This is a genomic window from bacterium, from assembly GCA_035454885.1.
Lineage (GTDB): Bacteria > UBA10199 > UBA10199 > JACPAL01.
The window spans coordinates 1-57,671 of the sequence record DATIGE010000021.1 but is presented as its reverse complement, the minus strand read 5'-3'; the positions used below and the strand labels follow the sequence as shown (position 1 = coordinate 57,671).

General features: G+C 62.9%; 43 protein-coding genes. 10 read left to right on the top strand and 33 right to left on the bottom strand.

The genetic code is table 11. The annotated features are described in order from the left end of the window. Positions 1 to 67: 67 nt before the first annotated feature. The 3 genes from VLJ37_04950 to VLJ37_04940 all read right to left on the bottom strand — a co-directional run bounded on the left by VLJ37_04950 (position 68) and on the right by VLJ37_04940 (position 4,630). Positions 68 to 1,450, bottom strand: a complete 1,383-nt coding sequence (locus tag VLJ37_04950) for an OmpA family protein (protein HSA59015.1) — start codon at positions 1,448 to 1,450, stop codon at positions 68 to 70. Positions 1,451 to 1,474: 24 nt separating this feature from the next. Next, on the bottom strand, positions 1,475 to 3,451 hold the full coding sequence (locus VLJ37_04945; GenBank protein ID HSA59014.1) for a hypothetical protein: 1,977 nt from the start codon (positions 3,449 to 3,451) through the stop codon (positions 1,475 to 1,477). A 243-nt stretch (positions 3,452 to 3,694) separates the two neighbouring features. Then, a complete protein-coding gene (locus tag VLJ37_04940; GenBank protein ID HSA59013.1) occupies positions 3,695 to 4,630 on the bottom strand; it encodes a histone deacetylase in 936 nt (311 codons plus the stop codon). 54 nt (positions 4,631 to 4,684) lie between these two features. On the opposite strand from VLJ37_04940, the gene VLJ37_04935 reads away from it, so the two are divergent. Both VLJ37_04935 and tatC read left to right on the top strand, forming a co-directional pair. Then, complete coding sequence (locus tag VLJ37_04935) at positions 4,685 to 4,855, top strand: twin-arginine translocase TatA/TatE family subunit (GenBank protein ID HSA59012.1); 171 nt, start codon at positions 4,685 to 4,687, stop codon at positions 4,853 to 4,855. Beyond that, positions 4,852 to 5,580: a twin-arginine translocase subunit TatC gene (tatC, locus tag VLJ37_04930; GenBank protein HSA59011.1), complete on the top strand. Its 729-nt coding sequence runs from the start codon at positions 4,852 to 4,854 to the stop codon at positions 5,578 to 5,580. Before VLJ37_04935 ends, tatC begins: the two co-directional genes overlap by 4 nt. Here tatC and VLJ37_04925 read toward each other — a convergent pair. The 5 genes from VLJ37_04925 to VLJ37_04905 all read right to left on the bottom strand — a co-directional run bounded on the left by VLJ37_04925 (position 5,577) and on the right by VLJ37_04905 (position 12,321). Further along, positions 5,577 to 7,175, bottom strand: a complete 1,599-nt coding sequence (locus tag VLJ37_04925; protein HSA59010.1) for a methylmalonyl-CoA mutase family protein — start codon at positions 7,173 to 7,175, stop codon at positions 5,577 to 5,579. The genes tatC and VLJ37_04925 overlap by 4 nt on opposite strands. Further along, entirely contained in the window at positions 7,172 to 7,660 is a 489-nt protein-coding gene (locus VLJ37_04920; protein ID HSA59009.1) for a biotin/lipoyl-containing protein, read from the bottom strand. The genes VLJ37_04925 and VLJ37_04920 overlap by 4 nt, the downstream gene beginning before the upstream one ends. Then, complete coding sequence (locus tag VLJ37_04915) at positions 7,657 to 9,156, bottom strand: acetyl-CoA carboxylase biotin carboxylase subunit (GenBank protein HSA59008.1); 1,500 nt, start codon at positions 9,154 to 9,156, stop codon at positions 7,657 to 7,659. The genes VLJ37_04920 and VLJ37_04915 overlap by 4 nt, the downstream gene beginning before the upstream one ends. A gap of 2 nt (positions 9,157 to 9,158) precedes the next feature. Further along, complete coding sequence (locus tag VLJ37_04910) at positions 9,159 to 10,709, bottom strand: acyl-CoA carboxylase subunit beta (GenBank protein ID HSA59007.1); 1,551 nt, start codon at positions 10,707 to 10,709, stop codon at positions 9,159 to 9,161. A gap of 70 nt (positions 10,710 to 10,779) precedes the next feature. Then, the gene (locus VLJ37_04905; protein HSA59006.1) at positions 10,780 to 12,321 is read right to left on the bottom strand and encodes a fused MFS/spermidine synthase; all 1,542 of its coding nucleotides are present in this window, start codon (positions 12,319 to 12,321) and stop codon (positions 10,780 to 10,782) included. Between the two features lie 191 nt (positions 12,322 to 12,512). On the opposite strand from VLJ37_04905, the gene VLJ37_04900 reads away from it, so the two are divergent. From VLJ37_04900 to VLJ37_04890, 3 genes are read left to right on the top strand one after another with little or no spacing between them, the layout of a single operon-like run. Beyond that, entirely contained in the window at positions 12,513 to 14,522 is a 2,010-nt protein-coding gene (locus VLJ37_04900; protein HSA59005.1) for a (Fe-S)-binding protein, read from the top strand. Positions 14,523 to 14,534: 12 nt separating this feature from the next. After that, a complete protein-coding gene (locus VLJ37_04895; GenBank protein ID HSA59004.1) occupies positions 14,535 to 15,803 on the top strand; it encodes a pyridoxal phosphate-dependent aminotransferase family protein in 1,269 nt (422 codons plus the stop codon). Further along, positions 15,804 to 16,973 (top strand): N-acetyltransferase, encoded by a 1,170-nt coding sequence (locus tag VLJ37_04890; GenBank protein ID HSA59003.1) that lies wholly within the window; start codon positions 15,804 to 15,806, stop codon positions 16,971 to 16,973. Positions 16,974 to 16,976: 3 nt separating this feature from the next. Here the strand turns inward: VLJ37_04890 and VLJ37_04885 are convergent, their stop codons facing one another. From VLJ37_04885 to VLJ37_04820, 14 genes are all read right to left on the bottom strand, one after another. Continuing rightward, positions 16,977 to 17,453 (bottom strand): acyl-CoA thioesterase, encoded by a 477-nt coding sequence (locus VLJ37_04885; protein ID HSA59002.1) that lies wholly within the window; start codon positions 17,451 to 17,453, stop codon positions 16,977 to 16,979. A 7-nt stretch (positions 17,454 to 17,460) separates the two neighbouring features. Beyond that, positions 17,461 to 19,236 (bottom strand): acyl-CoA dehydrogenase family protein, encoded by a 1,776-nt coding sequence (locus VLJ37_04880; protein ID HSA59001.1) that lies wholly within the window; start codon positions 19,234 to 19,236, stop codon positions 17,461 to 17,463. A 10-nt stretch (positions 19,237 to 19,246) separates the two neighbouring features. Further along, complete coding sequence (locus VLJ37_04875; protein ID HSA59000.1) at positions 19,247 to 20,221, bottom strand: electron transfer flavoprotein subunit alpha/FixB family protein; 975 nt, start codon at positions 20,219 to 20,221, stop codon at positions 19,247 to 19,249. Between the two features lie 19 nt (positions 20,222 to 20,240). Beyond that, a complete protein-coding gene (locus VLJ37_04870) occupies positions 20,241 to 21,017 on the bottom strand; it encodes an electron transfer flavoprotein subunit beta/FixA family protein (protein ID HSA58999.1) in 777 nt (258 codons plus the stop codon). 12 nt (positions 21,018 to 21,029) lie between these two features. Beyond that, entirely contained in the window at positions 21,030 to 21,620 is a 591-nt protein-coding gene (locus VLJ37_04865) for a TetR/AcrR family transcriptional regulator (protein HSA58998.1), read from the bottom strand. A 52-nt stretch (positions 21,621 to 21,672) separates the two neighbouring features. Further along, positions 21,673 to 23,061, bottom strand: a complete 1,389-nt coding sequence (locus tag VLJ37_04860; GenBank protein ID HSA58997.1) for an alkaline phosphatase family protein — start codon at positions 23,059 to 23,061, stop codon at positions 21,673 to 21,675. Positions 23,062 to 23,082: 21 nt separating this feature from the next. After that, a complete protein-coding gene (locus tag VLJ37_04855) occupies positions 23,083 to 23,865 on the bottom strand; it encodes an ABC transporter substrate-binding protein (GenBank protein ID HSA58996.1) in 783 nt (260 codons plus the stop codon). Positions 23,866 to 23,925: 60 nt separating this feature from the next. Next, positions 23,926 to 25,323, bottom strand: a complete 1,398-nt coding sequence (locus tag VLJ37_04850) for a TolC family protein (GenBank protein HSA58995.1) — start codon at positions 25,321 to 25,323, stop codon at positions 23,926 to 23,928. Between the two features lie 99 nt (positions 25,324 to 25,422). Then, positions 25,423 to 27,327 carry a haloacid dehalogenase-like hydrolase gene (locus tag VLJ37_04845; protein ID HSA58994.1) on the bottom strand — a complete coding sequence of 635 codons (1,905 nt, stop codon included), beginning with the start codon at positions 27,325 to 27,327 and terminating at the stop codon, positions 25,423 to 25,425. Between the two features lie 61 nt (positions 27,328 to 27,388). Further along, positions 27,389 to 28,354, bottom strand: a complete 966-nt coding sequence (locus VLJ37_04840) for a hypothetical protein (protein ID HSA58993.1) — start codon at positions 28,352 to 28,354, stop codon at positions 27,389 to 27,391. 10 nt (positions 28,355 to 28,364) lie between these two features. Next, on the bottom strand, positions 28,365 to 32,465 hold the full coding sequence (locus VLJ37_04835; GenBank protein ID HSA58992.1) for a hypothetical protein: 4,101 nt from the start codon (positions 32,463 to 32,465) through the stop codon (positions 28,365 to 28,367). A gap of 9 nt (positions 32,466 to 32,474) precedes the next feature. Continuing rightward, the gene (locus VLJ37_04830) at positions 32,475 to 33,488 is read right to left on the bottom strand and encodes a hypothetical protein (GenBank protein HSA58991.1); all 1,014 of its coding nucleotides are present in this window, start codon (positions 33,486 to 33,488) and stop codon (positions 32,475 to 32,477) included. Between the two features lies 1 nt (position 33,489). Further along, a complete protein-coding gene (locus VLJ37_04825) occupies positions 33,490 to 37,014 on the bottom strand; it encodes a hypothetical protein (GenBank protein HSA58990.1) in 3,525 nt (1,174 codons plus the stop codon). Between the two features lie 154 nt (positions 37,015 to 37,168). After that, positions 37,169 to 38,299 (bottom strand): hypothetical protein, encoded by a 1,131-nt coding sequence (locus VLJ37_04820; GenBank protein HSA58989.1) that lies wholly within the window; start codon positions 38,297 to 38,299, stop codon positions 37,169 to 37,171. A 72-nt stretch (positions 38,300 to 38,371) separates the two neighbouring features. On the opposite strand from VLJ37_04820, the gene VLJ37_04815 reads away from it, so the two are divergent. Next, on the top strand, positions 38,372 to 39,778 hold the full coding sequence (locus VLJ37_04815; protein HSA58988.1) for a TldD/PmbA family protein: 1,407 nt from the start codon (positions 38,372 to 38,374) through the stop codon (positions 39,776 to 39,778). Between the two features lie 15 nt (positions 39,779 to 39,793). Here the strand turns inward: VLJ37_04815 and VLJ37_04810 are convergent, their stop codons facing one another. After that, positions 39,794 to 40,249, bottom strand: coding sequence for a TIGR02147 family protein (locus tag VLJ37_04810; protein HSA58987.1), 456 nt, complete (start codon positions 40,247 to 40,249; stop codon positions 39,794 to 39,796). A 209-nt stretch (positions 40,250 to 40,458) separates the two neighbouring features. Here VLJ37_04810 and VLJ37_04805 point away from each other — a divergent pair, with 209 nt between their 5' ends. Together VLJ37_04805 and VLJ37_04800 are read left to right on the top strand one after the other, a co-directional pair. Further along, a complete protein-coding gene (locus VLJ37_04805) occupies positions 40,459 to 41,091 on the top strand; it encodes a hypothetical protein (GenBank protein ID HSA58986.1) in 633 nt (210 codons plus the stop codon). A 143-nt stretch (positions 41,092 to 41,234) separates the two neighbouring features. Then, positions 41,235 to 45,209, top strand: coding sequence for a hypothetical protein (locus tag VLJ37_04800; protein ID HSA58985.1), 3,975 nt, complete (start codon positions 41,235 to 41,237; stop codon positions 45,207 to 45,209). Here VLJ37_04800 and VLJ37_04795 read toward each other — a convergent pair whose 3' ends face one another. Continuing rightward, positions 45,210 to 46,397, bottom strand: coding sequence for a hypothetical protein (locus VLJ37_04795; GenBank protein HSA58984.1), 1,188 nt, complete (start codon positions 46,395 to 46,397; stop codon positions 45,210 to 45,212). A 167-nt stretch (positions 46,398 to 46,564) separates the two neighbouring features. On the opposite strand from VLJ37_04795, the gene VLJ37_04790 reads away from it, so the two are divergent. Continuing rightward, positions 46,565 to 50,848 (top strand): sigma 54-interacting transcriptional regulator, encoded by a 4,284-nt coding sequence (locus VLJ37_04790; GenBank protein HSA58983.1) that lies wholly within the window; start codon positions 46,565 to 46,567, stop codon positions 50,846 to 50,848. On the opposite strand, the gene VLJ37_04785 is transcribed toward VLJ37_04790, so the two are convergent. The 3 genes from VLJ37_04785 to VLJ37_04775 form a co-directional block, all read right to left on the bottom strand. Beyond that, on the bottom strand, positions 50,838 to 51,620 hold the full coding sequence (locus VLJ37_04785) for a hypothetical protein (GenBank protein ID HSA58982.1): 783 nt from the start codon (positions 51,618 to 51,620) through the stop codon (positions 50,838 to 50,840). The two genes, VLJ37_04790 and VLJ37_04785, sit on opposite strands and share 11 nt — an antisense overlap. 5 nt (positions 51,621 to 51,625) lie before the next feature. Continuing rightward, positions 51,626 to 52,366: a hypothetical protein gene (locus VLJ37_04780; GenBank protein ID HSA58981.1), complete on the bottom strand. Its 741-nt coding sequence runs from the start codon at positions 52,364 to 52,366 to the stop codon at positions 51,626 to 51,628. A 119-nt stretch (positions 52,367 to 52,485) separates the two neighbouring features. Next, entirely contained in the window at positions 52,486 to 53,550 is a 1,065-nt protein-coding gene (locus VLJ37_04775) for a GGDEF domain-containing protein (protein HSA58980.1), read from the bottom strand. 146 nt (positions 53,551 to 53,696) lie between these two features. Here VLJ37_04775 and VLJ37_04770 point away from each other — a divergent pair, with 146 nt between their 5' ends. Then, entirely contained in the window at positions 53,697 to 54,257 is a 561-nt protein-coding gene (locus tag VLJ37_04770) for a glutathione peroxidase (GenBank protein HSA58979.1), read from the top strand. Here the strand turns inward: VLJ37_04770 and VLJ37_04765 are convergent. From VLJ37_04765 to VLJ37_04740, 6 genes are all read right to left on the bottom strand, one after another. Next, entirely contained in the window at positions 54,235 to 54,879 is a 645-nt protein-coding gene (locus tag VLJ37_04765; GenBank protein HSA58978.1) for a hypothetical protein, read from the bottom strand. The genes VLJ37_04770 and VLJ37_04765 overlap by 23 nt on opposite strands. 112 nt (positions 54,880 to 54,991) lie before the next feature. Continuing rightward, positions 54,992 to 55,543, bottom strand: a complete 552-nt coding sequence (locus VLJ37_04760) for a winged helix-turn-helix domain-containing protein (GenBank protein ID HSA58977.1) — start codon at positions 55,541 to 55,543, stop codon at positions 54,992 to 54,994. After that, positions 55,492 to 56,649: a hypothetical protein gene (locus tag VLJ37_04755; GenBank protein ID HSA58976.1), complete on the bottom strand. Its 1,158-nt coding sequence runs from the start codon at positions 56,647 to 56,649 to the stop codon at positions 55,492 to 55,494. The genes VLJ37_04760 and VLJ37_04755 overlap by 52 nt, the downstream gene beginning before the upstream one ends. Before the next feature lie 96 nt (positions 56,650 to 56,745). Beyond that, positions 56,746 to 56,988: a type II toxin-antitoxin system Phd/YefM family antitoxin gene (locus VLJ37_04750; protein HSA58975.1), complete on the bottom strand. Its 243-nt coding sequence runs from the start codon at positions 56,986 to 56,988 to the stop codon at positions 56,746 to 56,748. Beyond that, a complete protein-coding gene (locus tag VLJ37_04745) occupies positions 56,985 to 57,278 on the bottom strand; it encodes a type II toxin-antitoxin system RelE/ParE family toxin (GenBank protein ID HSA58974.1) in 294 nt (97 codons plus the stop codon). The genes VLJ37_04750 and VLJ37_04745 overlap by 4 nt, the downstream gene beginning before the upstream one ends. A gap of 62 nt (positions 57,279 to 57,340) precedes the next feature. Then, positions 57,341 to 57,671 (bottom strand): hypothetical protein (locus tag VLJ37_04740; protein HSA58973.1); only part of this gene is annotated, 331 nt, incomplete at its 5' end.

Sequence of the window (57,671 nt, the reverse complement as noted above, 5' to 3'; positions counted from 1 at the left end):
GAGAAATCGGGTCAATCAGCACCCAGGCCTTATCAGGCTTTATCAATTTGAGAGGGTTTTGGAGGGATCAGCGGCGACGGCGGGTCTCACCGGGGTCGCCCTGTTCGTAGGTGGGGGCCGCTTCCTGGGATTCGCGGATGCGGACTTTCGCCCCTTCCGCGACCTGAAGGTGGAACTCCACGCGCCGGTTCTGCGCGCGGCCGGACTTCGTGACATTGTCCGCAACCGGCTTCGTTTCTCCCATCCCAACGGCGGTCACCCGGTCGGCCGGAATGCCGTTGTTCGTGAGATATTGCATGACGGCCTGGGCCCGCTTTTCGGAGAGCCTTTGATTGTACTCGTCCGCGCCGTGGCTGTCGGTATGCCCTTCCACGCGAACCTGCCGGATTTCCGGCCTCCCCTTGATCGTCCGGACGATGTCGTCCAAGACGGCGTGCGACGAAGGAAGGATTTCCGAGCGATTGTAGGCAAAGTGGATCTTGCTCGTCGCAATCACCTCTTCGCGGACGGCCACGGGCGCGGGTCTGTCATCCTTCTTGAAATCCCAGGCATACGAGACGCCCAGGATCGCCCGCACGTTGGGCGCCCCATAACCGTTGGTGAGTCCCGCCCCGGCCCCGACGTGCGTGATCAAATTCCGGTTCTCCAACCATTTTTTCTGCAGGACGACCATGCCTTCGAGAGGCGTCGAGATGTCCTGGACGACGAAATTTTTCGACAGCGTCGTCGAACCGAAGACTTCCGCGATGACGTTCAAATCCCACTTCTTGACGATCGGCCGCTGAAAACCGCCGCCGAAGACGAACTCATGCTTGACCGTCAAATTCGCGATCGTCTCCGTCTCGCGGAAGCGGGCCCCGACGTTCAGGTAGAACCGGTTCGACTTCCATTGGGCGTCGCCCGCCACGACGGCACCGCCCGTCACCGAGGAATCCCCGAAAAAGATGGACTGTCTCCCCGTCGGCAAGGTCACAAAAGGCACGACGGCGAGTCCCAGATGAGACCCCGTCTTCTCGGCGTCAAAGATGCGGATCTTGGCGTTCAAGATGAGGTCGCCGGCGTCTCCGCCGCCGCGATCCCGTCCGGACGTCGGGGTCGGGGCGATGTCGTGGTAGACGTTGACCGGCATCCCCAAGTTCAAGGTCAACCAATCGAGGGCCCCATAGGACAGGAGCAAGTCCGCCGTCACGAAACGGTCGACCAGGCCGGTGGTCCGGATGGTCGTTCCGACCGGGACCTGTTCGAAGGGGTGATTGGCCAGATTCAGATTCAGACCGGCGGCCAAACGGTGTTTCGGCAGGGTTTCCGATGTGAAGAGGTGAAACCCTTGAACATGCCCCGTGCCGGGCCGGAGCAGCTGGACGTTGAGGGCGCCGGCCGAACGAGGATGGGTGATGAGTCCGGCTAGGAGAACGACCGCAAGACCGACACCACGGGTCCGCTTGAACATGGAAATCTCCCCATCCACAGCGTGTTAATCCGCAAGACGCCTAAAAAATCTCACCGATCCGAGGAAGGCGGCGGCGGCGAGGAACAGAAGCAGGTCGTCCGACCCCGGCTTGGCGGCATCACCCCGCACCAGATGGCAGTTCCTGCCCGCGGCCACGCCCATGGGAGTCGGCGCCCCGCCGGGCGGTGGAGGTGGCGCATCGGGCGCATCGGCCAACGTCCCCTCCTCGTCGTCGCAGGTTCCGTTGAAATTGGCATCCTGACAATCGTCGCAGGCATCGCCCAGGCCGTCGGCATCGCCGTCGGCTTGACTGGAATTCGAGGCGTTCGGGCAGTTGTCCTCCCCGTCGCACACCCCGTCGCCGTCGGAATCATCAGTCGCGTCCGCGGGACAGACATCGCACGCGTCGGGGGTTCCATCCCCATCGCCATCCGTGGCCGCGCCGGCGCAACTGTCGCAGGCGTTCGGAATGCCGTCCTTGTCGGAGTCGACCTGATCATTGCCGCCGGGACACTTGTCGCAGTCGTCGCCGACGGTGTCGTTGTCGCCGTCCCGTCCGGCGCAAACTCCGCCCGCGCAAACGTCGCCCGGCGTACAGGGGTCACCGTCGTCGCAGGAAGACGTGTTGTCGGAATGCTCGCATCCCGTGGTGGGAATGCAGGCGTCATCAGTGCAAACGTTGCCGTCGTCGCAATCGAGAGGCGCGCTGCCGAGGCAGCTTCCCTGGACGCAGGCTTCCGCGCCGTTGCAGGCGTCACCGTCCGAGCAACTGTTGGTGTCATCCGCTGCGGCCACGCACCCCGTCGCGGAATCGCAGGAATCATCGGTGCAGGGATTCCCGTCGTCGCACACGGGCACCGTCCCCGCATCGCACCCCCCGTTCGCATTGCAGGACTCAACGCCGTTGCAGGCGTCACCGTCACTGCAGGAATTCTCGACGTCGACGACATTGCGGCATCCCTCCACGGGATCGCACACGTCGTCCGTGCAGGGGTTGCCGTCGTCGCACGCACCGTGATCCGGGGTGTGCAGACATCCCTGGGAGGGGTCGCAGCCGTCGGTCGTGCAGTCCACCTGATCGTCGCAATCGGTCGGAGACGTCTGACACCCGAGACCTGCGTCGCAGGCATCGTTCGTGCAGGCATCGCCGTCGTCGCAGCTCAAAGTGGGAAAGAGACATCCCGAGGAGGGATCGCAAGTATCGGTCGTGCAGAGGTCGCCGTCGGAGCAGGCGATCGTGCTGTGACCGCAGCCCAACGTCGAGTCGCAGGTGTCGTCCGTACAGGCGTCCTGATCGTCGCAATCCAGAGGGACGCCGGCTTGGCAACCGGATTGCGGATCGCAGGTCTCCGTCCCGTTGCAGACGTTGGAGTCGTCGCAACTCAACGGCGTGCCGGTCCCGCACGAGCCGTTCGCGCAGACTTCGTCGCCGTTGCAGGCGTTTCCGTCCCCGCAGGCGTTCGTCGTAAAGGAGCAACTGTTGTCGCAGCAATCGGCCGCGTCGCCGTTCCCGTCGTCGCATTGCTCTCCCGATTCCACGACGCCGTTGCCGCAGACGGGACAGGAGCCGCAATCGGCCGAGCAGTTGTCGCAATCCTCGCTGCCGTTACAGACGCCGTCGACGACGCAGAAGGGCGCGCAGCGGCACCCGTCGCAGTCGCACGTGCTTCCGTCGGCCGAGCAACCCGTGATGCCGGCGCAGGCCGAGGCCGATCCGTCGCATTCCTCCGGCGGGGTGATACTCAAGTCGCCGCAACCGGGACAAACGCCGCAATCTTGCGGGCATGTGTTGCAGTCCTCGCCCGCGACGGCGAAACACACGCCATCGCCGCATTCGCACCCGAACGGCTGATCTCCATGGTTGTCCCGGTGCGTGTCTTCGGCGGAACCGTCCGTGCAGATGGTCACACATCCGCTGCCGGTCATATGACTGAAACAGGTATCGCCGGCCTGGGCCTCAATGGGAAACGCCGCGGCCGCCGCATACAGGCCGATGGCCATCAGGACGCTAGGGATGATCCTGGCAACGTACCTCCTACGTCGTATCTCGTGATGTCTTCCGTCCACAGTGTTACCGCCTTCTTCAGGTTCAAAACATCGATTATTTCCAGAGACTTACCGGGTCCAGCGTCACAATGGCCGCGTCGAAGCTGCCATACATCAGAGTCCTTAGATCTGCAATAGTTATCCCCAGGAAAGTGTCTTATTTTGCTTTATACAAGGGGTCCGATGGCGTGCGCCGGACTACCGCGACAATCGAATGAGGCAATTTTCCACGGATTCCGAAAGGCCTTCCAGACTGTAACCGCCCTCCAAGACGAACACCGCCTTGCCGCCGCAGGAGTCCTTCGCGACCTTCAAGATCGCCTCCGACATCCGGCCGAAGCCGTCGGCGGTCACGTTCATGCCGCCGAGCGGGTCGAGGCGATGGGCGTCAAAGCCGGCGGAGACGAGGATGAAATCGGGGCGGTAATCCCGCATGGCCGGGATCACGACGTCGTCGAAGGATTTCAAGTATTCGTGGTCACCCTCCCCGCCGGGGAAGGTCACGTTGAGCGTGTAGCCTTGTCCCTTCCCTTCACCCTCCTCGCGGCGCGAGCCGGTGCCCGGATAAAACGGATAGCGGTGGGTGGAAATGTAAAAGACGTCGCTCCGGTCGTAAAAGGCCCACTGGGTGCCATTGCCGTGATGCACGTCGTAGTCCACGATGAGGACGCGACGGCAATTTTTCGTCCGGATCGCGTGTTCGGCCGCGATGGCCACGTTGTTGAAAAGGCAAAATCCCATCGCGCGGGCCCTTTCCGCGTGATGGCCCGGCGGGCGGACGAAGGCGAAGGCGTTGGCCACTTTTCCTTCAAAGACGGCGTCCACCGCGTTGAGAATCCCCCCGACCGCCAGCCGGGCGGCGTCCCAGCTTCCGGGGGAGGCGGACGTATCCGGATCGAGCGGGACGTCCAAACCCGCCGTCTTTTCGATTTTCCGGACGTATTCGAAGTCGTGGACGAGGGCGATCTCGTCGATCGTCGCGGGACGAGGCTCCAACATCGTCACCATTTTTCCGACGGGCCGCTCGGTGAGGACTTGACGGATGGCGCCCAGACGTTCCGGGCGCTCGGGATGCCAGGGGCCGGTGACGTGATCGAGGTAACGCGCATCCCAGAGGACGCCGGTTGCTGCCATGACGCTTCCATACCACTTTTTGACAACCCTTTCACGGGCGGATATACGAGGCCCATGTTTGGTTTGGGCAGCGGAGAGCTCCTGATCGTCCTCATTCTGGCCGTCATCTTCATCGGCCCGGACAAGCTGCCGTCGCTCGCCAGCAAGCTCGGGCGTTTCGTCCGCCAGGTTCAGCGGACGGTGGACGAAATCAAATCGGAATTCAAGGAAGACGACACGAAATGACGGACACCCTCCGGCTCACCCTCGTGCAACATCTCATCGAGCTCCGGAAAAGGCTCATCTATGCGCTTCTCAGCCTCGGCGTGGGAACGCTGGCTTGTCTTTATTTCTCGAAGGAAATCTTTTCTTTCCTTCAAAAACCGCTCTTGGCGGTGATGCCGGCGGGCTCGGGTTTCATCGCGACAAGCCCACTCGAGGCTTTCATCACCTACCTCCAGGTCGCCCTTCTGGCCGGGACCTTCCTCAGCTCGCCCCTGGTCCTGTATCAATTCTGGGCCTTCATCGCCCCAGGGCTTCATCAGAAAGAAAAGACCCTCGGAGCGGGATTCGTTCTCTTCTCGACGTTCTTTTTCCTGGGCGGGGCCTTGTTCGGTTACTACGGCATCTTTCCAGTCGGATTTCGTTTCTTCGTCTCAGCCCTGGAAGGAACCGGCATCCAGTTCCTGCCACAAATGAAGGACTACCTGGGGTTCATCTCGCGGATGCTCCTCACCTTCGGACTCGTTTTCGAGATGCCGCTCGTGATCGTCCTTTTGGCGCGAGCGGGAATCGTCCGGCGTGAGATGCTCACCAAGGCGCGGCGCTATGTCTTGGTCGCGATGTTCCTCATCGCCGGCATCCTGACGCCCGGCCCGGACGTCCTATCGCAAGTCCTCTTGGCCGTCCCTCTCCTGCTGCTCTATGAACTGTCGGTCTTGGCGGTGAGGGTGATGGAACGAAAGGGTTAGACCACCACGTTTTCCTTGTATTGGCCGAAGACCTTGCGGAGGCTGTCGGCGATCTCTCCCAGCGTTGCCTTGTTCTTCACTGACTCATAAATGAAGGGAATCAGATTCTCGGAACCTTGCGCGGCTTGCGAGAGCGCGGCGAGCGCCTTGTCGGTCTTGGAGGAATCGCGGTGCGCCCGGAAGGCCTTCAGCGCCGCTACCTTCCTGGCCTCCGCGGCGGGATCGATCTTCTGGATGGGATGGCTCCCCTCCTCCTCGATCTGGAATCTATTGACACCGACGATGATCGCTTCTTCGGCCTCGACGTCCTTCTGGAATTTGTAGGCGCTGTTCTGGACCTCGCGCTGCACGAAACCCTTTTCGATCGCTTTCTTCATTCCGCCCAACTCGTCCACTTTCTTCATCAGGACCTTCGCCTCGCGCTCCAGGGTGTCGGTCAGGGCCTCGATGGCGTAAGAGCCCGCGCAGGGGTCGGCGGTATTGGCCACTCCCGACTCATAACCGATGATCTGCTGCGTTCGCAGGGCGATGCGGGCGGACTCCTCGGTGGGGAGGGCCAGGGCCTCGTCCAGCGAATTGGTATGCAGCGACTGCGTGCCTCCCAAGACCGCGGCCAACGCCTGGATCGTCACGCGCACGATGTTGTTCCTGGGTTGCTGGGCGGTGAGCGAGCAACCGGCCGTCTGCGAATGGAATCGGAGCTTGCAGGCGTCGTCAGTCTTGGCCCCGAATCGCTCCTTGACGATACGCGCCCACATCCGCCGCGCCGCCCGGAACTTGGCGATCTCCTCCACGAAGTCGTTGTGGACGCCGAAGAAGAAGGAGATCTGCGGGGCGATCTCATCGACGCTCAGCCCCGCCTTCACGGCCGCTTCCAGATAAGCCACGCCATCCATGAGCGTGAAGGCGATCTCCTGGACCGCCGTGCAGCCGGCCTCGCGCATATGGTAGCCGGAGACGCTGATGGCGTTCCAATTTGGAACTTCTGATCGGCAAAAACGGAAGAGGTCCGTGATGATCCGCATCGAAGGTTCCACGGGATAGATATAGGTCCCGCGCGCGATGTATTCCTTGAGGATGTCGTTCTGGACCGTGCCGCGCAGCTTCTTCCAGGACACACCCTGCTTGTCGGCGACACAGAGATAGAGGGCGAGCAGCGTGGACGCAGTCGCGTTGATCGTCATGGAGGTCGAGACCTGATCGAGCGGGATGCCGTCCAGCAGGGTCTCCATATCCTCCACGGAGTCGATGGCCACGCCCACCTTGCCCACCTCGCCCTTGGCCATCGGGTGATCCGAGTCGTAGCCCATCTGGGTCGGCAGGTCGAAGGCGATCGAAAGCCCCGTCTGGCCGTGCTGCAAAAGGTACTTGTAACGCTTGTTGGATTCCTCCGCGGTCGCGAAGCCGGCGTATTGACGCATGGTCCAGAGGCGGCCCCGATACATGGTGGGCTGGACGCCGCGGGTGAAGGGATAACGGCCGGGCTCCCCGAGGTCCTTGACGGGGTCGCTCTGGACGTCCTCGGCTTTATAGACGCGCTTGAGGGGGAGTCCGGAAATCGTGCGGAATTCGGGTTTTCTCTCGGAAGATTTCATTCGATGACGACTAAGTCCTGTCCGCCCTCGACGGCTTCTCCGACCTTGACCAGGATGGATTTTATCTTGCCGTCCTTGGGGGCGTGAAGCTCGTTCTCCATCTTCATCGCTTCGACCAGAACAACGCCGTCCCCCTCCTTGACCGCCTGCCCGGCCTCCACCTTGAGGCCGACCACGCGGCCCGGCATGGGCGAAGAAATCACCGCTTCGCCCTCAAGGGCGCCCTTGCCGGACGCGGAGCGGGCCTGGAACGGGTCCTCGAGCTTCACGGGAATGGCGTGGGCCCCGATCTCGACCGTCATTCCCTTCTTGTCCTCGCGAACGGCCACCTCGTAGGACTGCCCGTCCACGATGAGCGAATAGACGCCCTCCTCGATCACCTCGACCGAGACCTCGCGCTCCTTCTCGCCAACGCGGAACCTCCCGTCTTCGATCTTTTCGACCGGGATCTTTTCCGCGCCGCCGATGACGGCATTAAATCTCAACGCAGCCCCTCCTTCCGACCCGCCATCTTCCAGGGGGAGGGCCCCTGTACGGGCGCCTGGCCATGCGCCCCTACGCCCTTCTTCCTCATCTGATGAACCACCGCGGCCAGCGCGGCGATGTCCGCGTAGCCTTCGTGCGACTTGCGCTTGAGCTCCGCCATGCTGCGTTCCACGAAACCCGTGTCATAATGCCCCTTGCGGAAGGCCGGATGCGAGAGAACGGCTTCATGAAAGGCGATGTTCGTCTTCACGCCGACGACCTGGTACTCCTTGAGCGCCCTTTCCATCCGAAGGATGGCGTCCGTCCGGTCGCGTCCCCACGTGATGAGCTTTGCGATCATCGGGTCGTAATAGACGGAGATGGTGCTTCCGGAATAGACCGCCGAATCCACGCGCACCCAGTTGCCCTCGGGACTCCGCGATTTTTTGACGAAGCCCGGGGACGGGATGAAGTCCATGTCCGGATCCTCGGCGTAGATCCGGCATTCGATGGAATGCCCTCTCGGTTCCCGTTCCTTCGGCAGGATGTCCTCGAGTTTTTCTCCCCCCGCGATCCTCAATTGCGCGCGCACCAAGTCGATATTCGTCACCATCTCGGTGATGGGGTGCTCGACCTGCAGGCGGGCGTTCATTTCGAGAAAGAAGTGATTCTGGTTCTTGTCGACCAGAAACTCCATCGTGCCCGCGTTCTCGTACTTGGCCTCCTTGCCGAGAATGACGGCGGCTTCGAGCAATTTCTTGCGCGTCTCGGACGTGATGTAGGGCGACGGGCTCTCTTCGATGATCTTCTGATGGCGACGCTGCACCGAACATTCGCGCTCGCCCAGGGCCACGACGTTGCCGTGGCGGTCACCCAGGATCTGGACCTCGATGTGATGCGGCTCCTCGACGTACTTCTCGATGTAGAGGGCCGGATCCTTGAAGGACGACGCCGCCTCGGAGGAGGCCAGGCGGAAGGCCGACTCGATCTCCTCGGGCTTCTGGACCTTGCGCATCCCCTTGCCGCCGCCGCCGGCCCGCGCCTTGAGGAGGACGGGGTATCCGATCTTATCGGCGATCTTCCGGGCTTCCGCGGCGTCCTTCAGGGGGTCCTTGATGCCGGGAACCACCGGGACGCCCACCTTCTCGGCCGTCCGCCGCCCGGCGATCTTGTCGCCCAGCATCCGCATGGAATCGCCGCGCGGGCCGATAAACTGGATGCCGGCCTTGCGGCACTCGTCGGAGAAATCGGCGTTCTCGGAGAGAAATCCGTAGCCCGGATGGATCGCCTCGGCCTTCGTCTGCTTGGCGACCTCGAGGATCTTTTCGGCGACGAGATAGCTCTCCTTGGCGGGCGCCGGGCCGATGCCGTACGCCTCGTCGGCGAAGCGGACGTGGAGGGAGGCCCGGTCGATTTCGGAATAAACCGCCACCGTCTGGATGCCGACCTCGCGGCAGGCGCGGATGACCCTCAGGGCGATCTCTCCGCGGTTGGCGATGAGGACTTTCTTGAACATCGCTAGAGGGGGATGTTCCCGTGTTTCTTCGGGGGATTCTTGTCCCTTTTGTCCTTCAACATCTCCAGGGACTGGATGATCTTGAACCGCGTCTCCCGCGGAAAGATGATTTCGTCGATGTATCCCAGTTCCGCCGCCTTGTACGGATTGGCGAAGGTCTTCCGGTAATCATCGGTCAGCTTGGTCTTTTCGGCCGCCGGGTCCTTCGCCGCGTCGATCTGCTTCTTGAAGATGATGTTGACCGCCCCGTCCGGGCCCATGACGGCGATCTCGGCGGTCGGATACGCGAAGTTGACGTCGCCCCGCACGTGCTTGGAGCTCATAACGTCGTACGCCCCGCCGTAAGCCTTCCGCGTGATGACCGTCACCTTCGGCACCGTCGCCTCGCAAAAGGCATAGAGGAGCTTGGCGCCGTGGCGGATGATGCCTCCCCACTCCTGGTCCGTGCCCGGCAGGAAGCCCGGGACGTCGACGAAGGTGACGATGGGGATATTGAAGGCGTCGCAGAAACGGACGAAGCGCGCGCCCTTGACGGAGGCGTTGATGTCGAGACAGCCCGCCAGGACCGCGGGTTGGTTCGCGACGATGCCGACCGGACGCCCGCCCATGCGCGCGAAACCGATCAACATGTTTTTGGCCCAATGCGCCTGCACCTCGAAGAAGCTCTCCTTGTCCACGATCAGCTCGATCAGCCCCTTCATGTCGTAGGGCTTGTTCGCGCTGTCCGGGATCCATTCGTCGAGCTTCGCCTCGGCCCGGTCGGGCCGGTCGTCAGTCGGAAGAATCGGGGGATCTTCGGTATTGTTGGACGGCAGGTAGCCCAACAGTTTCCGGATCTGGCCCAAGAGCTCGCGGTCGTCTTCGGCCACCCAGTGGGCCACGCCCGACTTCGTGTTGTGGGTCATGGCGCCGCCCAGGTCCTCCTTGCTCACCTCTTCATGGGTCACGGCCTTGATGACCTCTGGGCCGGTGATGAACATGTGGCTCGTGTTCTTCGCCATCAGAATGAAGTCGGTCATGACGGGAGAATACACCGCCCCGCCGGCGCAGGGTCCCATGACGCCGGAAATCTGGGGGATCACGCCCGAGGACAGGACGTTGCGCAGGAAAATGTCGGCGTAGCCCGCCAGGCTCATGACGCCTTCCTGGATGCGGGCCCCGCCGGAGTCGTTGAGGCCGATCACCGGGGCGCCCACCTTGGCGGCGTGATCCATCACCTTGCAGATCTTCTTGGCGAAGACCTCTCCCAACGATCCGCCGAAGACCGTGAAGTCCTGGGCGAAGACGAAGACGAGACGCCCGTCGATCTTCCCGAAGCCCGTCACGACGCCGTCGCCGGGAATCTTCTGCTTGTCCAAGCCGAACTCATCGCAGCGGTGCGTGACGAAACGGTCGACCTCGACGAAGGAGCCGGGATCGAGGAGGAGGTCGAGCCGCTCCCGGGCCGTGAGTTTGCCCGCCGCGTGATGCTTGTCGATGCGGTCCTGACCGCCGGCGGCGAGGGCCTCCTGAGTGCGGCGTTCCAGCTCGTGAATTTTGTCTTTGATCGGCATATCTTTGAGGAAGGGAAGTTCTGCCAACCACCCCCCCTTAAAGTCAACATCATTTCGGCGGACCCTCGTCCTATCGAGGCGCCTCAAACGAGTACGGCTTCACGCTCGGCAAATCGAAAAAGATGGACTGGGCCGCCAGGAGTTCCACAAGCGGCCGATCGTCCGTGGAGATCGCTCCGCGAGGATCGGCGGCAACCGGTTTCCATTGGTCGAGAATCTTCGCGGCGAGCTCTTGAAGATCGGGATCCAGGCCCGGCGAAGGGAACGATCCCGGATCCGGCCCTTCCTGAAAAGCGTAAAGAAGCGACCCGAGATCCCTCACGCGATACTCATAGACAAAAGGGAAAACGGAGGCGACCGTATTTTTCATCAGCCGAAGCAGATCCGTCTCGCCCCGGGGGGAGAAGACGTTCATGACCATGGCGCCCCGCGGAGCGAGCCGGCGGCGGACCGTTTCGAAAAACTCCCGTGTCGCCAGATGAAACGGAATGAACAGGTTGTCATGGTAGACGTCCACCATGATGAAATCGTATTTTTTCTCTTGCCGCTCCAAAAAGACCCGCCCGTCCCCGACGTGAATGTCGAACGGAAACTGATCCAATCCGAAAAACCTCCGGCCGGCGTCCGCGATGACGGGATCGATCTCGACCCCGTCCAAATTCAGCGAAGGGAAAAAATGATGGACCAGCCGCGCGCTCGTCCCGCCCGCCACTCCGATGAAGAGAAAGCTTTCCCCTTCCGGGCGAAGGAGCGGCAAGAGGACGGCCCCATCCCAGTAAAAATGCGTGAAGATTCGCGAGGGATGATAGATCGATTGCGCTCCGATCCCCTCGTTGATGATGAGAGTTCGGGAATCGTTCGGAAGCCTCCGGACGCGGACGAGATTATAAACCGATTCCTTTTCGAGTTCGATATCCGCCCTCCCATGAGTCGAGGGAACCAGGAGCGCCCAGACGAACGGAACACAGGCGACGAGGGAAACGAAAGGCCGTTTGAGGCCGGCGCCGCCCAAGAGGATCAAAAGGACTCCGAAGACGTAAAAGGTCTCGCGGGAACCCCAAAAGGGGATCGTCAAGAGGACCGGCAGGAAAGTGCCGACAATGCTTCCGACCGTCGAAAAGGCGTAGAGGGATCCGACCACGCGCCCCGCCGAGTCCGGGTCCCGGATGCCGATGCGGACGGCCAGAGGCGTCACCATCCCGAGAAAGAGGAGCGGCAACGTAAAAAGGACGAGAATCGAGACAAGGGACGGAAAAAAGATCGATAACCCCGATCGAGGCATCGCCTCATAAGAAAAGCGGAAGATCGGTCCGGCGATCCAGGGGATGGCGCCGACGAGAATGCCCGTCGTGAGGATTAGGAGGAAAAGGTCCCGGCGCGCGTTCCTTCCCCCGTTCCGATCCGCAAGTTTTCCGCCCCAGTAATACCCCAGGGAGAGGGCCAGGAGGACGACGCCGATCAAATTGGTCCAGACGAAGAGAGACGTCCCGAAATACGGCGCGAGCAGCCGGGAGGCGGTCAGCTCGACCGCCATCACCGACATTCCGCAGATAAAGACCGTGGCAAAAAGAAATTTCTTCCCCATGAAAATCAATCCGAGTGAGACTGGCACAAAGGCCGCCTCCGGGCAATAACCAGGCGGAACTCAGTACCGATGAAGCCGACGCGGCGGTACGGCCGAGGGGAGACGTTCCTCCTCCGATTGTTTTGGGTTGAAGTCGGCTTGACGCTCTGCTAGAAGCGGAGGGATTTCGAATAGCCAAAAACACTATCAAAATCAGTTAGTTAAGGAGACCTCCCCCCATGTTCCCGATCACCGTCGCACTCATGCTCGCCGTGGCCCTATCCTTCTTCGCCTTCTCGGTCTCGCGCTGGTGGAAGGTCATCGGCTCGGGCAAACCGGACGCCCGGTTCAACGACTATCCGAAGCGGGTGAAGAACCTGATCACGATCGCCTTCGCCCAGACGAAGATCATCAAGGGCGATCTCAAGGCCGGCCTCATGCACGCGATCATCTTCTGGGGCTTTTGCATCATCGGGCTCCGGACGATCCTCCTCTTCGGCATGGGATTCTCGCCGACGTTCGGTTCGGGGTTAGCGGAAAGCCTGCCGGGATTGGCCTACACGTTTCTCCTGAACCTGATCTTGCTCCTGGTCATGGTCGCCGTCAGCTATGCGGTCTACCGGCGCGTCATCCTCAAGGTAAGCCGTCTGACGCCGTCGATCGAGGCCGTTTTCATCCTCTTCATGATCTTCATGCTGTGCCTGACGGATTTCGTCTTCGAAGGCGCGCATCTGGCGCATAACATGACCCACGCCGGCTGGGCGCCGATCTCCGCGATGTTCGGACTGGCGTTTCATGCGGCCAATCTCTCTCCGGCGGCGCTTGGGCAGATCGCGAACGTCTCCTATCTCGTCCATGTCGGCCTGATCCTCGTCTTCCTGAACTTTCTCCCCTATGGGAAACACTTTCACGTCTTCACCTTTCTGCCGAACGTCTTCTTCCTCCGAACGACTCCCCTGGGCCAATTGCGCATGCTGAACCTCGAGGACCCGAACGCGACCTCGTTCGGTACGGCGAAACTGACCGATATGACCTGGAAGGACCTCCTGGACGTCGCCACCTGCACGGAGTGCGGGCGCTGCTCGTCGATGTGTCCGGCGTTCAACACGGGCAAGGTCTTGAGCCCCAAACAGATCAACATCGACGAGCGCGAGTGGCTCCGCCAGGAGTACAAACTCGGCGGCTCGCACGGCGGCTGGAAACCCCACGCGCTGCGCGAGGGCGACGGAACTCTACCCGAAGGGACCGAAAAATGGATTACGCCCTTTGCGATTGATCCGGAGGTGTTTTGGTCGTGTACCACCTGCAGAGCTTGTGAAGAAGCCTGCCCCGTCGGCATCGAATTCGTCGACCGTATCGTGGACGTTCGCCGGCACATGGTCCTGACCCAGGGCGTGATGCCCACCGAGGTCCAGGCGACCTTCAGGAACCTCGAGGTCAACTCCAACCCCTGGGGCATCGCCGCCAGCGACCGCGCCGAGTGGTGCAAAAGCCTGGGCGTCAAGATGATGGCGGACCACCCGACGGCGGAATACCTCTACTTCGTCGGCTGCGCGGGCTCCTTCGACGACCGGAATACGAGGATCGCCACCGCCCTCGTGAAGATGCTCCAGAAAGCGGGCGTCGACTTCGCCATCCTGGGCAAGGAAGAGAACTGCACGGGCGACCCCGCCCGGCGCATCGGCAACGAGTACCTCTACCAGACGCTCGCCAAGACCAACGTCGAGACGATGAACCGCTACAAGTTCAAAAAGGTCATCACCGCGTGCCCGCATTGCTTCAACACGATCAAGAACGAGTACCCGCAGCTGGGCGGAAATTACGAGGTCGTCCACCATACGGAGTTCCTATACGGGCTGATCCGCGAAGGCCGGCTCACGCCGGCGCGGCCGCTGCCTCAGTCCGTCACGTATCACGACTCCTGTTACCTGGGCCGGTACAACGAGGTCTACGACGCCCCGCGCGAGATCCTGAAATCGATCCCCGGGGCCGAGGTGAAGGATGTCCCTCTCTCCAAGGACAAGGGCCGCTGCTGCGGGGCCGGAGGCGGACGGATGTGGATGGAGGAGCGCGTCGGCAAGCGCGTGAACCACCAGCGCCTGGAAGACCTTCAGACGGCCAACCCGAACGTCATCGCCAGCGCCTGTCCCTTCTGCATCACCATGCTCAAGGACGCCACGCACGACAAGGGCATCGAAAACATCCAGACCAAGGACGTGGTCGAACTCCTCGCGGAGTCGATCGTCTAACGAAGGAGACTCATGAGCAAAGCCCTGGCCGAAGCACCGTCCCCGAATGACACGCAAGCCGATCTTTCGAACTGGACGAGCCAGTGGGAAAAGGGCGGGCGCGACGTCCTGGCGAAGGCCTACGGCTGGAGCGTCCTCGAGGAGGTCACCGGCACCGATCTTTATCCCTACTTCCGCCCCATCGAGGAAAACCAGGGTCCCATCGCGCGCTATCAAGGCCGCGAGGTCGTGATGCTGGGATCCAACAACTACCTGGGACTCACGACCCATCCGAAGGTGCGCGAGGCGGCGATCGAGGCCGTCCGCAAATACGGCACCAGCATGACGGGATCCCGCTTCTTGAACGGAACGATGCCCATTCATGAAGAGCTGGAGGCGAAGCTCGCGGCCTTCCTGGGCAAGGAGGCCGCCCTCGTCTTCACCACGGGGTATCAGGCGAATCTCGGCATGCTCACGGCGCTCATCAACAAGAAATCCGTCGCCGTCGTCGACCGGTTCGCCCACGCGAGCATCCACGACGGCTGCCGCCTGATGGAGGGGGAAACCATCCGGTTCCCTCACAACGATTTGGCCGAATTGGACCGTATCCTCTCCGGCATCCCCCAAGAGACCGGCGCCCTCCTCTTTGTCGACGGGGTCTACAGCATGGAGGGGGATCTGGGGCCTCTTCCCGAGATGGTCCCGCTCGTGAAGAAGCACAAGGTCCGTTTCGCCGTCGACGACGCGCACGGGTTGGGCGTCCTGGGGCCCGGCGGGCGCGGCACCTGCCATCAACTTGGAGTCAACGACCAAGTGGACCTGATCGTCGGGACCTTCAGCAAGAGCCTCGCCTCGATCGGCGGTTTCGTGGCAGGCGACCGGCTGGTCATCAACTTCATCAAGCACTTCGGCCGCCCCATGATCTTTTCGGCCTCGCTCGCCCCCAGCTGCGCCGCCGCGGCCAGCGCCGCCCTGGACATCCTGATCCAGGAGCCGGAACGCGCCGTCGCGGTGCGGAAGAACGCCGCCTTCCTGAAAAAGGGCCTTTCGGAGATCGGGTATCAGACCGGACAGGCCCAAGCCGCGGTCGTCCCCGTCGTCATCGGCGAGAGCATGATGACCTGGATGGTCTGGAAGGAGCTCCTGGACGCGGGCGTCTACACCAACCCCGTCCTCTACCCCGCCGTGGCCAAAGGCAAGGAGATGCTCCGTACGAGCACCCTCGCGACCCACACGGAGGAGCATCTGTCCCGCGCCCTCGAGGCCTTCCGCAAGGTCGCGAAGAACTACGGAATCGGGTAGATGCCTCTGACGATCCGTCCCGTCACCAGCCGTTCGGAACGCGAACGGTTCATCCGCCTTCCCTGGACCCTTTACCGGGACGACCCGGCCTGGGTGCCCCCCCTCCTCCAGGAGCGGCGGGACTTTCTGAACCCCAAGAAGAATCCCTTCTTCGAGCATGCCGACGTCGCGCTCTTCCTGGCTGAAAAGGACGGCCATCCCGTCGGAAGGATCTCCGCCCAGATCGACCACTTGCACAACCGGACCCACAACGAACAGACGGGCTTTTTCGGTCTCTTCGAGTGCGTGAACGACCCCGAGGTCGCAAACTGTCTCCTGGAGAACGCCTCCGGCTGGCTCAAGGCGCGCGGCATGACTTCGATGCGCGGGCCCTTCAGCTTCTCGATCAACGAGGAATTGGGCGTGGTCGTCAAAGGCCAGGAACACCCCCCCTTCGTCCTCATGGCCCATACGCGGCCCTATTACGCTGGACTCCTGGAGGGCTGGGGGCTCAAGAAGCTCAAGGATTTCTATTGCTGGCGGTACGATTCTTCGCGCCCCGCGCCCGAAGCCGCCCTGCAATTGGCCGAGGAGGCGCGAAAGCATCCGGGACTCGTCATCCGCGAGGTCGATCCGAAAGACCTCGATCGTGACGTCCGCATCCTGATCGACGTCTTCAACTCGGCCTGGGAGAAGAACTGGGCTTTCGTCCCGCTGACCGAGAACGAGATCCGGAAGGCGGCGAAAGACTTTAAACTGCTGATGGAGCCAAAGTTGGCGCTCATCGCCGAGGTGGACGGACGGCCCGCCGCCATCGCCTTTGCCCTCCCGAATCTCAATGAGGCGATCAAGGACCTGAACGGACGACTCTTACCCTTCGGTTTTTTTAAACTCCTCTATCGGATCAAAACCAAGAAAATTAAGTCGGCCCGGCTGATCCTTTTGGGCATCAAGAAGGAGTTCCGGAGGGAGTCCTTGGGAGCGGGCCTCTCGGTCCTGCTCTACGTCGAGATGCACCGCCGTTCCCAGGAGCTGCGCCACTGGGGCGGCGAGCTTTCATGGACGCTCGAGGACAATCAGAAGATCAATTTCGGCATCGAGATGATGGGCGGCGAACACTACAAGACCTACCGGGTCTACGAGAAGTCTCTGGAGACTCACGCGCACCCCGGCCATGAAACGTGTGAGTAATGTCTATTTCTTGGCGCGTGGGCGGTTTTTCACGCGGTATTCGTACCTCTTCTTGGCGTCTTCAAACCGCCGCTTCTCGTCCTCCGTCTGCGGCAGGACCTCGGGCGCGGCCACCGGCCTGCCGGCGGCGTCCAAGGCGACGAACGTCAGGTAGGCGCTGGAGGTGTGACGCCTCTCCCCCGTCAGCGGATTCTCCGACTCGATTCGCACGCCGATCTCCAGCGAGGTGCGGTGCGTAAAGTTGACGGCCGCCTTGAGGATCACGATGTCTCCCAACTTGACCGGGGCCAGAAAATGAAGGGCGTCCATCGAGGCGGTCACCACAATCTGGCGGCAGTGCCGGCTCGCGACGATCGATCCCGCAATGTCCACCCACTCCATGATCCTGCCGCCGAAGATCGTGCCGAGGGCGTTCGTGTCGGGCGGAAGAACCAGATGCGTGAACTCCGCCGAGGAGGCGGAAACGGGTTTGGGCGTCACGGGAAGTCTATACGATCCGATAGCCCTCGCGGTCAATGACCGCCTGAGCGATTCCGTCCCGCAGGGCCGTCGTATCGACCGGATTGAAGTAATCGAACCGCGTCAGCGCCTTGGCGTACTTGCCGAACTCCTCTTGATTCCCCTCGGCCACCGCCAGAAGGAGGCGGCGTGCCCGGACGAGCATCTCGGGATATGCCTCGTTGACGAAAAGTTTCATGATCGATTCCGCCAGCGTCGCCTTGTCTCCGAACCGCTTGCGGAGCTGGACCGCGCGCAGGACCGCCGTCTCCATCGCGTAAGTCTCGACGGCGAGGTCCGCGATGTATTCGGCGATGTATTGCTTGTCCCGCAACTGATCCATGAACTTCTGGGCCGCGCATCCGGCCGCATAGATCGTCAGCTTCTTGGCCAACTCGACCTGGTGGATTTCATCCGCCAACGGCCCGTCCCCTTCCTTCTTCCAGCCTTCCTTCAGCTGGCCGACCACCGAGGAAATCGCGTTCATCAGCTCCAACTGCCCCTTCATTGCGGCCTTGAACAGCATGGCCGGAATCAGGAGACGGTTGATTTCGTTCGTTCCCTCGAAGATCCGGTTGATGCGCGTGTTCCGCAGGGCGGCGGCGAAGGGATATTCCTCGAGGAAACCGTACCCGCCGAGAATCTGCAGGCCCTCGTCGGCCACCATGTCGACGCATTCCGATCCGTAAATCTTGGCGATGGACGATTCGATCGCGAACTCTTCCACAATCTCCATGACTTTTTGATCGTAGGACGCGTCCCCCTTGGCCAAGGCCTTGATCTTTTGATCCATCAGGTCCGCCGTGCGGTAATTCATGCTTTCCGAGACGAACGTCCGCGAGGCCATGTTCGCCAGCTTTTTTCGGATCAGGCCGAAGTCGGTGATGGACTTGCCGAACTGCTTCCGGTCCTTCGCGTACTTGACGGCCTCTCCGATCAGGTACTTGGACGCGCCCGTGGCGCCGACACCCAGCTTGAAACGGCCAAGATTCAGGATGTTGAAGGCGATCTTATGACCCTTGCCGATTTCCCCCAGGAGGTTCTCCTTGGGGATCACGCAATTTTCCATCACGACCGGCGTCGTCGAGGACCCCTTGATCCCCATCTTCTTCTCTTCCTTGCCCGTGGACAGGCCGGGCGTTCCGCGCTCGACCAAAAAGGCCGTCGTCTTGTCGCCTTCGGTCTTCGCGAAGATGGTATAGAGGTCGGCGAAGCCCCCGTTGGTGATGAAGGTTTTCTCGCCGTTCAGGACCCAGCTCTTGCCGTCCGCCGAAGGAACCGCCTTCGACTTCATGCCCAAGGCGTCCGATCCCGAACAGGGCTCGGTCAAACAGTAGGCGCCGATCATTTCGCCCGTCGCCAGCTTCGTCAGGTACTTTTTCTTCTGCTCGGGCGTTCCGAAATACATGATCGGCCACGAACCGATGCCCGTGTGACACATGAGGGAAACGCTGAACGAGCCTTGGTAGATGGAGTTCTCGCCCATGGCGACCGTCGACACCTTGTTGATCGCGAGCCCGCCCAATTCTTCGGGAACTTCGGCGGCCAAGAGACCCAGCTCACCTGCTTTCTTGAGCAGGCCGACGGTGACGTCGAACTTCTGATGTTCGATGTCCTCGCTCCGGGGCAGGACCTCGCCCTGGATGAAGTTCTTCACGAGATCGGCCAACTGCCTCTGCTCGTCGCTCAAGTCCTCCGGAAGAAAGATCTCGCGCTCGCCCGTTTTTTCGAGGAGGAAGGAACCGCCGGTTGCCTGTGCCGCCATGGTATGTCTCCTATTCCGTTAGGACCTTTTTAAATTCCTGGGTCAGCAACGGGACGACCTGAAAGAGATCGCCGACGATGCCGTAATCCGCCTTGGTGAAGATGGGGGCCTCCGGGTCCTTGTTGATCGCGACGATCACCTTGGAGGTCCTCATGCCGGCCAGGTGCTGGATGGCGCCGGAGATGCCGCAGGCGATGTAGAGGTTCGGGTTGACGACCTTGCCCGTCTGGCCCACCTGCATGTCGTGCGCCGCGTAGCCCGAGTCGACCGCCGCGCGCGAGGCGCCCACCGTGGCCCCGATCACGTCGGCCAACTCGTTCAGAATCTTGAAGTTCTCGGCCGCCTTCATGGCGCGGCCGCCCGAGACGATGACCGCCGCCTCCGTCAGGTCCGCCTTGTCGGACTTGCCCTTCACGATTTCCTTCATGACGGCCCGGAGCTCACCGGGATCGATGTTCTTTTGGACGACTTCGGCGGACGCGCCCGCTCCGGCGGCCTTGGCGACGAACGAGTTCGGGCGTGCCGAGGCGATCTGGAGATCGCCCTCGAACTTCACGTCCACGAAGGCCTTGCCGGAATAGATGGGACGGGTGGCCACCAGCTTGCCCCCGTCGATCTTAAGGTCGGTGCAATCGGCCGCAAGCCCGGCGTTCAGGCGCGCGGCGAGGCGCGGAAGGAGGTCCTTGCCCAGGGGACTCGCGGTTCCGAGAATGACGGAGGGTTTCGCTTCCTGGGCGAGGTCGGAGATGACCTTCACGCAGCCCTCCGTGTTGTATTTCTCGAGCTTGGGGGTGTCGACGACATAGACCTTCTTGGCCCCGAAGGACCCCAACTCCGCGGGGTTCTGCAGCCCGTGTCCGACAAGGACGACGTCCACCTCGCCGCCGATCTGGCCCGCGAGCTCGGCCGCCTTGGTGACCAACTCCTGCGTGACTTTTTTGACCTTTCCGTCCTGATGTTCGCCGATGACTAAGATGTTGCCCATAAATTCTCCTTAAATATCGTTAAATGACCTTCGCTTCCTCACGAAGCAGCTTCACCAACTCCTTCACCACCTGCTCGGGCTCGCCCTGCAGGACCTTTCCGGCCTTCCGCTCGGGCGGCAGGCGGTAGTTCGTGTTAACGGTCTTGGGCTTGGCCTCGCCGACCAGGTCGCTCGCCTTGAGCGCCGCCATGGGCTTGGTCTTTGCCTTCATGATGCCCGGAAGCGACGCGTAGCGCGGCGTGTTGAGCCCCTTCTCGGCGCCGACGAGCGCCGGAAACGCGACATCGTAGACCTCCTTGGCCCCTCCGCCCACGCGGCGATAAACCGTCGCCCCGTTCTTGGCCGCGTTCAGCTCGAATTTTTCGGCGATCATCACCTGGGGGAGGTTCAGGAACTCGGCGACCATCTGAGGCACCTGGGCCGCATCGTCGTCGATGGCCTGCCTGCCGGTGAAGATAATGCTCGGGTTCTCGTTCTTGAGGGCGTTGGCAAGCACCTTCGCGGTCACGAAGGGGTCCATCGGAATGCCTCCGTCGTCGATGTGGATCCCCCGGTCCGCGCCCATGGCAAGCGCCGTGCGGATCGCCTCCACGCAGCGCGCAGGACCGAGAGACACGACGACCACCTCGCCGGCTCCCGCCTTCTCCTTGGTCTTGAGGGCCTCTTCGACCGCATATTCGTCGTAGGGGCTGATGATGTACTTGATCCCGTCCGCTTCGGTTCCGGACGAGTCGGCCTTGATCCGGATCTTGGTCTCGGTGTCCGGCACCTGCTTAATGAGGACTGCGATTTTCATAAGTTCACCTCGTTATGATTGATTACTGATCCCGCGAATGAACAAGTCACCCACCTGCTCCGCGCAGGTCTCCAAACTGTATTTTTTCTTCGTCATCAGGAGCCACTCCAGCGCCAGCTCATCGACACAACCGAAAATCGCCCGCCGGAGCACGCGCGGCTCCAAGTCCTTCCGGAAGACGCCTTTGGCCTGCCCCTCTTCCAGGATGCCCCGGACGACGTTCAGGTACTCGCTGAACTTGCCGCCTTCGTATTCCTTCATGAACTTCGACGACTGCCTGAGCTCGATTTGGAGGACCTGGGCCAACTCCGGGTTCTTTTGGACGAGGCGCAGGTGGAGGCTAATGAACTTCTTCAGCTTTTCCTTTGGGTCATCGATTCCTTCCAGCTCCTTCTTCGCCACCTCGATGAAGAGGTCCATGCTGTGCTCGAAGATGGAGATGAGGAGGTCGTCCTTGTTCTTGAAGTAGAGATAGATCGTGCCTTCCGCCACCTCGGCGATCTTGGCGACGTCGGCGATGGTCGAGTTGTAAAACCCCTTCCGGGCGAAGACGCGGATGGCGGCGTCCAGGATGCGAAGCGATTTTTCCGACCGAGTTTCCATGAATGAATACTCATTCATGAGCTAACACCCTGCGTCAAATAAAGTCAATCTCTTAGATGAGACTACGGCCGTCGATGGCGGCCGGGATGGGGCGGCCCAGGAGCTTGAGGACCGTCGGAAAGACGTCCGCGGAACGCACGGGGCCCTCGGGGAGACGTACGTTCGTCACCAAGGGAACCTGCATGTGCTCCCAATGAAGCGCGCCGTGCGAGGACTTGTGCTCGTGGATCTCATAGCGGAGACGCAGGTCGCTGCCCTTGGCGGCCGAAAGGATGACGTCCCCCGCCCGTCGGGACCGGAAGATCTGCAAGAGCTGCGCCGGGGCGTCGGGATAGTCGGTCTTTTCCGTCAATCTTAACGATTCGCGCTCGGTCATCGCCGCGGGCAGACCGGTATAGCCGAAGGGATCGCCGCCGCTCGTTTCATAGCGGATGTTTCCGTTTTCCGAGATCGCCGCCTCGCCCTTTTTGCTCTTCACCACGACGGCCCCGTCGGACCTTTGGGCGGCCAGAAGATCCACCTCCGGTTGCTCCAACAGCCGGTCGATCAAACGGTCCTCGCGGGACGCCAGATGCTCCCAAGGGGTGCGCCCCTTCCAGCCCCGTCCGTTCTTGAGGTAGACGTTCGCCATGCCGTTGCCCGAGACCATGCTGGCGGCCTCAATACGCTTTTTGAAAAGGATCTTCGGATAATAGAGAGTCTCGATCCCCGATTTTTCCAAAAATTGGTTGAGAGGGAAATGCCGGGAGGTTTCGGAAAGACCGTGGTCACTGACGATGACGATCGCCGTCTCCTCCATCTGGCCGCGCGCCTTGAGGGCGGCGACGATCCTTCCGACCGCCCGGTCCAACCCCTCGTAGGCCGCGATCGTGCGCGGGTGAAAGGGGCTCGAAAGATGCGAATACTCGTCGATCGCCGGAAAGACCGCGAAAACGAACTCGGGGTCGCGTTTCAGCGCCTCGACGACTTTTCCACCCGCCGCCTCGTCCACCAACCCCCAGCGGTCGGTCAGGTGGGCGTAATACCAATACCAGATGCGGGAAAACTTCGTCCGATCCCCATTGAGTCCGGCGCCGCGATTGATGCTGCTGAAGACGTTCACCGATTTCGGGATGATCTCGAACAACGTCCGTTTGTCGGGCGCCAGGTCGCCGTTCATGTAGAACGACTCCGCACCCACGTAACTGCGAAACCGGTCCATGGAGAAACGCCGCTCCGCGTAGCGGTCCTTGTCGAACCAGCGGATGCCGGGAAGATTGCAGGTTCCGGGGTAGCAGCCCGTCAGATAGGGCAGGTAGGCCGGTCCCGTCGTGGAGGGAAAGGCCGTGACCGCCGCCCGGAGCGAACCCGGCGCGATCAGGTGCTCCGAGATGGCGGGAAGTTTGCCCCGTTCGGCCATGTCGCGCATCACGTCGGCGCGCGCCCCGTCGGCCAATATCATCACACAACGTTTGTACATTCCTTACTTCTGATCTTTTTCCTGCAACTCTTTGAGCTTGGACTCCATGCGGTGGACGAGGTTGGGATATCCTTCTTTGGCGATGATCTTGTCGAATTGGTACTTATAGTTGTCCAAGAGGCTCGCCCCGTCCACGATCACGTCGTAGATCTTCCACCCGCCTCCGGCGGAACCCCCGTCCTTCTTGAGCTTGTAGTTCAGCTCGATCTTGAGAGACTCAGACGGGATGTGCACGAGGCTCATGGCCAGGGCATTCAACTCGTTCGGGTTCGTGAACTTGTGCCCCTCGTAGGTCACGGAGTAGACGTTTTTCGATTTCTTGGCCTTTTTCTGACCCTGCTCCTTGGAAAAAATGGCCTTCTTCTCCAGAAGGCGGATCATGAGGTCCACGAACGCGTCCTGCTCCTGCGGCGTACGCTCGCCCCAATGCTTGTCCAGGGCCAGCCGGCAAAGCTCCCGGATGTCGAAGGTCCCCTTGATGACCGTCCGCTTCAGGTCCTCGTTGTATTGCCTCTGCTCGGCGGTTTGAGGATCGAGCACGTAGGAGTCGAGCATGTCGTCCAGGTCCTGGATGGCGCGGCTGGGCGACCCTTCCGGAAAATACTTGGCCTGTTTCTTGGCCGCAGGGGGGATGACGAAGGGTTTCGTTTCTTCGGCCGCCGGCGTGGGGGCTGCGGGCGCCAAGGGAGCTTCCGCCGGCTTGGCGGGGACCGGAACGATTTCGGGTTTCTCGCCACACGCGGCAGCCAGGGCGATCAGTCCCACTGCGATGAGTATTTTTTTCATTCCTATCTCCTCTAGCTTCCTTTACGAGCAGTAGCGAGCACTGCCCCGCGGGAAGCGGGGCTATTCCGGCAAACGTCCGATCTTCTGGTCCAGCTTGGCCACCGCAACGTTATAATTGAACACGGACTCGAAGTACTGTCCGCGCGTCTGCAAAAAACCGGACAGAGCTTCGATCAAATCCTTGGGCTCCGCAAGCCCGATGTCATAATTGCTCTGTGTGAGAAAAAGCAGCTGCCGCGAAAGCTTCCCCGCCTCCTCGGCCCGGTCGACATCCAACTTGGTGTTCCGAACGTCCAGGAAGGCCTCCTTCACGTCCAAGTCCACGCCGTCCTGGGCGAGCTCTTTCTGGACCTCGATCTTGTAGAGTTCGCTCTTGGCCTGCCGTACTTTCGAAAACCCCGTATGCCAGTCGAACTGTCCTTTGAGCTGGAGGCCGATGCCGGCGCGCGTGAAGTTGAACGGGTCGCTGAAATCGTCCGTCGTCGTCACGCCCGTCACGCCCGGCGCGCGGCCGATCTCGAAAAACGCGCCCACGCCGAGGTTCGGGGCCATGAGCCTCTTCTCCAACTTCACTTGCTTGGCCTTGGCTTCGTAACCCAGCTCCAGGAGCTTGAGATCGCTGCGGTTCTCCCACGCTTCCTTCTTGTAATCCTCGAACGAACCCAGCCTCCGCACGAGCGGCCTGAGCTTGTCGGTCGCGAGGTCGAAACGCGTCGTGGGATCGAGACCCAGTTGGACCCGCAGCGCCTCGCGGGCGAGTATCTGCTTCTTGTCGCCCTCCTCCATCTTCTTTTCCAGCTCCGCTCGGAAGAGTTTGAGCTTGAGCAGTTCGGTGGGGTCGCTGCCGCCTTCGTCCTCCCTCTTCTTGATCTGCTTATCGACACCCCCATGCGCCGAGTCCAAGAGGCGGCTCACTTCCTCGGCGAGCAAGATGCCGTAATAGAGCTGTTTGACCTTAAGGACAATGTCCCCTTTTTTCTGGGTCTTCTTCTCCCGCTCGGCCTCGATGCCCGTGTCGGCCAGTGATTTACCCGTCTTGACCTTGCCGAAGGTGTTGATCGGGACTCCGATGCCCAACTTGAACTTGTTCAAGACGGAGATATCGCCCGAAAAGAAACTCTCCATCGCGCGGCCGACGTCCTGAGGGACCGGCGCCAGCTGGTACTCGTAATCAAAGATGGGATATCCGATGCGGCTCGCCTCGGTTTTTTTCTCTTTGGCCGTCTCGATGCTGTAGTCGGCCACCTGCAGCTCGGGTTGGTAGACAAGGGCCCTCTGGACGCAGTCGTCGAGGGTGAGACGGTGAAGATCGCCGGAACCGCCGCCGAAAAGCTTTTTCGCCTTCTCCGTCGCCGTCTCGAGCGTCCTTCCGGAGGATTCCTCCTCGTCGCCACCGCCCAGAAGCTGGGCGGAAACCGGCGCGGAAAGCAGCGGATACAGGAAAAAAAAGAACAGCAAGGCTGCGGTTTTTCGAGAGAATTTTGGCATGCGTGGTCTGGAAATAGACCCGCTGGATTACTCTAATGGGGAGAGAAAACTCAAGGAGTTTGTCGAGAGCTAGGCGCCGAGGCTTCTCTGGAAGAGGAACGCCAGCGCGCGGTAGGCGGTAAATTGGAGCGAGCGGAGCCCCCAGAAACCGAACGTCTTGCCCGCGGGATTCCTTCGCTCGTCGCCGCCCCGCCATCGCCTCAGTCCCGTCACCCGTCCCCCGACCGTCACCAGCTCCGCGCCGGCCGACGCGATAAAGGCCGCCGCCAAAGTCGGCAGAAATCCGATCGAATGTCCGCCCGCCGCCATGGCCGCGGCGACGGGAATCATCCCGCGCAACAAGGACCTCCGCCACCCGGAGACGGGCCCGTCCGGCGGCACGAGAAACGTGGTCACGGCCGAGGCAAAGAAGGCCCCGACCGCCATGCTGGGCGCCGAGGCCATCAGGTCCCAGGAAACATTCGCATGACCGCCGTGGGTCATGGCCTGATGGGCGGCTTCGGAGACGGGGGCGGCCGCGAAGACCCCCGCCGTATCGCTGAAGACACGAACGGCGTAACGTCCGACGTCGCCGACCCAAGCGGGACGCCGCGGAGGTGTCTCCTCCTCGTGAACGAATTTCCCGGTTTCGGACGTCGCGAACGTGAGCCGCCGGACGCCGTTGCCGAACCACCCCTCCTCCTCGTCGACGGCGATCCCCCCGTCGGCCAGGGTTTCCGTCTTGAACGCCTCTTTGGGAGGATTGGTGGCGTAAGCGACGCCCCCGTCCTGCTTGACGAGATCCAACATGGGACGGTCGGACGGAGAATCGGAGTAGCCCGTGACGATCTTGAATTGGATGCCCCGGTCGCGCAGGGGCTTGAAGACGGATTCCTCCAAGGCGGCGACCTTTTCCTCGCCGTGCAGCCATCGGAAGTTTCCGGTCGCCCTTTCGTTCTTATCGACTTCGATCACGGTCCCCAGCATGTTCTCTTCGGGGACCCCCAAGTCCCTGGCGTGCATCTTGACCAGGTATTCGAGGGACGCCGAGACGCCGATGATGAGGCGATTCTTTTGCCGGTGCCTTTGAAATTCGGTCTTCATGAATTCGCTGACGCCCCGCCTTCCGTAACGGGTGTAGAAACGCGTCAGGCTCTCCTGAGCCCGCTTGGCGTCGAGCCCCTTGAGGATGGGCTCGAAGGTCCGGGCAAAAAGGGCCCGGTCGGGACCGTGGGCCTTCTCTTGGATGCGGAGCCGGATGATCCCGGGAATGGCCTTCAAAAGGCGCCACCAACCAAAGCCGGCGGTCGCCTTCGGGCCGTAGCGAAGGACGTCGCGGAGGAGCCATTCAATCGAGTACTGCCCTTCGAAAAAGAGCTCTCCCTTGTGGGTCGTTCCGTCGACGTCGAAGAGGGCGATCTCCAGCGGCCTGTCCCGGTATTGCTCCGGACGATCCAGAACGTCCTTCAGGGAGATCGCCTTGGGCGTCGCCACCATCGAGACTCGCGACCTCTCGTGGATGCCTTCCAGCAGGCGGTCGACGGACTCGCGAACCGCCGCGTCGTGCTGAAGCCGGGCCGAATCCGAGAGCTCGGTGTAATCGAGGGCGCGGCGGTCAATCCTTCCCGTCGTTGAGACGGAATCCCCTGTCGCTGAGACGGAATCCGAAGAAGCGACAAGTTCGGGAGTCGCCGACAGAACGATCGTCTTCAACTCGGCGGCCTTTGTGCCCAGGGCCTGCAGAAGGGCCTCGGACGGCTCCGGATGATTTCCTTCGACGAAGCTTGTGAGATCCCGGCGCGCATCCGCCGAGAGCGACAAACTCTCGCAATGCTCCGAATTTTCGTTGAGGGGGCTTAAGGCCGTCCGAAGGATCTCCGTGGCGGAAACGCCGGCGGCGAGATTCGTGACGCCGATCTGTTGGAGCAGGGACAGCGGCGTCAATGCGGCCGCGCCCGTTATGGACGTCGAGGAGGCAATGGGAGGAATGGACATGGATCAAGTCTCCATTCGCCTCTTCGACCGGTGTACGTTTTTGTTGCTTGCGAAAAGGAAGCTAGCCGCCCGCACCGCCGTCGCCGGGCGTTCCGCTCGTTGGGGTGTAACGGATCAGACGCATGCGGACGCGGGAGGGGTTGGAGGCGCCGAGCACGTCGACGCAATCGCCGTCGCAGACATCTTGGACTTCACCGGAGACGGGCAAGAGGACGTCCATGGGAGCGTCCAGGATGACGACGGTTTCGTTGGCAAAATTCGCCTCCGCCATGGCCTCCTCGCCGTCCGCGCGGGGCGCGTAGAACGACAGGACGCCGTAGTCCAGGGCGGGTCCCATGCCGCTGGAGGTCCGGGCGGCGGAGCGGATGGTCATCTCGACCTCGCAATCGGAGACATGGCCGGCCGAATCCCGGACGAAATGGAGGACGCCCTCCACGGGCCAGGCGAAGCCCACGCGGTTCTTGTCGGCGAAGGCCGGGAATTGATTCGCCCAGGGGCCGGTCAGGCCCGCACGGGTCATATTCGTGTCCGTGAGAGGCTGGCCGGACTGTCGGGCCTGGGTGAACAAGGCCAGAGGGCCGATCGGGGCGTCGGGATCGACCGTCGCCCATTCGGACGGGACGCTGTCCCATTTGAAGCGGCCGCGGAACGTGATCCGTCCGTCGGAGCTTCCCAAAATCGTCAGACTCGAACTCGGCATGACCATGTGGAAGCTGCCGTCGGTCGGGGTCCCCGCGCCCAGGCGGACGCCCTCGCCTTCTACAAGCACGCTGAAGCGATTACCCAGGGGATTGGCCGGGAGACAGGCGTCGAGATTGGCCTCGGGCGTGTTGGGGATCGTCGTGTCATTGCCATCCGGCGGGGCGATCGGACCGATCCCCGAATCGCCAAGGTCCGATCCGGACCCGCAACCAGCAACCGCGCCGCTCATCGAGGAGAGTCCCAAGGCCAGGGCCCCGGCGCGAACCCAGTTCCCGAGCCCCGCCGCCATCATATTGAGCTGTCCCAATAATCCCGTCGTATACATACAGACTCCCTTATTCCGTCAGGTCGAACGTGAGCCCCGTGCCGATGGTGAGATACCGGACCGGCAGCAGGTCGTCTTCGGTGATCCCCAGGACCGGATGATCCACGCGCACGCCTTCGAACCCGTACTGCTCCAGGTCCAGCCCATCCCAGATATCTTGGAGGTCGTGGATCAGGTCGCAGTCCTCTTTGTTAGGATCGTTCACGCACTCGCAGGTGTCGGGATCGTCTTCCGCATAAATCTCGCAGTAGGCCTCCAGAGGCAACTGGGTCGGCAGCTTGATCCGGATGTCGCGCGCGTTGCCGAAGACGTATTTTTCCAGGATCAGCCCCACCTGGGTCTTCATGGCGGAGGCGATCTCGTTGTCCGGCACGATCGTGTTGTTGTCCAGGACCGAGAACTCAAGATACGTCTTGGACTTGTCGAGCTGCATCTCCTCGCCCGGGGAACCGCCGTCGGCCTTGATGATCGAGGAGAGACCTCCCTCGGCGCGGATAATGCCCGCGTCCTTCACCCAGACCAGAAGAGTCACGAACACGCGTCCGGAGACCTTGAAGCTCACCATGGGGAGCATCCGGCTCGCGTCGCATTCTTCCTGATTCGCGCCGGGGAAACGGTCCGAGTCGCACCAGTTCTTGATCTCGCCCGTGCCCTTGATGACCTCGGCGTTCCAATCGGCGACCTTCTCCTCGAAGAGCGTCATGAGGGTGTCGCCCAGACCGATCTCCAATTCCGCCATGATGGCGGTCGGGGCGCCTTCGCCGTCGCCGCCGACGTCGATGGGGCTCGCCGTGACAAGCCGGACCGTGGGCGGATAGAAGGGATTCATGTTGTTGCGGATCATGATGGGCGTGAGCGCATCGTGCTCGGTGCCCGGCACGCCGTCGCCGTCGAAGTCCACATACTGGATCGTCGTCGGGCCCAGGACGTTCTCGATGTTCAGCGGGAACGGGAAGCACTTGTAGGAGTCCCCAGCGACCTCGTCGCCGTTCTTGTCCTTGCACACGCTGGAGCCGATGTCCGGGATGCCGAAGTCGAAGTCCTCGCGGAGCTTGGTGGCCGTCAGGTCCAGCATCTGGTGCGCGTCGCCTTCCTGGCGGGCGAGCTCCCACAGGAGGATGCCCACGGAGTGCAGGGCCGAATTGACCGTCTCTTCGTTGAGCGCCAGATTGACCTCGTTCCCCATGCCTTGGGCGGCGTCGATCGGGTCGAGCATGTGGTCGTCGCCCGTCTTGGAGAGGGGCCCGAACTTGGGCGTCTTGAACTCCTCGGGCAGGTTATTCAGAAATTCTTTTCCGTCGCGCTCGGCCTCGTCGTTTTTCTCGGAGACGCCTGCGGGGATCAGCAGGCCCTTGCCCTTGAAGCCCAAGCCCCGCGGGTCGACCGTCACGCCGGCGGAGCCCAAGGGCGCAAAGAAGTCCATGTGGAAGCGGTTGTCCAAGAGCGTGAGCGAAACCGGGGCGACCTTGTCGTTCTCAAAGCGGTCGAGCGTGGCGTCCAGACGCTTGGGGATGCTGCAGCGGACCAGGGCCTCCACCGTGCATTCCAGCTGCTTGCGGGTGCTCTGCTGCTTGCGCGGTTTTTCCCCGAAGAGGGCCTGGTCGGCCACCGGGTTCAGGTTCTCGAGGGCGCGGCAAACCTCGCTGTCGATCCAGAGGTTCCGGCCGTTCCCTTCCTGGCCGGCGTAACCGCCCTGGTAGAGCTCGGAGACGTCCTTGTCGCAGTCGAACTCGATCGGGAACTTGTCGTCCGCGATGAATTCCATGAGTTTCCGGTCGGGCGCGTTGGTGAGCCCGACATGCAACCGGCCGTCGGCGGACTTCTCAAAGGAGACGTCGAGGTTCAAGACCATCTCCTTCATGGTGAACTTGACCGGGATGACGTGGGTCGCGAAGTCGGGGTCCTGAACAAGCCGTCCCGGCAGATCCTTCGAGTCCGGAATGCCGTCGTTGTCATCGTCCTGGTCGGAGCAGCCGAAGTAGCGCTCGTCCCCGGCATCGACGTCGGGGCAACTTCCCCTGGGAACACTCTTGTCGAGGACGCATTTGCGGGAGGCGTTCAGGCCCTTGCCGAAGGTCCCGGTGAGGGAGATCTCCTTGTCGCAGACGCCGTCGTGGTTCTCGTCGTCGCAGACGCCGATCGCCGGCAATTCCTTGTCGCAGATGCCGTCGTTGTCGGCGTCGTCGTCCTCCGTGTCCACGATGCTGTCGTTGTCCGAATCGATGAAGCGCATCGTGTACATCTCGGCCCGGCCGTGGAAGCCTTTGACCTTCATCTGCACCCTCAACCGGTTCTGATTGAGGAAATACAGGCTGGGGATTTCGATGGAGCCGATCTCGTCGCTGCAGTCGGCGTCGCAGAAGGTCTTGATCGCGACCACGCGCTCCTTGCTTGCCAGGTGGCCGAAGGTGCAGTTGGCGTCGTCCTCGATCGACTTGAGGCAGGAGATTTCCTGGTCGCTCGGCTGGCGCGGGTCCATGAGCTGGAAGAAGAAGTCGTCGACGAATTTTTTGGAGTTCACCACCTTGAGGAGGAGCGGCAGGACCTCGTCCTTGACGAAGCCCGCCTTGACGAAGCCGCCCACGCCGTTGTCGACCATGGCCGCCTTCAGGTCGAACTTCTTCTCGGCGTCGAAGAGCGGGCGGACGTTGCCGTAGCCGAAGGCGCGCGTCTCGAAGGTCTGGTTGCCCAAAGCGTCCACGGCCTTGATCGTCGCCGTGTTCACGGGAAAGCGGAGCTCGGGGAACGCCGCCTGGAAGTGCGTCTTGCCGTCCACCGTGCGCTTGCACATGGCGACGAACTTCGGATCGAGGTTGTCCCCTTCCCTCTCGTCGTTCGACTGCAGGCAGACCGCCGCCGTGCCGCACGCCGGCGGATTTGAGTTGTCGCAGCTCGTGGGGTTGGTCTCCGGCACGTTCTCTTCCTCACCGCCACAGGCGCCCAAGGTCACGTCCACCGTGACGGAGGCCGCTTCGTCGGCGGTGATGGATTTGCCGTCGACGTCGTCGATCGCGTGGCCCGCCTCGTCCAGGTAACGGACGCAGAGATCGGGACCCTTCAGATCGACGTCGAAGGGAACCACGGAAATCTGCTGGGCGGCGCCGATGTCGGAGCCCGTCACGAGGTTGTTGACGAAGAGTTCGATCTCGTTCCTGCCGTGCCCGAGCGGCACCGTGAGGCGGAAGCCTCCGGGGCAGAAGGAATCGGAGGACACCTGGCAGACGTCCGAACCCGCCTCGGCGCAGCTCGCATCCACCAGGACCTCTTTCGCCGGAGTCACGGAATCGTCCGTGATCGTATTGACCGCGCGCACGAGGATCGAATTGCCCGCGGGCGGCTCGGCGTCATGGCTGTTCACGCACAGCTCGACCGTCTTGGAACGCACCGCCGGAGGCGTGACCTCCATCGTGTGGGGCTCTCCGTCCGGACCGTTGTCGTCGGTCGTGTCCGGGCCGGCGGCGCAGAGATTCGGGATCGCCACGGGACCGTCGCAGATCCCGTCGCCGTCGCTGTCGCCCTCGAGTTCGTGCAGGCCGAAGCAGGACGGATCGGAGGCCGAGCAGTCGGCCGTCGCCCCGCCGACGCGCGCGCGGGTGACCGTCAGATGCGGCTTGGAAACCCGCAGGACGCGGCGCGCGATGGAGACGTCGGTGAACGCCCCGTCGTCGGTGAGCACCCGGCCTTGGATCACGATGTCGAAGACGCCCTCGTCTTCCAGAGGGACCGTCGTCATGAATTCGCCGGTTGCGGCCAGGGTCTCCAGCTCGGGCACGAAAAGGCCGGAGGGGCCAAGCAAGGGGTCGGCGGGAAAATCGTAGGAAACGACGAAGTCGGCGACCTGCTCCAGCTGATCGGCGGTCTTGAACTTGCCGTTGATGCAGACGCCCGCGCCGACGACTTCCTCGTCGATCGAGGACGCCGGCGGGCCGTCGACCGGCTCGGCCACGCAGAGCGTGTCGGCCTGGAAGCGGCTCGCGTCCCCGTCGCACCAGGCGGTGCCGGCGGGCTGGTGGGCATCGGGGCAGACGAGGGCGGCATGGGCCTGGGAAGAAACCCCGAGGATCATTCCCGCCACCATCCAACCGGCCAGTTTTGAGACCAGACGCTTCATGATTCTCCTTTAAAAGGATCCGGACACCGACCCCACGCCGCCGCCGGGGACGGGTGAAAAGCCCACATGCACTGTTGGCGCCTCCTCCGGCCGGTTTTCTCCGGCGCGGCTGATCCAGAGATAATCCACCAGATTGACGCCGGCGCCCAAGAGATGACCGACTCCGATCCACGTCAGGTCGCGGTCGAGCCCCGGGAAACGCGTCCCTTCATAAGGATTCCCCGGCACGCCCCTGGCGCCGGCCATTCCATCCGGGGCGTACATGTCCGTCGAGGAAACGCTCGGACGCCTTCCGACACCGCCCAATCCAAGCCCCAGCGCCGTCCCGCCCAAGGCGAGTTGGAGGCCGAAACCGGTGTAGAAACGGGCGGGGTCACGGCCGCTCACGCGGTCGCCGTAAACAAAGACCAGGCCTCCGTTGGTGAGGAGCGACAGAGAGGTCGAAAACTCGGGCGTTCCCCGTCCGGAAGGCTGCGCGAAAGAGGCGATCAAGAAGGCGAGCCCCGCCCCGGCGTTGACGCCGCCCATCCCGTAGGCCCAACCGGCGTCGGAGTGGCGGGTCATGGGCGTCAGGGTGGCGCTGTACAGGGCATTTGTCCCGCCGTAGCCCCAGTCGAGAATGGTCCCCACCGTTCCCGGGTCGCTGGAGGCGGTCAGGAGGTCCGCCCGCGCGATCCGGTTGACGAGGTAAGCGCCGCCGATCGAGAGCGTCGGCACGGTGACCAACCAAAACGGATGGACCCGGCCGATGCCAGGATCCACGGCATCATTGATGGCCCCGCACGCCTGAGTCCGGGAATCGGCGGACATGGAATTCGCGGACGTCATCCCGCGGTAGGCCGAGACGAAGGCATCGTCCACGTTGACCCAGCTTCCATCGACCCGGATCCGCGGCGTCGCGGACCCGTCGGTGGCATTGAGGTCCACGTCCGCGCGAACGGACGGATTGTCCCCGTCCTGGACGAGGGCCACCCCGTATCCATTTTCGCAATCCGTCATGATGCCTACGGGACGATATGCCATACTAAAACTCTCCCACCTCGGCCTTGATGATGATGTACATGTTCGCCGGACTCACGCTCGTCTGGCTCGTCACGTTCCGGCCCACGCCGGCCAGGTCGAACCCGTTGAAATTGAGACCGTCCGGATCCGTGTCGTTGTCGAGCGTGTTCGTCGTATCGGTCTGGAACATTCCGCGACCGTGCAGGGTCCGCGGGATGCCGCAAACGGTGCCCGGCTGGTCGACGTACGGAAGGAGCGGGTTCTCCGGCATCAGGGTGTTGTTGAAGCTCGTGTCGTTGAGTGTGTTGTTCGGCACAAGGTACTGGGCCTTGGAGGCCGTGTCCGGCACCATGTCCTGGCCCACGCATTGGGTCGTCAGCGAAAGACGGATCGTGGCGTCGACGTCGTTGTTCGAGAGCGCCGGGACGTTCGGGGCGTAGAGCCGCACCGCCACGTCGCGGAAGGTGATCTCGCCGGTCACCGGGTCGAAAGTGCCCGCCGTCTCGTCCTTCATGCCGTCGGCGCCGGAGAGACAGGCGAATTCCGTCGCGTTATCCGGCTTCATGACGGTGGCGAAGAGCGCGTCGCGCTGCGCCTGGGTGCCGGTGTAGCTCTGGATGACGGGGAATTTCGAGCCCCCGTTGCAGCTGGAAGACGTGATCGAGCCGGCCCAGTCGCCCATATACAGGTAGAAGAAGGCGCAGTTGTGGGTGCCCGCGGTCTTGCACTCCGCAAAGTATTCCGTGTTGGCCGGCTGCGAGCCGGGCGCGTTGTAAAGGCGGAGGCCCGATATGGCCGACGGGCTCGCGGGATTGTTCGGATCGGCGTCGACGGCCGTGACGATCCGCTTCAGGGTCGCCTCTCCGGTGACGGCGTCGAGCTCCATACCGTCCTCGATCTTGAAGACCTCCTTCAACAGGTCGAGAGTCACGTCCGTGCCCGGCCCGTCGTTGAAGCGCTTCAAGATGCCCTTGGTCGAGCCGGAAACGATGAGCGTCTTCTGGAGCCCCTGGTTGATCTTGTTCGAGAAGCCGGCGATCAGGCGGTGAACCTTGAGATCGAAGGTTCCGCTCGGGGCCCCGCTCGCGCCCTTGAGCCCGAAGTTGACCAGCGGATTGTCGTTCACGTTGGTCGGCATCCCGCCGATGATGGGCGGAACTCCCTCGGTGGCGGAGGCCGCCTTGGAGATGGCCTTCACGTCCAGGCTGCCCTCGGAAACGGCGTAGGTACCGGCCGCCGGGGTGAAGGTCATCGTTCCGAGCTTGATCTTGTTGGTCCCCGCCGCCGCGAGCGTGGCGCAGGCCGTGGTGGCTTCCGGAAGCGCCGCGAAACAGGCCGTGACGTCGGACGCCGCGGCCGGCGCGAAGACGATCTTTCCACCCGCGTCCGCGTTGAATTTCAGGTGCTGGACCACGATGTCGTCGATTCCACCCGCCGTGCCGTTGTTGAAGAGGTAGACCGCCCTCGGCGTGCCGTCCTGGCGGAAGCTGAAGAGCTTGTTCTTGGCGAGGTACAGGTGCCGGGTCGTCCCGCCGTCATCGACGTCCTTCAGGTCCGGGTCCGAAGCGCCCGTGACCGTAAAGCGGCTCGGGTCTTCGACGTAAAGGGCGAGCGTCGCACGCGAGTCCTTCTTGGCCGTGCCGGTGAGGTTCACGTTGAAGACGCCCGCGTCTGTGGTGATGACGAGGGAACCGGCGTCCGCGCGGGTGCTCCCTTCCCCGCCCACCTTGCCGAACGGTCCGTAGTTCAGGAAGAAGAAGAAATCGCTCGCTCCGCCCCGGGCGAGCGTCCAGGGATCCTGGCCGACCTTCCAGGTTCGGGCGGCGAAACTCGAACCCTGGTAGACGGAACCCAGACGGAAGTTCTGCTTGACGTCCGCCACGTGGATTCCGTTGACGACGATGTCCTTGGTGCCCACGTTGGAGATCCGGTAAAGCTTGGTTTTCGTTTGGATGCTCAGAAGGGTTTCACCGAAATTCACCGCCGGCGCCGCATCGGCGGGCAGAAGTTGGGCAACGGAGGCGTTCGGCGCGGCCGGCCCGATCTCCTCGAGCTTCAGTCCCGCCACGGGGACGCCGCACTGGCCGTTCAAGAGATTACAAACCTGGCCCGCCGGACACTGGGAGTCCGCCGTGCATAACGGCGTGCCGCCCGTGGTCCCGCCCGTCGTGCCGCCGGTCGTTCCTCCCCCGCCGCCGCAATTGGTGGTCAGATCGGCCAGGGTCTGGATGGACCCTCCGTTGGTCTTCGTGACCGTGCCCTTGATCTCGGCGGTCAGCATCGCCTTGCCTAATTCCGCCAGAAGCTGCCCGGCCCCGGAGTTGTCGTCGCGGGAGACGCCGGTCGACGTATCGTCCGGGAAGGCGAAGGCCGTGACGATCGTCATGCGGGTCTGAGAGGATCCGGCATCGTAATGCATGGGCTCGCCGGTGATGTCCATGGCCCCGTTCTGCTTGGTGGCGTCGACGACGGCCTGCGAGCGCGAGCCGGTGGTGAGGCTTAAGGGCGATTGGCTGAGACCGGGGATGACCTGGATCGTGTTGGCGTCCGGAACTCCGACGCCCGCCTCGAAGAAGAACGTGCTGAACGGACCCGAGGGGCATTCCGCTGGATTGACCGGCCCCGGATTGGTGCTGCCGGAGATGCACTGGGTGTAATTGCTGTAGATCTTGGTCAGGAACCGGAACGGCAGGGCGTCGATCGCGACCGAAACGTTCCCCGAGCCGTCGGTGGTCACGGTGCAGGGCGAAGTGATTTCCGCCGGATTCAAATCTTGGGACGGGAGGGGCGGGAGCGTCCGGTAATCTTCGCCCGCGTTGATGATGAGCGAGGCGTCGAGGGCCGTGTTCTCCAGCTTGAATTCGGGGAATTGATCCCGGACCATGGACGCCACACAGGACGAGCCGTCGGGCGAGACCAGGAACTTCATCCGGATCTTGCCTCCGGCCGAGGCCGGCCAGCGCGTGACGGCGAGCTCTGGGAGACCGCCGTGGCGGTTCTCCGTGTCGCAGAAGAGCTCCGGATGCCCGGAGACTTCGGCCCCGCTGTCGGCGCTGCAACAATAGAGATCCGTGTTCTCGGAGGGGGCCTGGAGGAAGTGGTCCAGGTCGCCGGCGGCGATCGTGGGGCACGTCGAACCGCCGTCGACGTCCGCGTATTCGCAGCAAGAAGGCGGGCTGTCGAAGTGGCCGCCCGAGGTGGACTTCACCGCGTCGATCTTGAGGGCGAGCGACGCGTTGAAATCGACCTCGCAGGCGCCGCCCGGGAGGCCGCACTGTCCCGAAGTCGTATTGCATACCTGTCCGGAGGGACATTGGTCGTCGGTCGTGCAGGAGCTCGTGCCGCCCGTGGTCCCGCCGGTCGTGCCCCCCGTGGTGCCGCCGGTCGTCCCGCCGCCGGTCGGAGGAGGACTTTCGGAACCGGAGCCGCCGTCGGTGCCGTCGCCGAAGACGAACGGGAGGTCTTCGCCACCCACGCCGCAGGCCGTGACTTGAACGATGGAAAGCGCGAGAAGGAAACCGACGATGCCTTTAAGAATCCGAGACAAACTCGACCTCCCTTGAGTCATCCCCCGGCAAGGGGTGCCTATCCTAACCGCCTTATCGACAGCGAACGGCAAAGGTTGCCGATAAAAGAAGCGTAACTGTCCCAAAAAAGACACATTTTTTGACGTGATGCGGCACGAGGGCTGGATTTCCGGCTTAGGCGCCTTCCGGAAGGTGAATCGTCGCCTTGATGATGACCGCGCCGGCCGTCGCCTCCATGGACTGGGCGACCGTGCAGGAACTGGCCCCCGTGGTTCCCGTGAAGGTCGCGATGCCGATGAGCGTCGTCTCCAAGGTCGTCGCGTCGACGGGCGAACCGAAGACCTTCGTCTGGTCGTCCGTCAGGTCAAAGCCGGCCGTCCGGAGGAGGTTTTTGGGCAGGTTGTTGGGGATCGTCACCTCGCCCGTCGTCAGCGTCACGTCGAAATTCGTGTCGAAACACTCCGTCAGGTGGATGGGCACGTTCGGGATCTCGATGGACCCGTCGTCGCCGTAAGTGCCGGAGCCGTCCGCTTCGGTGGTGACGAGGGTCTCGCTCTTGATCAGGTTGAACAAGGGATTCGTCTTCGTGCGCGGCAGGAGGAACTGAACGTCCTCTCCGATCGTCGGAAGGACCACGCCGTTCGCGGCGGCATCGAAGGAGATCGGAACCGAGACCGGATTGTAAGGCGTGACGGTATTTTCCGGATCGGTGCTGATGGGCTGGGAGAGCGCGCTGGACACCAGGGCGATGCGGTCGATGGTGATCGTCACCGCCCCGTTCAGGTCGCCCTTGCCGCCTCCGGTGTTGCCTCCGCCCGTCGGGCAGACGGGGGCGCGCCCGGTCGACGTCCCGTAGAGCGAGATCTGCACGATGCCTTCCCTGGGCGCCCGGTAGGCGATGTCGAGGATGGCCGTGTGCTCCGTGTTTTCGCTCCGGGGCGTATAAGAGATGATGAAGGCGTAGTCGGCCCCCGAGGGGACATGGACGTCGTTTAAGAATCCCGTGGTGGCGGGCACGGTCTCCGCGTTGATCTTGACGCCCAGGAGGTTGAAGTTCCCTTCCGGGTCCGTCCCGCCGGAGATGGCGGCACCTTCGATGACGATCTCCGTCCCGCTCACGTTCCGAAAATTGATCAGTTTCTGCTGGGCCTGACACACCGCGGTGGAGGGAAAGGCGATGTTGATCATTCCGTGCAACTGGTCCCCGCCCTGCTGGAGTTCGCAGGAAACCAACGGCCACGCGGCCGCCGCTGCGGCCAGCAAGCCGATGACGCGAAAGGCCAAAAAGGATAGTTTTCCACCCATCATGACGTCCTGATTATCGTGCCCCGGGAGCGAAAGTTGCGGACCGAATATCCCATGTGATACTCAGGATCAATGATTGAATCCTTCGACCTCCCCAAGATCCTCAAGAAGGCGCTCCAGAACGGCGGCGACTTTTCCGAGCTTTACGCCGACGACTCCGAGTCGTTGCAGATCATCGCCGAGCAGAAGAGGATCGAGAAGGTCAACCCCGCCCTCGACCGGGGCGTGGGGCTCCGCGTCATGTGGGGGGAAAAGACCGCCTATGGGTTCACCAACGACGTCTCCGAAAAGGCCCTCCTGGAACTCGCGGACTCGGTGGCCGGGGCCGTCAAGGCGGAGGCCTTCGACAACGACATCGCCCTCAAGACCGTCCCGCCGCACATCCAATTTGAGATCAAGAAACCGCCGCGCGACCTGGACATACAAAAGAAGCGCGGTCTGATCGAGCGCGCCGAAAAGTTCGCCTGGGCGGCCGATCCATCCCCCGTTTCAAAGATCAAGCAGGTCAAGGTCCTGTACTCCGAGATCGCCAAGAAGGTGATGATCGCCAATTCCCTGGGCGAGATCGCCAAGGACGACCGGACCTACGCCCTCTTCTTCGTCCAGGTCGTGGTCCAGGACGCGGCGACCGGGCTCCTGCAGACCGGCTACCACCCCGTGGGCGGGTTGATCGGCCTGGAATTCCTGGACAATCCGGAGACGACGCCGGAGGCAATCGCCAAGACCGCGGCCTCGCAGGCCTTGATGATGCTGGGCGCGCGCAAGGCCCCGGCGGGCACGATGCCGGTGGTGATCTCTTCCGAGGCGGGCGGCACGATGGTGCACGAGGCGGTGGGTCACGGCCTGGAGGCGGACTTGGCCGGCGAGGGGCTCTCGGTCTACCACGACAAGATCGGTCGGAAGATCGCGGGCGACCGGATCACGGTGGTCGACGACGCCACGCTCGCCAACAAGCGCGGGTCCTTCGTCTTCGACGACGAAGGGGTGCCCTCCGAGCGGACCGTCCTGATCGAGAACGGCGTGCTCAAGAAATACATGTGCGACCGCCGGATGGCCCGGAAGCACGGCTTCCCCTTGACCGGCAACGGGCGCCGCGAATCCTACCGTTTCCGACCCATCTGCCGGATGACGAACACGATGATCCTCGCCGGCTCCGACGAGCCGGGGTCGATCCTGCGGTCCACGGAAAAAGGCCTTTTTGTCCGAAAGATGGGGGGCGGCCAGGTCAACACGGTCAACGGCGACTTCGTCTTCGAGGTCAACGAGGGTTACCTGATCGACCAGGGGAAGCTGGGCGAGCCCGTCCGCGGCGCCATCCTCATGGGCAACGGGCCGAAAATCCTGCAGATCATCGACAAGATCGGAAGCGACCACGGGTTCGGCATCGGCACCTGCGGCAAGAACGGCCAGGGCGTTCCGGTCGGGGATGCGCAGCCCACACTTCGCATTCCGGAACTTGTCGTCGGGGGAGCGAGCTGACCCGGGCGCCCCGTTCTATTCTTCCGGCACGTACTGTCTCGCCAGCATCGCGGCCTCTTCCGGCGTGAAGTCGGGGGCCAGCAGGCCGGCGATCTCCCCGCGGAAACGTTCGATCCTGCCCCGGATATCGTCCGCGACCGCCGGCCTGAGTTTGCGGGACTTGCGGAGCAAGGCGAGCTTTCCCTCGTAGAGGCTTCTCTCTCCATCCGTCTCCGCCTGATTCCAGAGCACGAGGTTCCGGAAGTAGAGCCTTTCCGCGGCCATCAACTTCATGCCGTTCATGAACCGCTCCAGGCCGGATTCGCCCAGATTCCGTTTTCCCTGGATCACCATCCCCAAATAGCCCGGAGCGCCCAACCCGGCCCGTGCCGCAAAGATGCGGAAGGAGAATCCCTTCCTGTTGGCGCGCGCGGCGGCGACCCAGTCGCGGAGGTAGTGGCGGTAGTCGGTGTAGTGAAAGAGATCGGGCATGTTCACTGAGAGAGCAAACCGCGTGCCGTCGCGGCATTCTCCTTGAATCGCTTTTCGTTCAATCACTTAGACGCGTACCGGGTACGCGACGGCAATACAATTTTGCATCAAGTGCATGCAGAATTTGCAAGAACGAAGTCGCCGGCGCGAGTTCATTCGGCATTTTTTGGCACTCGGGTTGCTCTGGAAATCCACGACAAGGAGATTTCATGCGCAATGCAACGACCTTAGCCCTCTTCGTTCTCATCGCCTCGGCCTCCGCGTGCTCGAGCCAAAGAGCGCCGCAGGACCTTGCGGAGGCCATCGAGTCCGCCGCCTCCGAATCCCCCGCCGCCGGAGAGGCCCACGAAACCGTTCGTGAGACGATCATCGGCCCGACGAAGGAAGAAAATCCGTTCAAGGGAACGGACGATGGTTTCGTTCCCCCCGAAGAGCTTCCCGTCGAAGAGGTCCCCGCGGCAGAGGTGCCCGCCGAAGAAAATGAGGGGGGCAACCCGTCCTTGGCGGACCCCGCTTCTCCGACGGTCAACGAGGCCGCGGGGGTCTCCGATACAATCTTCGAGCCTTCGGAGAACCCGGGCCCCGTCCACGTCTACGTCGACGGCGAGATTCAATACACGGCAATCGACCAGATCAGCGCGACCGCCGAACCCGGGGAAACGGACGAATACACGGCCAACACCAATGTTTCCACGACCTATAGAGCGCCCGAGAGCGGCGGCAGCGCGTACCAGGCAAATTACGGCGTCTCTGCGAACTATTCGCCGAATCCGAATTTGGGCGACTACGTCGGCCTGAGAAAAACCATTGTGATCCGCTGTGTTGTCCTGCCCTGCGAATAAGAATCCTGAGCCCACTGCATTCTTGCATAAAATTGCAACCGTGTTTGCAAGACTCAAGTCATCACACTGATTTTATTCACTTTTTCTTGGCATCCACCTTGCTCTTTCCTCCCTGTTCACAACGTCCATAAGGAGGTCGGCACATGGGAATTTGGGGATTGGCTCTAGCGATGAATCCGTTGATCGCGGGACCGGCGGCCGAGCAGGCGGAGGCGGCGATCGGCGCGTCCCAGAACGCGGCCCTAATGAGCCTCTGCCCCCTGGCGGGCGTGACGCTGCAGGCCCTCGACGTCGTCCTGCGGAACAACGGCGTCCAGCATCCCCTCTTCAAGCCCGCAAACGACAACGCCCAGGCCGCGTACGACTTGCCCGACGATTGGTTCCAGCTCGTGAACCTGGGCGCCTACGTCGTCGAGAACCCCGATACGGAAGATCCCCAACTCGCGGTCCAGGCCCTCGAAAAGGCCGGGAAGATCGACCCGATCGGGACCGAGGATTATTACCTTCAATTGGGCAAGGCCTACCTGGCCGTCGGGAACGGCTACGGGGCCGCGCAGGCCTTCTCGGCGTATCTGGAGACAAACCCCAACGATCAAGACGTCCTCGAGCTTCGCGTCCAGGCCAACCGCATGGACTTAAGCGTCTTGGACGCCGACGGCGACGGAAGCGCCGACAACGAGAGCGACGCCGAGGATGTGAAAGGTCTTCAACAGCTCCTGCTCGCCGACGAGGCCGTCCTCGTGAACAACGACATCCAGGAACAGTACAACAGCCTCCAAGACCTGGAAAATGAGCTGGTGCTCGCCGACGTTCCCTCCGAGGAGGAAGGCCTGCAGGTCCTCGAGGGAGTGGAGGCCATGGCCAACCGTTACATGATCCTGGGGTCGGTCACCGTCGATGATCCCGAGAACCAGGAGGCGCTTCGGGCCAATCTGAACAGCCTGGCCTCACGGTCCTACGACGTGGCGGCCGCCTATGCGGAATCGAGCCCCTACGAGGAAGTCAGCAAGCGCGCCCCGCTCTACAAGGCCTTGAGCCTCCTCGCCCAGGGCGAGATCGATACGGCCGAAGTGGAATTGAAAAAGATCCGCTCGGACTTCCCCGAGGCCGAGGCCATCGTCTCGCGCATGGAGGGCGACCGGCGCCGCGACGTGAACAAGCAGGCGCTCGAGGTCTGGAAGAACTTCATCGACGAGCGCGAAAGGCAGGAAATCTCCGACCACAATTCGATTCTGGGCCACACGGCCGGCTTCGCCACCTGGGCGGCAAGCGGGGGCGAAGAGACCGGCATCAGCCGTTGCCACGACAAGTGGAACCTGCAGCGGGACGTCCTGGACGCCGTGGAAAAGAAACTCAACAAGGGCGACGCCAAGACGCTGAAGGCGGCCCTTCAGGCCGTCGTCGACGAGGGGGACGGACGGCTCTCGGGCGCCGCGCAGACGCTCTTGAACGACGTCGGCAACACCGGCTGGGGCACGGGCTACCGCCTGGACGCGGTGAGCTTCCTGGTCGGATACACCGACGCCCTCGAGTCCGGCGATGCCGAGGCGGCCGGGGACTTCGCGAACCACCTTTACGAGAACGCCGACCACCTCACGATCATGGACGGCGCCGCGAAGACGGCCTACGGCCTCTACGGTTTGCTCGAGGCGACCTCCGGCGACGAAGCGTTCGCCGCCAAGTGCGGCGAAAAAATGACGGAGTTGGAGACCGGCAACAAGACAATCGCCGGTTTCATCTGGGACGAGATCAGGACCACCGGCACCGATGATCTGGCCGCCATGGCGATCATGGGCGGGGCCGCCAAAATCGGTCGCAGCGCCACCTTCAAGGCCTACCGCTTCCTCCGCAAGGCGGGAATCGCCGTCACCAAGGCGCGATACGCCGCCATCGGGGCCGGTTTCGCGGCCGAGGCGAACGCCCTGTGGGGCATGAACACGCTCTACCAGGCCTCGGCCCACGACGCCTCGCAGGTCTTTTCCGCCGATCACCTCTTGAAATCCTACGGCGCGAATTTGATCTCGCTGGGCTTCATGAAGGGATTCGGAGCGGGCGGGCGGACCATCGGCGAGGCCTTCGCCGCGAAATCCCCCCGCCTCCAGTTCGTCCTCTCTCACAGCTTCGCGATGGGCGGCATGGTCGCAGGAAACCAGACCGGCCACGCCTTGGGGCTTTCGCAGGCGCCCCGTGGCGGCTTCAAACAGTCCGTCATCCGGGACGTCTTCGGCTACTTCAAGTACGCGGCCGGCCCCCGGGTTTTCGAGACGGTCTTCCCGGCCAAGGCCGCGGCGCCCCAACAAGCGCCGGAGCCCGTGAAAAGCGAACCCAAGAACGATCCGCTTCCGGCGCAGGCCCTCGTGGCCGCGAAGCAGGCGGTTGCTCCGAAGAAGGCCGTCACCCCCGCCGTTGAGGAGGCCAAGCGCGAGGAAGTCACCAGGGTCGACGTGAAAAAATCGGCCGATGAGGCCACGAAGGTTGAAGGAAAAGGCGCGAAAGAAGCCAAGGCCCCCGCCCCCGCGAATTCGAAGGTCGAGCAGCAGCTCCTGAGGGATCTGTCGATTCTGCAGGTCAGGACCAACGTCAAAACGCGTAACGGCTCCCCCGAAAAGTTCGGTTTCCAGGTGAACCGCCAGAACGGCAGGTTGGACACGATTGATATCCGCACGTCCGGGATCGAAGGATACGAGAAGGTCGTCGACGCCCTGAAAGCCAAAGGGCTGTCCTTTCAATCGTCCGAACATCCGAGGATGAAGGTTCTCGAGGTTTCCGCGGAATCGGGCCGCACGATCACCCTGCGCTTTGAGATCGGGTCCGAGGCCAAAGCGAACGCCGCTCCGGGCGCCAAGGCCCCGGCCGCCCCGTCCCCCCTCCTGCCCCAGGACGCTCTCTACAGCATCAGCGGCCCGGCGGGTCTGTACGGCCTTCTCACCGCTCACGGGGTCCCGCAGTCGGTCGCTCTCCTGGTCTCGGGGGCGGCGCTCGCCATCCCGGTCCTCGGCATGGTCTGGGGCGGCTCGCGGCCCAAGCCGCAGCCGATCGTCCCGAACGCCAACGGCACTCCGGTCGCGGTCCAGGACTCTCCGTCCTCTCCGGCGCGACTCGTCGTGGCGCCGACGCGAAACGGGGGGTTGATCCTCTTCGACGGTCCGATCGGCACCCCACGCGGGGGGGTCACCGTCAACGGCCGGCCGATGACGTACGAGTGGCTGAATGGAATGGCCGTCAAACCGGGCGACGTGATCGAGGCCGACGGACGCTCCTATGAGATCGCGCCGTCCTACCCCCAATCCGCCAACGTCGCCGCACTCCAAGCCGGCAACCAGGGCTACCCTCCCGCGCCCGCTCCTTCGGCCGCGCCGGGGCAGTCCGTTCGCGTGAGAGGTCAGGACGGCCGCACGATCCTGGTCGCCATCGAAGGCTCGGGCCGCGCCCCTGGCCAGAGGACGGCGGACGCGGAGGCCCAGGCGGCGATGTCCGATTGGATCCGGCAAGGTTACGGCCTGGACCAGGTCGTTCCCGGCGGCCGCCTCCATGTCCAGCAGGCCTTTCTGAAGGCCGACGGCAGCGTCCGCGGGGGGGCACCGAAGCTGGATGCGGCGGGCGTGGAACTCATCCCCGTTGCCGAAGGCTACCAGGCATCCTTCGTCAGGAACGGCGCCGTTGAGGCGGCGGTGATCCGTCTGGGTGACGCCAAAGAAGCCATCTTCCAGGCTCCGGAAGGAAAGTCCTCCCCCGAAAAACCCCTTCGCGACGGGGACGTGGTTGTCATGGGCCGTTTCGCGGAGGGCCTAAACTCGATGTGGATCGTGCGGGACATCATTAGAAAGACGGGAACGCAGTCGCCGGAGGCGATCCAGGCCGCTCTGGTCCAAGAAGCCCGTATCCGCGCCGAGCTCCGCAAGATCGTCCCCGCCGACCATGTCATCGAGCACCGGCACTACGCCCAGGCCTACGAGCGCGTGACGGGCCGGAAGCCCGATTTCGGATATGCCGGCTACTACGAGGCCGGCCACGTCTTGAAGGCGAACGGCGACGTGGTGAGCACGCGCGACGGCAAGGTCGTCGACCGCTTCCCGTCCGAGCCGATGGCCTTCCAGGTTCAAGTGGTCGGGAAATAGCTAATAATTCGATTCGAAATGGTCCCGGAACGCGAGGCCCGGTCCCAGCGGGTGGTCCACGGAAAACCGGCGGAGGTCCCGCGGATCGCCCTGAAGGGCCGACCAGAGAAAGGCGTCGGCGTGGGCCCGGAACTCGAGCGGGAAATGCTCTTCGGGCGCGATCGGACGCGCCCCTCGGGCCTCGAAGTCGACGGAATGCCGGTTCTCGTGGACGATATTTTCCAGGACGGCCCTCAGGACGTCTTCCGGTTCCAGACACCAGGGCAGACTGAGGGGCCGCGTCCTTGCGTAGAGCTCCGCCCCGCCGTTCGAGCTTCGGCTGAAGAAGATCGCATCCTGCGTCGAGGGAGAGAGGAAGTCCCGATGCCTCTCCCGGGCGCGACGCGCGAGCACGCGGCTCTCGAACTCGCCGTCGGGCACAAGCACCAGATTGTAAGCCCGTCCGATCCGGCCGGCCGCAGCGACTGAAACCGGATCGCCGAGCCCCTGAAACGCCCTCTTCACCTGATGCGGCCAGAACCGGTCTCCCGGCCGGTGGTTGCCGAGCGCGATTCCAAATACCTCCCGCGTCCGCCGGTACCGCGCCCGTGCATCGCCCTCCTCCATCAAAACAGGACCTTCGGTCCGGATCCTGCGAATCGCGGCAAGACTTCCGGCGTCCGCGAGATAGGCCGCCGCCTGCCTTTCTTCCGGAAGGACCGAACCGCCGCCGATTTTGAAATGTCCGTCGGACAGCTCGGCCAGTTTGGAAGACCGCAGAGGATCGTCGCTCTCAAGAAGGCGCCTACGGCGCTGCTCCCGCCCAGGCTCCATGGGCCCTAGAACAAGCGCCGCCCGTCTCTCAAGCTCCGCGAGCGATCCGCCCTGCGAAAAAAAGTCCACGAGCGAGACCAAGGCGGCCTCGTCCGCACGCACGGCCGCCTCCCCCAGAGCCGCGCGGGTGATCCATCCCGCGTAGCTGCCCTTGAGGCCTTTGTCGCCGACCGGTTCGATGAGATTGTGGAGACGTTCGAGGAGGGCGTCATCATGACGGAGAGGGACCGGCAGCCGCTGATAGGCGCGGCCGAATGGACGCGGGACGGAAAGGGCCTCTCCGATCCGCTCCGCCATCCATTCGGAGCGGGCGATATCCGCGACAGGCACCGAAAGAACCGGCGCGGGAAAGTTGAGTTGGGCGAGCCGCATCATACTGAGATCCTCGTCTTCGAACGATCACCTTCAAAGTTGAGGCAAAAGGCAGCGGGGCATAGGATTTCGTTCACTCCGTGGACAATATTTTCGCGTCCACTTTCAGCAAAATTGCAATCCTGCACAATTGAGTTTCAGCCCCCTGCAAAATAGGCTATCCTTCCGGAGTGACGGCTCTTTCCGTTGCAGGAATCCCCCCTCGCTATGAAGTTCTCAAACCCCTGGGCCGGGGGGGACGGGGGGAGGTCTTTCTCGTCCGTGACCGGGAGACCGGGCGAACCTTGGCGCTCAAGAGGCTCCTCGACACGAAGGCCGCCACCTCCGTCACCCTTTTCAAGGCGGAGGCGGAGATCCTGATCCGCCTCTCCCACGCGAACCTGGTCGGCATCGAAAATTTTCTGGAAGGCCCGCCTCCCGCCTACGTGATGGAGCACGTCGAGGGCCTCCCCCTCGACGAAGCCCTCCAAGCCTCCCAAGGCGCTTCCGACGAAACCGTCCTGAAGGTCTTCGCCGGCTGCTGCCGCGCCCTGCACTACCTGCACTCGCGGGGATTCCTGCACCGGGACCTCAAGCCCGCGAACATCCTCGTCACGGCCTCGGGCGAGGCCAAGCTCCTCGACTTCGGGCTCCCCGGCCTCGGCACCCCCGCCTATTGGCCTCCGGAGGCCAAGGCCGGGCGTTACGACGCCCAGAGCGACCTCTATGCCCTCGGCCTGTCGTTCTTCGAGTCCCTCAAGGGACGGAAACTCCCCGAACCTTTCGCGAAAATTCTCGAACGCCTGATGAAGGCCAATCCCTCGGAGCGTTTCGCGACCGCGCTCGGGCCGCTCAAGGCGCTCAACCTGCATCTCAAGACGCCCGTCCCCTTGAGCACGGAGGAGACGACTCAAACCATCCTGCAGAAGGCGCCCTGGGTGCCGCGACCGGAGGAGGAAGACCTGCGCGAGGCCGAGGACCGGGCGCGTGTCCTGATCGTCACGGGCCCGACGGGCATCGGCCGCACGCGCCTCTTGGAGGAAACGCTGTGGCGGCTGAAGCTCCGCGGGCGCGAGGCGCGCGTCTTTCCCGACGTCCATCGGAGAACGACGAACGAGGAGCGGAATGCGATCGGGCTGGAGGTTCGCCGTCTTCTCAAGTCCCAAACCCTGATTTTTCTCGAATACGATTCGGACCTGGCGGACGGAGAAACGAAGGCGTGGATCGCGCGGATCGCCGAAGAGACTCGAGCCGCCACCGTCGTCCTCAAGGATCTCCCCAAGAAGCGCGCCCTTGAGCTCGTGTTGAAGGCGACCGAGGACGATCCCCTCCCCAAGGACGAGGCGGATCGCATCGTGCGGGAGGCGGGCGGGAGGCCTCTGCTCCTCATGGAAGCCCTCCGCCACTACCGGCGGGGCGCCAAGGCCTTCGCGGTCCCAAAGAACTTTCAGGAAGCGGCGGCCGCGCGCGTCGCGGGGCTCCGGCCCGAGACCTCCTGGCTCTTCGCCCTCCTGGTCTCCGAGACCGGCACGGCGAGCGCCGGAGAATTGAAGGCCGCCTGGGCGGGAGACGGCGAGGCCCTCGCGAGGTCGGAGTTGGAGCTGATCGCCGCGGGACTCGTCACGTCGCCGCTCGCGCGCGAGGAACACCACCGCCTGCGGCTGGCCCACCCCGGCCTCCGGACAGCCTTCGAGACCGCATTCGGACCCGAGGGGATGCGAGACGCCCACGCCGCCTGGCTCTCCGCCCTTTTGAAGGATCATCCGAAACCGGAGCAAGGGCCCGCCGCCGTCCGTATCGTCCGTCACGCGATCGAGGCCGGACGCGCGGAGACGGCGCGCGCCTGGCTCCTTGGCGCCCTGGAATTTCTCTTCGGAAAAAACGCGTTCGAGGAGACCATCGCCCTCGCCGACCGCCTGCTCCCCTTCGCGGTCACCAACCTGGAGCGCGCCATCGTCTTCGGGCACAAGGCCCCGTCCCTCTACCGCCTCGGACGCTATGAAGAAGCCCTCAAGACCTACGACGCTTGGTATTCCGCCAAGGGCGACGACGCCACGCGCGTCGAGACGGTCAAGCACCGCCTCTACACGGGCATCACCTTTTTCGCCGCCGACCGCACGGAGGAGGCCCTCGCGCGCCTGAGCGAATCCATCGAGACCGGCGACCACGACCGTCATCCCGCCCTCAAGAACTACCACGCCCGGGCGCACGTCATGCTCGCAACGCTCCTGGAACGCGCCGGGGATCCGACGGCGGCGGACGGCCATCTGAAACAGGCCCTGCCCCTGGCGGAGGGTTCCCCTCTCCTTCAGGGTGAAATCGAAAACCGCTCGGGCCTCCTGGCCCAGGCGGAGGGCCGCCTTGAGGACGCGCGGCGGCGCTTTGAGACCGCGGTGAAGATTCTGGAGCAGGTCGGCAACCCGCAAGCCGAGGCGATCGCCTGGGACCACCTGGGCATGCTCTTCCGCGAGACCAAGGAGTGGGACAAGGCCCGGGAGTGCATGGACCGCGCCGTCTCCCTGTCCGAGAAGGGCGGAGAGGTCCTGCAAACCGCGCGCTATCGCGACAACCGCGCCCTCGTCCTGCAGGAAATGGGGCTCTACGCCGAGGCGTTGAAGGACCTGGACGCGGCCGGCGACGTCCTGGAAACCTACGGCGACGACGGCGACCGCGCGCGCGCCCGCAAGATCCGCGAGGACTTCCGCGCCTTTCGCAGCGTCAAAGACCGGCCGTATCCCGAAAAACTCGCCATCTACCAAAGGCTGCCGGAGGAATTCAAAATGGAATTCGAAAAAATCCTGCAAGGCCCCGTCCCGTCCGCCGGCGGCGGAGCGCAGCCCGGAGGCATCGCGCCGGGCCGGTTCCGCCTCTTCGCCGACATCAGCAGCAAGGTGGCGGCGATGACCGACCTCTCAAAGCTCCTCGAGGAGTTCCTGGACGCGGCCATCCTCCTGACCGGCGCCGAGCGCGCCTTTCTCCTTCTAAAGGACGGGCTGACCGGCGTCTCCTCCAAGGAAGGCCCCCTGCCCGGCTTCGGCGTCGCGGCGGCCCGGCGCTTTTCCAAAAAGGTGCTCGGCGAGGAGGAGTTCACGCCCTCGCTCACCGCCGTCCGGCGCGCCCTTCAGGAGGCCGCCCCGGTGGTGACCGACAACGCCCAGCTCGATCCGCGCTTTCAGGAAAAAAAGAGCGTCGTGACGCTCGGCCTCAAGGCGATCGCGGTCATTCCCCTCGTCCTGGACGGCGAGGCCGCCGGGGTGATCTACCTGGATCATCGTTTCCAGCCGGACCTTTTCTCCCCGGAGGACATCCTCCTGCTCGGCGCGTTCTCCTCACAGGCCGTGCTGGCGGTCCAAAAGGCGCGGCTCATCGCCGACCTTTCGCGCGCGCAAGAGCGGCTCAAGGCCAAGGTGGACGCGCAGGCGGAGCGGATCGAGAAGCTCGGCAAGAAGGGCGGAACGGCGGGCGCCGCCCGGGGCGCCCTCCGCCACGTCTACGACGAGATCGTCGGACAGTCTCCTCCGATGATGAAGGTCTTCGAACTCATGGATCACGTGACCGACACGTCCATTCCCGTCTGGATCCACGGCGAATCCGGCACGGGCAAGGAACTCGTCGCCCGCCTCCTCCATTCCAACAGCCCGCGCAAGAACGGCCCCTTCGTGGCGGAGAACGTGAGCGCCATCCCGGAAACCCTCCTGGAGAGCGAACTTTTCGGACACAAGAAAGGCTCCTTCACTCACGCCGACCGCGACCGGATCGGCCTCTTCGAACAGGCGAGCGGCGGGACGCTCTTTCTGGACGAGGTCGCCGACATGTCGCTCGCCATGCAGGCCAAGCTCCTCCGCGTCCTTCAAGAAGGCGAGATCCGCCCCGTCGGCTCCTCCAAGATGGTGAAGGTCGACGTCCGTCTCGTCACGGCGTCCAACCGGGACCTTGCCCAGCTCGTACGCGGGGGAAAATTCCGCCAGGATCTTTTTTTCCGCATCAACGGGCTCACGATCCGCCTGCCGCCGCTCCGGGAACGCAAAGGCGATCTGCCGCTCCTGATCGAGCACCTGTCCGCGCGGGTCGCGAAGACCTACGGACTTCCCAAGTCGGAATTGGACGACGGCGCCCTGGACGCGTTTCTCCGGCACGACTGGACGGGAAACGTGCGCGAGCTCGAGGCGGTGCTCCGGAACCTCATCCTCTTCGCCAAGGGACGCACGATCACGCGGGAGCTGGTCGAACAGCACCCGGAACTCTTTCCCCGGCACTCTTTCGAACCGGCGGCCGCGTCTTCGGAACCCCCGTTGCACCGGTCGGAAGATGACGTCTCGGAGAGGCGGAAACTCCTGGACGCGCTCAAGCGCCACTCGCTGGATAAGAAGAAGGCGGCCGAGGACTTGGGCATGGCCCTCCGGACCCTCTATTTGAGGCTGGAACAATTGGGGCTTCCGACCAAGAAGAGGCTGCTGGCGAAAATCACAGCTTGAAGATGTCGTAGATCTTCTGAGGTTGGCAAACGGAAAGCCCTCCGGCGGGTGGAGGCATAAAGACCGTCTCGCCCCAGCGTCCTCTGGCATCGATGCCGTCCACGTCCCCGCAATCCTGCGTCGACTTGCCCATGTCGCGGATGATGTAGGCCGTCGGCCGCGGACCGTCGGGGACCGTAATCGTCCCGCTAAACCGGCAATCCTCCGCCACGGACAGGTCCTGGCATTGAACGGTGTTCTTCGAAACCGACCTGTGGAAACGCACCTTGAGCAGCTCGCACCCGCTCGTCACGGGCACCTTGGTCCCGTCCATGAGAGCGGCCCCAATGGTCCCCTTCACCTCGTACTTGACGGCGTTTTCTTCCGGGCCGGACGTCACTTCGCAGAGCGGCTCGGCGGTGGCCGTGATGACGAAGTCAAAAAGCGTCTTGGCCTTGCCCCCTCCCTCCACGTCCGCGGGAAGCGCGCTCACGCCGCCGGGGTGGGGTTGGGCTAGGGAATCGGCGACGGCGTACATGGGATTTTTTCCGAAGGCCACGGCTTCGCCGGCGGGGGGCGGCGAACCGGCGGGAGGGGGTGTACCCGCGGGCGGGACGTATGGGGCGTCTCCGCCGGACGGGACGTCGGCCGTCAGGACCGTGTCGTCACCCGATTCCTTTTGAGCCGCGGCCGGCGCCAGCCCCGGCGCCGTCGGCGCGGCTCCCGGGGAAACAAACCCCGTGCAACCGGCCAGGGACGCGCCCAAAAAGATTCCGAGAAGGATTTTGCCCATGGATGTCATTGCCCTTTCCGCTCGAGGCCGCCCTTGAGTTTGTCATGAATCGTCATGCCGGGCATGATCATGATCCGCTGCTGGCCGCAGGGTGGAGGATTTTCGGTGGCGAGTCCCGAGAAGTCAAATTCGTTCTTCGCGGTCGCAAAATCGGGACTCTCCGGCGGCACGCAGGCCGGATAGGGTTGCGGATGCAACAGATTGATCAGCTCCTTGGCCAGGTGAAAAGCCGCCGACCCGGGGTCGGCGATCTCCATTTCCTGATGGAAGGTGCAATCGGGTTTCAACAGGATATCGGTGCACAGGAGGGCGTCCGCCCCCCCCTCCGTCACTCGAATGAAGCGCAAGGCGCAACCGACCAGGAGAGGCTTCTCCGTCCCGTCCCCGGTATCGACGAGGACCAACCGCCCGTTCAGCCGGCTCTTGACCACCTGGATGTCCAACCCATTGGCCCTGTGCAACGTCTCCGTGCACTGGCTGACGTTCCCCCGGACGGTCAGGGCGAACTTGGCATCCCCCTCCCACTCGTTGAGCGGCGCGCTCACGCCGCCCGGATGGGGCTTGGAATCCTCCTGAACGACGTCCGGTCCGGCCTCGGTCTTCGACCCGGCGTCCGCGGAGAAAACGGCGCCGTTCGACGCGACGGCCGGCGCGCCCGTGCCCTGGCCCGTCTCCAAACAGGCCGGGAGGCCCAAAACAAGGCACCCCACGAGAACCCATTCGAAACGCAAGATGTGCCTCGACATCTTTGGCATTTTACCTCGCCTTGAGCCGTTATTCCCTACTTTTCCTGAATAACCGATTATCGGACGCAGATCGTCTGGAGTTTCGCAGGGATTCCGGGCCGTCAGGTTCGCCAAGGGCCTTATTTCTTCCAATAGTAGACGACGCGGTTCCTGCCCCGCTTCTTGGCCCTGTAAAGCGCCTGGTCGGTCTCCTCGATGGCGCGACTGACGGGCGTTTTCGGAAGGTCGGGTACGGACAGGTCCGAGAGGCTCAAGACGCGGAACCGCGTCACGCCGATGCTGACCGTCACGCGGAGCGGTTCTTCGAGGCCAGGAGCGGAAATCTTGAGCTCCGAGATCTGGCGCCGGATCCGCTGCGCGACGCGGCCGATGCCCCTTTCGCCGACGTTCGCCATGAAGAGCAAAAACTCCTCGCCCCCCAGGCGGAAGACGTAATCGCCTTCCCTCACGTGAAACAGGGCCTTCGCAATCTTTTGAAGGACGATGTCTCCCACCGGATGGCCGTGGGTGTCGTTCACGTTCTTGAAATGGTCGATGTCGACCATGAGGAAATAGTCGGCCGGCGCATTCTTGCGCTTGCGCTGGAGATTCGCTTCCAAGATGGGCGTCAGGCGTTCCAACTCATGCCGGTTGCGGAGGCCGGTGAGTTCGTCGAAGTACGCGAGACGGAGGGCGCCCCGGGCCACGTCATAGAAGTAGGCGGCCGAGAGGAGCTCCGGGTCTCGGATCTCGCCGGGCGGCTGCAGGTCCATCAATCGCTGCAGCCCGGCCACCTGGGCGTTCCATTCGCCGAGGAGCGGTTGGAGGTCTTTTTCCCGCCAGCTGACGAGGGGGAGCCGCGTCGGCTGCTGGATGGGCGTCCGCGGCGAGACGGGAGGCTCCGTGATGCGGGCCGGCGGGACGAGGATCTCGGAGGCCCGGCGGTTCTCCAAGAAGAGACGGACCGGCTGCGGCAGCCAGCGGCCGAAGTCCCAGGGAACCCGGCCCAGGGTGTCGCGGATCCACTGCCGCGAGGGCTCCAGGTCCCGTCTCAAGTCCTCCAACTCCTTGTGGCGATAGGAGACGTCCCGGTCGACGGCCAGGGCCATCAACTCCATGGCGTACCGCTGGCTCAAGGGCGCGACGTCATAAACAGCCCCGAAGATCTGGGCGGCTCGAAAGGCCCCGGGCAGGTGGACAAGCACGTTCAGCTCCTTAATGAAATCCAAAGCCTGATCGCACCAGCATGGTGTGGGGGCTGTATCGAAACCCGATTCAACGAGGTTGCTCTATATTGGGACTGCATCGCGCCCTTGAAGGGGAAGCGGCGGAGGGGTAGACTCACTGCGTTATGAAACGATTGTTTCTCGTCATCCTACTCTTCCTGGGGGTCACTATGGCCTTGCCCGCGCGCGCCGAGTTCTACGACATCGCCGTCAAGTCCATCGATGGAAGGGACGCCGATCTTTCGGAATACCGGAACAAGGTGGTCCTCGTCGTCAACACGGCCTCGGAATGCGGCTTCACGCCCCAGTACGAAGGCTTGGAGAAACTTTACGAGACCTATAAAGACAAGGGCTTCGTCCTCCTCGGCATGCCCTGCAACCAGTTCGGCGGCCAGGAGCCGGGCACGAACGCGGAGATCAAGGCCTTCTGCGAGCGTCGTTACGGCGTGACCTTTCCCCTCCTCTCCAAGGGCGACGTCAAGGGGCCCAACCAGCACCCCCTCTACAAATTTCTGCTCGACGGCGCGGGCAAGGAAGGAAACGTCGGCTGGAATTTCGAAAAATTCCTGGTCGACCGGGAGGGCAAGGTCGTCCGGCATTTCTCCTCGAACGTCGCGCCCGAGGCACCTGAGTTGGTGAAGGCGATCGAGAAGGAAATCAGGGTCACGAAATCCACGTCCCAATGAGGAAGAGATCCCCTTCGGGCCGCTCTTCCACATAGAGCCCGCCGTCGGCCATCAAATAAAAAAGGCGCGGCTCGGGCCGCCCGGGCCCTTCGGCCGAGCCGGTTTCGAGAATGCGCGAGGCCTCCGGCGCCAGGACCTCCTGCCTCGCCCTCCGCACAAAGACCCCTTCCGGCAACAGGTGAACGCCTCGCCGGTCGATCCTTGTCTGTATCCACGGCATCATCTCCCTCATCTCCACCGGGCTCGGGCCCCGTTGGCTGAAGACCAGCGTCGCCCCATCCAAGATCGCGCCGGCGACGCGGCAGAAATAGAAATCCTTCTCGTCCGTAACGTCCTCCAGGCGCCCCCCTTTCGACGTGATCCTGCCGGCCAGATCCTGAAACGCCTTCGCCACCCCCTCCGGCGGCCGGACCTCCCCCGCGATCAACCTGGCATGCAGCGCCTGAATCGCCTGCCACTCCGATTGATCCGGGCTTCTGATGCACCCGAGAATCGCGCCGGGTTTCTGCCAGTAGGTATGGGCCGCGGCCTGAAGACCCATGCCCCGGGAGGCCAGTCCGCAATCCGCCAGGACCTGAAGTGCGTTGGCGGCAAACGGTGAGAAGGTCGCCGTCATCGTCATGGTCGTTTCTCCGTGTTTGATCCTCGACGGCCTCTTCGGCGGACCTCCCAAATGGTGGCCTCGATTCCGCGAATTCGCGCGATGGGAGGGAAAATTCTTAAGAATGGATAGATCATTCAAAAACGGAAAGGATCGTCAGCCGGTAGTAGCACAAGAGACGTCCCTCTTCGTATCGCCACTCCCGTTGAATGACCCCGTCCTTGACCAGGCGGTCGAGGGTCCCGTGAAGGAGGATGAGGTTCAAGTCGAGCTCACGCGCCAATTCGGTCCATGTCTTGGACCGTTCCCGGAGGGCCGACAGGATCCTGTTCCTGTTCGCCGCGCAGAATCTGCGTTCCAGAAGGAGGTAGCCCGTCCAGCCGACGGCCAGCAAGCCGGCGAAGAAAGCGATGGGGAGGCCGACGACTTCGAAGGTATCGGGGGAAGAGCAAGCGGAACAGGCGATGGCCGAGAGCACGGCCGGCGCCAGCGGAGAGGCCCGCATCGCGAACGTCCCCCTCGCGCCCTCTGTTTCATTCCTTGCACAGGAGATCACCGTCCACGACGGCTGGGGCCCATTCGGGTCGGTCAAAACATTCGCCAGGCGGAAAACCGGCGCTTGGATGTTCGTGATCACGTGGAAGACCCTGAAGAACGGATCGCCCGAATCCGTCCCCAAAGACATTTCTCGTAAAAGATAATGAGCCCGGCGGCGACCGAGGCATGCGGCGCCATGGCCCCAAATTCGTCGAGGAGTCGTTTTTTGACGTGCTCCAGGCTTTCGTTGTGGTCGAAGTAACCGCTGAGCAGCCAGTCCCGCAATTCGTCGAGCACTTTTCCCAGATGGGGGCCCGGCTTCGTCTCGTCGAACGCCTCGGCGCGTATCTCTTCCGAATGAAGGGGGCTGAGAGGAAGGCGAATGTCGACGGCCTCCTCCAGGGCATCGTACTGCAGGACCGCCTCCCGCGGCCTCTCCGCCGGCTTTTGATTGAAAACGCTGATGTGGGAGAGATCGTGCCGGGTCATGCGGTAGGCGTCCCGAATCATTCCATGCACGTCAAAAACCTCCAGGGCCTGCAGGTAGCCGCCGGCGTCGTAAGCGCCGCCTCGGAAGTCCGGGCACGGGACGCACAAAGGACGCCGGGGCTCGGCTTGAGCCAAGAGATCCCGCACTTCATCGAACGTACTCTCGGCGGCCGTCAACTGGACGCCGATGGGGTGCTCCCCGCCCCGCATCATCATGATGCCCAACTCGACTTGGAGGGGCAGATACCGCCACACGTTCGATTGATCCGGATGGATGACGGATTCAAAGAGTCCCGCGGCCAGTCCGCTCTTCAGAGTGCTGTTTGCGTTCATCAATCGACGCGCCGGATCGTAGACGCCTCCCGTATCCGGCTTCAGGCGGACCTCCGTCACCTCGAGGTCGGCCCGGGGACAGGCCGCAAGGACGTTCTGGAAAACCCCATGGCGGTCCCCGAGGCGCCGCACCGCCTCATCCAGAGAATAGGTCTCCACGCGCTCCAAGGCATTGACGGGACGCCCGCCCTCGTCCGTCAACCCTCTTTGAAAGTATCGAATTTGATTCCACGCGTTCGCCCTGTCGATGGCCGCCGCCGCATCGATGACGGGAACCTTTCCTTGGAGGGCGAGGCCCGCCATTTCCCGGCAGGCAAAATTGTCCGCGGCTTGGATGACGCATTGGGGACGCCGGAGCGCCGCCAGGCTCGCCTCCAAAAAGGCGGCGTTGGCGGGAGTCAGCGCGCTGACGGAGGCGGGTAAACAGGCCATGGTTGGGCTCCTCTCGAAGGCGCTTCTCGACGGGAGGTCCGGGATCTTGCGGACTGATTTGCTATGAAAGAATTTTTCTGAGAATGGATAAGGCGGCTATTTCAGATCTTCTAACCTCGTCCCCTTGCCCGCCCGGAGCTTTCGCCGCGCGGACTCGATGCGGGCCAGGAACTTCGGGTCGTTTTCCAGGCGGTAGTCGAGCCAATCGTCCTCCGATTTAAACCCGATCAACACGCCGGCCGGCTTTCCATGACGGGTGATGACCAGGTCCTCCTTCTCCGCCTTCCGCAGGTATTGGGATAATTGATCCTTGATCTCGGCCAATGCGATTTCCTTCATATCTTTTCCCCTTTCTTTTCCAGCCATGCGACGATTTTGGCCTTCGGCATGATCGCCAGGACATCGACCCGCGACGGCGTCACATCGTAAAAAACCCGAATATCGTCGACGCGCAACCGATATTTCGGGCGTCGCAACCCCTTCAACGCCTTGATTCGGCTCTTGCTCACCTTTTCGGGCTCATGCCTCAAATAGCGCTCCAAGGCATCGTTTACCGTCGCCCGCTCGTTCGCCCGGAGCTTTCGAAGATCCTCCACCGCTTCCGGCGCGAGAATGACCTCATATCTCATTCTGGCTATAATATAGCCAAATTATAAGAAATTTTTCAAGAAAGGAAAGTGAAGCGCCTAAGTCACAGCATCGAGTCCCGGGGAACGGGGGCGCCGACGCGAAAGCCGAAACCTTTGTGGCAGATATCGGGAAATGGGTGGCCACGCCAAGCCACCCTCAAATACATCCCGCCATCGTCATAGCAACCGCCGCGCAGACCGTATTGGTCCCATTTCCTTCGACCCCAATTTCTCTCCACCCACTCATTAACATTCCCCGTCTTGTGGCGAAGTCCAAACGGACCGTCCGGATATTGGGGATCATCCACATCAATCGTGCATTTCTCGCCGAAATGGACGAGCTTCCTGCCGTAGCGCCCGAATAGCTTGCCGCTCTCCGTCGCATACGTCAGA

What these genes read in the sequence shown, in the direction of transcription:
- VLJ37_04950 (HSA59015.1), bottom strand. Translation starts at nt 1,450, where the DNA reads ATGTTCAAGCGGACCCGTGGTGTCGGTCTTGCGGTCGTTCTCCTAGCC.
- VLJ37_04945 (HSA59014.1), bottom strand. Translation starts at nt 3,451, where the DNA reads ATGGCCATCGGCCTGTATGCGGCGGCCGCGGCGTTTCCCATTGAGGCC.
- VLJ37_04940 (HSA59013.1), bottom strand. Translation starts at nt 4,630, where the DNA reads ATGGCAGCAACCGGCGTCCTCTGGGATGCGCGTTACCTCGATCACGTC.
- VLJ37_04935 (HSA59012.1), top strand. Translation starts at nt 4,685, where the DNA reads ATGTTTGGTTTGGGCAGCGGAGAGCTCCTGATCGTCCTCATTCTGGCC.
- tatC (HSA59011.1), top strand. Translation starts at nt 4,852, where the DNA reads ATGACGGACACCCTCCGGCTCACCCTCGTGCAACATCTCATCGAGCTC.
- VLJ37_04925 (HSA59010.1), bottom strand. Translation starts at nt 7,175, where the DNA reads ATGAAATCTTCCGAGAGAAAACCCGAATTCCGCACGATTTCCGGACTC.
- VLJ37_04915 (HSA59008.1), bottom strand. Translation starts at nt 9,156, where the DNA reads ATGTTCAAGAAAGTCCTCATCGCCAACCGCGGAGAGATCGCCCTGAGG.
- VLJ37_04910 (HSA59007.1), bottom strand. Translation starts at nt 10,709, where the DNA reads ATGCCGATCAAAGACAAAATTCACGAGCTGGAACGCCGCACTCAGGAG.
- VLJ37_04900 (HSA59005.1), top strand. Translation starts at nt 12,513, where the DNA reads ATGTTCCCGATCACCGTCGCACTCATGCTCGCCGTGGCCCTATCCTTC.
- VLJ37_04895 (HSA59004.1), top strand. Translation starts at nt 14,535, where the DNA reads ATGAGCAAAGCCCTGGCCGAAGCACCGTCCCCGAATGACACGCAAGCC.
- VLJ37_04890 (HSA59003.1), top strand. Translation starts at nt 15,804, where the DNA reads ATGCCTCTGACGATCCGTCCCGTCACCAGCCGTTCGGAACGCGAACGG.
- VLJ37_04880 (HSA59001.1), bottom strand. Translation starts at nt 19,236, where the DNA reads ATGGCGGCACAGGCAACCGGCGGTTCCTTCCTCCTCGAAAAAACGGGC.
- VLJ37_04875 (HSA59000.1), bottom strand. Translation starts at nt 20,221, where the DNA reads ATGGGCAACATCTTAGTCATCGGCGAACATCAGGACGGAAAGGTCAAA.
- VLJ37_04870 (HSA58999.1), bottom strand. Translation starts at nt 21,017, where the DNA reads ATGAAAATCGCAGTCCTCATTAAGCAGGTGCCGGACACCGAGACCAAG.
- VLJ37_04865 (HSA58998.1), bottom strand. Translation starts at nt 21,620, where the DNA reads ATGGAAACTCGGTCGGAAAAATCGCTTCGCATCCTGGACGCCGCCATC.
- VLJ37_04860 (HSA58997.1), bottom strand. Translation starts at nt 23,061, where the DNA reads ATGATATTGGCCGACGGGGCGCGCGCCGACGTGATGCGCGACATGGCC.
- VLJ37_04855 (HSA58996.1), bottom strand. Translation starts at nt 23,865, where the DNA reads ATGAAAAAAATACTCATCGCAGTGGGACTGATCGCCCTGGCTGCCGCG.
- VLJ37_04845 (HSA58994.1), bottom strand. Translation starts at nt 27,327, where the DNA reads ATGTCCATTCCTCCCATTGCCTCCTCGACGTCCATAACGGGCGCGGCC.
- VLJ37_04840 (HSA58993.1), bottom strand. Translation starts at nt 28,354, where the DNA reads ATGTATACGACGGGATTATTGGGACAGCTCAATATGATGGCGGCGGGG.
- VLJ37_04835 (HSA58992.1), bottom strand. Translation starts at nt 32,465, where the DNA reads ATGAAGCGTCTGGTCTCAAAACTGGCCGGTTGGATGGTGGCGGGAATG.
- VLJ37_04830 (HSA58991.1), bottom strand. Translation starts at nt 33,488, where the DNA reads ATGGCATATCGTCCCGTAGGCATCATGACGGATTGCGAAAATGGATAC.
- VLJ37_04820 (HSA58989.1), bottom strand. Translation starts at nt 38,299, where the DNA reads ATGGGTGGAAAACTATCCTTTTTGGCCTTTCGCGTCATCGGCTTGCTG.
- VLJ37_04815 (HSA58988.1), top strand. Translation starts at nt 38,372, where the DNA reads ATGATTGAATCCTTCGACCTCCCCAAGATCCTCAAGAAGGCGCTCCAG.
- VLJ37_04810 (HSA58987.1), bottom strand. Translation starts at nt 40,249, where the DNA reads ATGCCCGATCTCTTTCACTACACCGACTACCGCCACTACCTCCGCGAC.
- VLJ37_04805 (HSA58986.1), top strand. Translation starts at nt 40,459, where the DNA reads ATGCGCAATGCAACGACCTTAGCCCTCTTCGTTCTCATCGCCTCGGCC.
- VLJ37_04800 (HSA58985.1), top strand. Translation starts at nt 41,235, where the DNA reads ATGGGAATTTGGGGATTGGCTCTAGCGATGAATCCGTTGATCGCGGGA.
- VLJ37_04795 (HSA58984.1), bottom strand. Translation starts at nt 46,397, where the DNA reads ATGATGCGGCTCGCCCAACTCAACTTTCCCGCGCCGGTTCTTTCGGTG.
- VLJ37_04785 (HSA58982.1), bottom strand. Translation starts at nt 51,620, where the DNA reads ATGGGCAAAATCCTTCTCGGAATCTTTTTGGGCGCGTCCCTGGCCGGT.
- VLJ37_04780 (HSA58981.1), bottom strand. Translation starts at nt 52,366, where the DNA reads ATGTCGAGGCACATCTTGCGTTTCGAATGGGTTCTCGTGGGGTGCCTT.
- VLJ37_04770 (HSA58979.1), top strand. Translation starts at nt 53,697, where the DNA reads ATGAAACGATTGTTTCTCGTCATCCTACTCTTCCTGGGGGTCACTATG.
- VLJ37_04765 (HSA58978.1), bottom strand. Translation starts at nt 54,879, where the DNA reads ATGACGATGACGGCGACCTTCTCACCGTTTGCCGCCAACGCACTTCAG.
- VLJ37_04760 (HSA58977.1), bottom strand. Translation starts at nt 55,543, where the DNA reads ATGTCTTTGGGGACGGATTCGGGCGATCCGTTCTTCAGGGTCTTCCAC.
- VLJ37_04755 (HSA58976.1), bottom strand. Translation starts at nt 56,649, where the DNA reads ATGGCCTGTTTACCCGCCTCCGTCAGCGCGCTGACTCCCGCCAACGCC.
- VLJ37_04750 (HSA58975.1), bottom strand. Translation starts at nt 56,988, where the DNA reads ATGAAGGAAATCGCATTGGCCGAGATCAAGGATCAATTATCCCAATAC.
- VLJ37_04745 (HSA58974.1), bottom strand. Translation starts at nt 57,278, where the DNA reads ATGAGATATGAGGTCATTCTCGCGCCGGAAGCGGTGGAGGATCTTCGA.